Source organism: Achromobacter dolens, assembly GCF_902859745.1.
Lineage (GTDB): Bacteria > Pseudomonadota > Gammaproteobacteria > Burkholderiales > Burkholderiaceae_B > Achromobacter > Achromobacter dolens.
On the sequence record NZ_CADIJW010000019.1, the window covers coordinates 1 to 53695 of the forward strand.

At 68.7% G+C, this 53695-nt stretch carries 62 protein-coding genes (1 of these 62 cut by a window edge); 33 read left to right on the forward strand and 29 right to left on the reverse strand.

What is annotated here, in order from left to right; translation table 11 throughout:
- The 5 genes from HV783_RS15195 to HV783_RS15215 all read right to left on the reverse strand — a co-directional run.
- A partial coding sequence (locus tag HV783_RS15195; protein WP_175189420.1) for a DUF3141 domain-containing protein occupies window positions 1-2247 on the reverse strand: 2247 nt, incomplete at its 3' end.
- Between the two features lie 185 nt (window positions 2248-2432).
- Window positions 2433-2834, reverse strand: coding sequence for a VOC family protein (locus HV783_RS15200; RefSeq protein ID WP_175189421.1), 402 nt, complete (start codon window positions 2832-2834; stop codon window positions 2433-2435).
- Between the two features lie 19 nt (window positions 2835-2853).
- Window positions 2854-3489 carry a glutathione transferase gene (gene yfcF, locus HV783_RS15205; RefSeq protein ID WP_116792896.1) on the reverse strand — a complete coding sequence of 212 codons (636 nt, stop codon included), beginning with the start codon at window positions 3487-3489 and terminating at the stop codon, window positions 2854-2856.
- An 85-nt stretch (window positions 3490-3574) separates the two neighbouring features.
- The gene (locus HV783_RS15210; protein ID WP_175189422.1) at window positions 3575-3904 is read right to left on the reverse strand and encodes a DHCW motif cupin fold protein; all 330 of its coding nucleotides are present in this window, start codon (window positions 3902-3904) and stop codon (window positions 3575-3577) included.
- Window positions 3905-3957: 53 nt separating this feature from the next.
- Complete coding sequence (locus HV783_RS15215) at window positions 3958-4443, reverse strand: GNAT family N-acetyltransferase (RefSeq protein ID WP_054501236.1); 486 nt, start codon at window positions 4441-4443, stop codon at window positions 3958-3960.
- Window positions 4444-4632: 189 nt separating this feature from the next.
- Between HV783_RS15215 and HV783_RS15220 the strand changes: the two genes are divergently transcribed.
- The 3 genes from HV783_RS15220 (at window position 4633) to HV783_RS15230 (ending at window position 6652) form a co-directional block, all read left to right on the forward strand.
- Entirely contained in the window at window positions 4633-5580 is a 948-nt protein-coding gene (locus HV783_RS15220; RefSeq protein ID WP_054501014.1) for a DnaJ C-terminal domain-containing protein, read from the forward strand.
- A gap of 2 nt (window positions 5581-5582) precedes the next feature.
- The gene (locus HV783_RS15225; RefSeq protein WP_064528244.1) at window positions 5583-5900 is read left to right on the forward strand and encodes a chaperone modulator CbpM; all 318 of its coding nucleotides are present in this window, start codon (window positions 5583-5585) and stop codon (window positions 5898-5900) included.
- A 137-nt stretch (window positions 5901-6037) separates the two neighbouring features.
- A complete protein-coding gene (locus HV783_RS15230; protein WP_175189423.1) occupies window positions 6038-6652 on the forward strand; it encodes a glutathione S-transferase family protein in 615 nt (204 codons plus the stop codon).
- On the opposite strand, the gene HV783_RS15235 is transcribed toward HV783_RS15230, so the two are convergent.
- From HV783_RS15235 to HV783_RS15245, 4 genes are all read right to left on the reverse strand, one after another.
- Window positions 6653-7303, reverse strand: a complete 651-nt coding sequence (locus HV783_RS15235; protein ID WP_064528250.1) for a DsbA family protein — start codon at window positions 7301-7303, stop codon at window positions 6653-6655. It abuts the gene before it with no gap.
- A 101-nt stretch (window positions 7304-7404) separates the two neighbouring features.
- A complete protein-coding gene (locus HV783_RS15240; protein WP_054501018.1) occupies window positions 7405-8880 on the reverse strand; it encodes an inorganic phosphate transporter in 1476 nt (491 codons plus the stop codon).
- 133 nt (window positions 8881-9013) lie between these two features.
- Window positions 9014-9139 (reverse strand): hypothetical protein, encoded by a 126-nt coding sequence (locus tag HV783_RS29620; RefSeq protein ID WP_020926707.1) that lies wholly within the window; start codon window positions 9137-9139, stop codon window positions 9014-9016.
- Between the two features lie 43 nt (window positions 9140-9182).
- The gene (locus tag HV783_RS15245) at window positions 9183-10307 is read right to left on the reverse strand and encodes a D-alanyl-lipoteichoic acid biosynthesis protein DltD (RefSeq protein WP_175189424.1); all 1125 of its coding nucleotides are present in this window, start codon (window positions 10305-10307) and stop codon (window positions 9183-9185) included.
- Window positions 10308-10586: 279 nt separating this feature from the next.
- Here HV783_RS15245 and mog point away from each other — a divergent pair, with 279 nt between their 5' ends.
- From mog to HV783_RS15260, 3 genes are read left to right on the forward strand one after another with little or no spacing between them, the layout of a single operon-like run.
- Window positions 10587-11234 carry a molybdopterin adenylyltransferase gene (gene mog, locus HV783_RS15250; RefSeq protein WP_054501020.1) on the forward strand — a complete coding sequence of 216 codons (648 nt, stop codon included), beginning with the start codon at window positions 10587-10589 and terminating at the stop codon, window positions 11232-11234.
- 39 nt (window positions 11235-11273) lie between these two features.
- Window positions 11274-11621 carry a hypothetical protein gene (locus tag HV783_RS15255; protein WP_054501021.1) on the forward strand — a complete coding sequence of 116 codons (348 nt, stop codon included), beginning with the start codon at window positions 11274-11276 and terminating at the stop codon, window positions 11619-11621.
- The gene (locus HV783_RS15260) at window positions 11621-12505 is read left to right on the forward strand and encodes a peptidoglycan DD-metalloendopeptidase family protein (protein ID WP_167517635.1); all 885 of its coding nucleotides are present in this window, start codon (window positions 11621-11623) and stop codon (window positions 12503-12505) included. The genes HV783_RS15255 and HV783_RS15260 overlap by 1 nt, the downstream gene beginning before the upstream one ends.
- Window positions 12506-12593: 88 nt before the next feature.
- Here HV783_RS15260 and HV783_RS15265 read toward each other — a convergent pair whose 3' ends face one another.
- From HV783_RS15265 to HV783_RS15285, 5 genes are all read right to left on the reverse strand, one after another.
- Window positions 12594-12908: a hypothetical protein gene (locus HV783_RS15265; protein ID WP_054501023.1), complete on the reverse strand. Its 315-nt coding sequence runs from the start codon at window positions 12906-12908 to the stop codon at window positions 12594-12596.
- Between the two features lie 174 nt (window positions 12909-13082).
- Window positions 13083-13349, reverse strand: a complete 267-nt coding sequence (gene infA, locus HV783_RS15270) for a translation initiation factor IF-1 (RefSeq protein WP_054501024.1) — start codon at window positions 13347-13349, stop codon at window positions 13083-13085.
- Window positions 13350-13961: 612 nt separating this feature from the next.
- Complete coding sequence (locus HV783_RS15275; RefSeq protein WP_054501025.1) at window positions 13962-14501, reverse strand: SRPBCC family protein; 540 nt, start codon at window positions 14499-14501, stop codon at window positions 13962-13964.
- Entirely contained in the window at window positions 14494-14859 is a 366-nt protein-coding gene (locus HV783_RS15280) for an ArsR/SmtB family transcription factor (protein ID WP_064528257.1), read from the reverse strand. Before HV783_RS15280 ends, HV783_RS15275 begins: the two co-directional genes overlap by 8 nt.
- Window positions 14860-14912: 53 nt before the next feature.
- Entirely contained in the window at window positions 14913-15344 is a 432-nt protein-coding gene (locus tag HV783_RS15285) for a GFA family protein (RefSeq protein ID WP_054501027.1), read from the reverse strand.
- A gap of 200 nt (window positions 15345-15544) precedes the next feature.
- On the opposite strand from HV783_RS15285, the gene phnC reads away from it, so the two are divergent.
- The 3 genes from phnC to phnE all read left to right on the forward strand — a co-directional run bounded on the left by phnC (window position 15545) and on the right by phnE (window position 18268).
- Window positions 15545-16387, forward strand: coding sequence for a phosphonate ABC transporter ATP-binding protein (gene phnC / locus HV783_RS15290; RefSeq protein WP_144655336.1), 843 nt, complete (start codon window positions 15545-15547; stop codon window positions 16385-16387).
- A 29-nt stretch (window positions 16388-16416) separates the two neighbouring features.
- Window positions 16417-17397, forward strand: coding sequence for a phosphonate ABC transporter substrate-binding protein (gene phnD, locus HV783_RS15295; protein WP_175189425.1), 981 nt, complete (start codon window positions 16417-16419; stop codon window positions 17395-17397).
- 76 nt (window positions 17398-17473) lie between these two features.
- Window positions 17474-18268, forward strand: coding sequence for a phosphonate ABC transporter, permease protein PhnE (phnE, locus tag HV783_RS15300; protein WP_020926712.1), 795 nt, complete (start codon window positions 17474-17476; stop codon window positions 18266-18268).
- Window positions 18269-18300: 32 nt separating this feature from the next.
- On the opposite strand, the gene HV783_RS15305 is transcribed toward phnE, so the two are convergent.
- Genes HV783_RS15305 through HV783_RS15315 form a run of 3 tightly spaced genes read right to left on the reverse strand, consistent with a single transcriptional unit; the run spans window position 18301 to window position 21649 of the window.
- On the reverse strand, window positions 18301-18792 hold the full coding sequence (locus HV783_RS15305) for a GAF domain-containing protein (protein ID WP_175189426.1): 492 nt from the start codon (window positions 18790-18792) through the stop codon (window positions 18301-18303).
- Window positions 18789-19760 carry a Bug family tripartite tricarboxylate transporter substrate binding protein gene (locus tag HV783_RS15310; RefSeq protein ID WP_054417151.1) on the reverse strand — a complete coding sequence of 324 codons (972 nt, stop codon included), beginning with the start codon at window positions 19758-19760 and terminating at the stop codon, window positions 18789-18791. Before HV783_RS15310 ends, HV783_RS15305 begins: the two co-directional genes overlap by 4 nt.
- Before the next feature lie 56 nt (window positions 19761-19816).
- Window positions 19817-21649, reverse strand: coding sequence for a gamma-glutamyltransferase family protein (locus HV783_RS15315; protein ID WP_175189427.1), 1833 nt, complete (start codon window positions 21647-21649; stop codon window positions 19817-19819).
- Window positions 21650-21757: 108 nt separating this feature from the next.
- Here HV783_RS15315 and HV783_RS15320 point away from each other — a divergent pair, with 108 nt between their 5' ends.
- The gene (locus HV783_RS15320; protein ID WP_064528263.1) at window positions 21758-22717 is read left to right on the forward strand and encodes a LysR family transcriptional regulator; all 960 of its coding nucleotides are present in this window, start codon (window positions 21758-21760) and stop codon (window positions 22715-22717) included.
- Window positions 22718-22778: 61 nt separating this feature from the next.
- Here the strand turns inward: HV783_RS15320 and phnN are convergent, their stop codons facing one another.
- From phnN to phnF, 4 genes are all read right to left on the reverse strand, one after another.
- Window positions 22779-23357 (reverse strand): phosphonate metabolism protein/1,5-bisphosphokinase (PRPP-forming) PhnN, encoded by a 579-nt coding sequence (phnN, locus tag HV783_RS15325; protein ID WP_175167521.1) that lies wholly within the window; start codon window positions 23355-23357, stop codon window positions 22779-22781.
- Window positions 23354-24097, reverse strand: a complete 744-nt coding sequence (locus HV783_RS15330) for a DUF1045 domain-containing protein (RefSeq protein WP_144655332.1) — start codon at window positions 24095-24097, stop codon at window positions 23354-23356. Before HV783_RS15330 ends, phnN begins: the two co-directional genes overlap by 4 nt.
- 2 nt (window positions 24098-24099) lie before the next feature.
- The gene (locus tag HV783_RS15335; RefSeq protein ID WP_175189428.1) at window positions 24100-25296 is read right to left on the reverse strand and encodes an alpha-D-ribose 1-methylphosphonate 5-triphosphate diphosphatase; all 1197 of its coding nucleotides are present in this window, start codon (window positions 25294-25296) and stop codon (window positions 24100-24102) included.
- A gap of 98 nt (window positions 25297-25394) precedes the next feature.
- On the reverse strand, window positions 25395-26117 hold the full coding sequence (gene phnF, locus HV783_RS15340; RefSeq protein ID WP_175189429.1) for a phosphonate metabolism transcriptional regulator PhnF: 723 nt from the start codon (window positions 26115-26117) through the stop codon (window positions 25395-25397).
- Window positions 26118-26301: 184 nt separating this feature from the next.
- Here phnF and phnG point away from each other — a divergent pair, with 184 nt between their 5' ends.
- From phnG to HV783_RS15380, 8 genes are all read left to right on the forward strand, one after another.
- Window positions 26302-26772: a phosphonate C-P lyase system protein PhnG gene (phnG, locus tag HV783_RS15345; protein ID WP_144655331.1), complete on the forward strand. Its 471-nt coding sequence runs from the start codon at window positions 26302-26304 to the stop codon at window positions 26770-26772.
- A 1-nt stretch (window position 26773) separates the two neighbouring features.
- Window positions 26774-27391, forward strand: coding sequence for a phosphonate C-P lyase system protein PhnH (gene phnH / locus HV783_RS15350; protein ID WP_064528275.1), 618 nt, complete (start codon window positions 26774-26776; stop codon window positions 27389-27391).
- A 1-nt stretch (window position 27392) separates the two neighbouring features.
- Window positions 27393-28508, forward strand: coding sequence for a carbon-phosphorus lyase complex subunit (locus tag HV783_RS15355; protein ID WP_175189430.1), 1116 nt, complete (start codon window positions 27393-27395; stop codon window positions 28506-28508).
- Window positions 28505-29395, forward strand: coding sequence for an alpha-D-ribose 1-methylphosphonate 5-phosphate C-P-lyase PhnJ (locus HV783_RS15360; RefSeq protein ID WP_175167524.1), 891 nt, complete (start codon window positions 28505-28507; stop codon window positions 29393-29395). The genes HV783_RS15355 and HV783_RS15360 overlap by 4 nt, the downstream gene beginning before the upstream one ends.
- Window positions 29392-30168, forward strand: a complete 777-nt coding sequence (gene phnK / locus HV783_RS15365) for a phosphonate C-P lyase system protein PhnK (RefSeq protein ID WP_054417160.1) — start codon at window positions 29392-29394, stop codon at window positions 30166-30168. The genes HV783_RS15360 and phnK overlap by 4 nt, the downstream gene beginning before the upstream one ends.
- Before the next feature lie 2 nt (window positions 30169-30170).
- The gene (gene phnL, locus HV783_RS15370; RefSeq protein WP_064528281.1) at window positions 30171-30887 is read left to right on the forward strand and encodes a phosphonate C-P lyase system protein PhnL; all 717 of its coding nucleotides are present in this window, start codon (window positions 30171-30173) and stop codon (window positions 30885-30887) included.
- Window positions 30888-30889: 2 nt separating this feature from the next.
- A complete protein-coding gene (locus HV783_RS15375; RefSeq protein ID WP_175189431.1) occupies window positions 30890-32089 on the forward strand; it encodes an alpha-D-ribose 1-methylphosphonate 5-triphosphate diphosphatase in 1200 nt (399 codons plus the stop codon).
- Window positions 32090-32207: 118 nt separating this feature from the next.
- Window positions 32208-32642 (forward strand): hypothetical protein, encoded by a 435-nt coding sequence (locus tag HV783_RS15380; protein WP_049075499.1) that lies wholly within the window; start codon window positions 32208-32210, stop codon window positions 32640-32642.
- Window positions 32643-32753: 111 nt separating this feature from the next.
- On the opposite strand, the gene HV783_RS15385 is transcribed toward HV783_RS15380, so the two are convergent.
- Entirely contained in the window at window positions 32754-34061 is a 1308-nt protein-coding gene (locus HV783_RS15385; RefSeq protein WP_144655328.1) for a dicarboxylate/amino acid:cation symporter, read from the reverse strand.
- A 302-nt stretch (window positions 34062-34363) separates the two neighbouring features.
- Between HV783_RS15385 and HV783_RS15390 the strand changes: the two genes are divergently transcribed.
- Window positions 34364-35263, forward strand: coding sequence for an SMP-30/gluconolactonase/LRE family protein (locus tag HV783_RS15390; RefSeq protein ID WP_175189432.1), 900 nt, complete (start codon window positions 34364-34366; stop codon window positions 35261-35263).
- Between the two features lie 200 nt (window positions 35264-35463).
- On the forward strand, window positions 35464-36528 hold the full coding sequence (gene fba / locus HV783_RS15395; RefSeq protein ID WP_049075489.1) for a class II fructose-bisphosphate aldolase: 1065 nt from the start codon (window positions 35464-35466) through the stop codon (window positions 36526-36528).
- 90 nt (window positions 36529-36618) lie between these two features.
- Here fba and HV783_RS15400 read toward each other — a convergent pair whose 3' ends face one another.
- Window positions 36619-37074 (reverse strand): GFA family protein, encoded by a 456-nt coding sequence (locus tag HV783_RS15400; RefSeq protein WP_054501045.1) that lies wholly within the window; start codon window positions 37072-37074, stop codon window positions 36619-36621.
- A gap of 172 nt (window positions 37075-37246) precedes the next feature.
- Between HV783_RS15400 and HV783_RS15405 the strand changes: the two genes are divergently transcribed.
- The 6 genes from HV783_RS15405 (at window position 37247) to HV783_RS15430 (ending at window position 41960) form a co-directional block, all read left to right on the forward strand.
- The gene (locus tag HV783_RS15405) at window positions 37247-38128 is read left to right on the forward strand and encodes a phosphoribosylaminoimidazolesuccinocarboxamide synthase (RefSeq protein WP_049075485.1); all 882 of its coding nucleotides are present in this window, start codon (window positions 37247-37249) and stop codon (window positions 38126-38128) included.
- Between the two features lie 247 nt (window positions 38129-38375).
- Window positions 38376-38534 (forward strand): DUF5993 family protein, encoded by a 159-nt coding sequence (locus HV783_RS15410; protein WP_006390808.1) that lies wholly within the window; start codon window positions 38376-38378, stop codon window positions 38532-38534.
- Window positions 38535-38544: 10 nt separating this feature from the next.
- A complete protein-coding gene (locus tag HV783_RS15415; protein ID WP_054501046.1) occupies window positions 38545-39117 on the forward strand; it encodes a disulfide bond formation protein B in 573 nt (190 codons plus the stop codon).
- A 74-nt stretch (window positions 39118-39191) separates the two neighbouring features.
- Complete coding sequence (purE, locus tag HV783_RS15420) at window positions 39192-39713, forward strand: 5-(carboxyamino)imidazole ribonucleotide mutase (RefSeq protein WP_054501047.1); 522 nt, start codon at window positions 39192-39194, stop codon at window positions 39711-39713.
- A 5-nt stretch (window positions 39714-39718) separates the two neighbouring features.
- Window positions 39719-40909: a 5-(carboxyamino)imidazole ribonucleotide synthase gene (locus HV783_RS15425; protein ID WP_054501048.1), complete on the forward strand. Its 1191-nt coding sequence runs from the start codon at window positions 39719-39721 to the stop codon at window positions 40907-40909.
- 4 nt (window positions 40910-40913) lie between these two features.
- The gene (locus HV783_RS15430; protein ID WP_175167528.1) at window positions 40914-41960 is read left to right on the forward strand and encodes an L-threonylcarbamoyladenylate synthase; all 1047 of its coding nucleotides are present in this window, start codon (window positions 40914-40916) and stop codon (window positions 41958-41960) included.
- Between the two features lie 12 nt (window positions 41961-41972).
- Here HV783_RS15430 and HV783_RS15435 read toward each other — a convergent pair whose 3' ends face one another.
- The 4 genes from HV783_RS15435 to HV783_RS15450 are packed head-to-tail and all read right to left on the reverse strand — an operon-like array spanning window position 41973 to window position 45200.
- Window positions 41973-42800 (reverse strand): IclR family transcriptional regulator domain-containing protein, encoded by an 828-nt coding sequence (locus tag HV783_RS15435; protein ID WP_054501050.1) that lies wholly within the window; start codon window positions 42798-42800, stop codon window positions 41973-41975.
- Window positions 42800-43441, reverse strand: coding sequence for a 3-oxoacid CoA-transferase subunit B (locus tag HV783_RS15440; protein WP_054517278.1), 642 nt, complete (start codon window positions 43439-43441; stop codon window positions 42800-42802). The genes HV783_RS15435 and HV783_RS15440 overlap by 1 nt, the downstream gene beginning before the upstream one ends.
- A 10-nt stretch (window positions 43442-43451) precedes the next feature.
- Complete coding sequence (locus tag HV783_RS15445) at window positions 43452-44132, reverse strand: 3-oxoacid CoA-transferase subunit A (protein ID WP_064528297.1); 681 nt, start codon at window positions 44130-44132, stop codon at window positions 43452-43454.
- A 51-nt stretch (window positions 44133-44183) separates the two neighbouring features.
- Complete coding sequence (locus HV783_RS15450) at window positions 44184-45200, reverse strand: Bug family tripartite tricarboxylate transporter substrate binding protein (RefSeq protein WP_175189433.1); 1017 nt, start codon at window positions 45198-45200, stop codon at window positions 44184-44186.
- Window positions 45201-45556: 356 nt separating this feature from the next.
- Between HV783_RS15450 and HV783_RS15455 the strand changes: the two genes are divergently transcribed.
- The 7 genes from HV783_RS15455 (at window position 45557) to HV783_RS15485 (ending at window position 52939) form a co-directional block, all read left to right on the forward strand.
- A complete protein-coding gene (locus HV783_RS15455; RefSeq protein ID WP_006385546.1) occupies window positions 45557-46579 on the forward strand; it encodes an amino acid ABC transporter substrate-binding protein in 1023 nt (340 codons plus the stop codon).
- Window positions 46580-46735: 156 nt separating this feature from the next.
- Window positions 46736-47596, forward strand: coding sequence for an IclR family transcriptional regulator (locus tag HV783_RS15460; protein ID WP_049075467.1), 861 nt, complete (start codon window positions 46736-46738; stop codon window positions 47594-47596).
- Window positions 47597-47955: 359 nt separating this feature from the next.
- On the forward strand, window positions 47956-48864 hold the full coding sequence (locus HV783_RS15465) for an arginase family protein (protein ID WP_175189441.1): 909 nt from the start codon (window positions 47956-47958) through the stop codon (window positions 48862-48864).
- 41 nt (window positions 48865-48905) lie between these two features.
- Complete coding sequence (locus HV783_RS15470) at window positions 48906-49697, forward strand: ABC transporter substrate-binding protein (RefSeq protein WP_175189434.1); 792 nt, start codon at window positions 48906-48908, stop codon at window positions 49695-49697.
- Window positions 49698-49741: 44 nt separating this feature from the next.
- Complete coding sequence (locus HV783_RS15475) at window positions 49742-50434, forward strand: amino acid ABC transporter permease (protein WP_049075464.1); 693 nt, start codon at window positions 49742-49744, stop codon at window positions 50432-50434.
- Between the two features lie 4 nt (window positions 50435-50438).
- The gene (locus HV783_RS15480; protein WP_175189435.1) at window positions 50439-51191 is read left to right on the forward strand and encodes an amino acid ABC transporter ATP-binding protein; all 753 of its coding nucleotides are present in this window, start codon (window positions 50439-50441) and stop codon (window positions 51189-51191) included.
- A gap of 191 nt (window positions 51192-51382) precedes the next feature.
- Window positions 51383-52939, forward strand: coding sequence for an acetolactate synthase large subunit (locus HV783_RS15485; RefSeq protein ID WP_064528312.1), 1557 nt, complete (start codon window positions 51383-51385; stop codon window positions 52937-52939).
- Window positions 52940-52978: 39 nt separating this feature from the next.
- Here HV783_RS15485 and HV783_RS15490 read toward each other — a convergent pair whose 3' ends face one another.
- Complete coding sequence (locus HV783_RS15490; protein ID WP_026383166.1) at window positions 52979-53689, reverse strand: ABC transporter ATP-binding protein; 711 nt, start codon at window positions 53687-53689, stop codon at window positions 52979-52981.
- On the reverse strand, window positions 53677-53695 hold the 3' portion of the coding sequence (locus tag HV783_RS15495; RefSeq protein WP_175142539.1) for an ABC transporter ATP-binding protein. 755 nt of this gene lie beyond the right edge of the window; the window shows 19 of its 774 coding nt (coding positions 756-774); the start codon falls outside the window, past its right edge; it ends in the stop codon at window positions 53677-53679. Before HV783_RS15495 ends, HV783_RS15490 begins: the two co-directional genes overlap by 13 nt.

The following is a 53695-nucleotide window of genomic DNA, read 5'->3' on the forward strand; positions in this document are numbered from 1 at the left end:
CGACGGTTGCAGTTTCGCGGTGGCGGCGCGCACGGCCTTGCGCGCGCCCGGCGCCGGCTCATGCTTTTGCGCGCGGCGCGCGGCGGTTTCGAAGATATGCTCCATCTCGGCCAGGCTGGCGCGCGCGGCGGGACTCAGCGGCTCGGCCGCTTCCAGCACGTGCTTCATCGCTGCCAGCGCCTCGCGGATGGCGGCCGGCGACGAGCCTTCCAGCAGCTTCGGCATCGTCTGCAGCACGGCGGTCGAGTCCAGCCGCATCATCATGGCCTGGTCGCGGGTGATGTCCTTGAATTCCTGCAGCGTCATGGCGTTGCCCGCCTCGGCGCGCATCTTGCGGATCAGCGCGAAGCTGCGCTCGTCCAGGCCGCCCTCGGCGCCGGCCACGTACAGCAGCATGCGGATGGCGGCCACGCGCAGGCCGCCTTCCTGCAGCAGCGAGCGCAGTTCGGCGGCGCGCTCTTCCATGAAGCGGCGGTGTTCCGGCGACACGCCGGGGTGGCGGCGCGGCTGGCCATCCTTGCCGCCCAGCCCGGCCAGGTCCTGCACCAGCGGCGAGCCGTAGACGCTCATGAAGGTGCGCTCGTCGGCCGAATCGCGCAGTTCCTGGAAGATGTTCAGGCTGGTCTCGACCAGCTTCGAAAACATCTCCTGGGCCAGCAGGAACGGGTTGTCGGGCGATACGGGCTGCCGATGCTCCCGCACCTGCTCGGCCACCTGCGCGATCGGCGCGATCAGCGGATTGCGGTCGGACACCAGCTCATACGGCAGGCGCAGCGGGTGCAGGCGCTGGCTCCATTCGGCCGATTGCGGCGTCACCAGGGCGCGCACCCACGGCTGCACGAAGCTGCGGTACATGCCCAGGTTGATGTCGGAGATGCGGGCCACGGCGGCAAAGCGCAGGTCGTCGTCTTCCTTGCGCTCGACGATGGCGCGCACGTCGTCCATGCGGCGCTGCTCGAACGACAGCACGTAGTTGCCGTAGGCCAGGTCGGCGTTGGGCGTGTCCGGCGTCTTGTCGGTGATCTCGGCCTGGTAGATGCCGGGCGGCAGCACATCGATCATGTCGATGTTGGAGGTGAATTCCTGGTGTTCCTTGCGCGCCACGCTGCCGGACACGAAGATGCCCAGGTGGCCGATGCTCTCATGCACGGCATAGACGATGGTCTGGTCGTGCGCCAGCACCTCGGCGTCGTCCTGGTACAGGTCCGGGATCCAGCCCAGCGCCTGCGGCGGCGGGGTGATGTTGTCGCCCTTGGAGCAGAACACCACGATCGGCGAGCGGATGTTGCGCAGGTCGATGCGGATGCCGTCGGACGTGACCAGCCCGGCGGTCGACAGGCGGTTGCCGACGAACAGGTTGTCGACGATGTACTGGATTTCCGGCCCGTTCAGGAACACGTGGCCGCCCCACCATTTCTCGAAGCTGAGGTAACGGCCGGCCTCGGTGTCGACCTTGGAGTACAGGTTGTACTGCTTGGACCAGAGCGTGTTGGCGGGGTTGAGGTTCTCGAAGTTCTGCACCAGCCAGGCGCCGTCGAACTTGCCGTCGCCCAGGTCGCTGGTCAGGGCGGTGAGCCAACTGCCGCCGAGCAGGCCGCCGGCGTAGCGCATCGGGTTCATGCCGCGCCAGCCGGCCCAGTAGGACAGCGGCGCGCCGGCGATGATGATGGGGCCGAACAGCTCGGGACGCACGGCGGCGGTCATCATGATCTGCCAGCCGGCCTGGCAGTTGGCCACCACCACCGGCTTGCCCTCGGCGTCGGGGTGACGCGCGATGATTTCTTCCAGGAAATGGGCCTCGGCCTTCATCACGTCTTCGACGGTCTGGGTGGGCACGGGCTGCGGCAGGAAGGTGGCGAAGTAGCAGGGATGGCCGGCGCGCACCGCCACGCCGATCTCGCTCTCGGGCTTGAAGCCGCCGATGCCGGGGCCGTGGCCGGCGCGTGGGTCGACCACCAGGAAGGGGCGCTTGATCGGATCGACCGCCACGCCCTCGGGCGGCTTGATGCGCAGCAGGCCGTAGTTGACCGGGCGCGGCAGTTCGCGGCCGTCCAGCACCAGTTCGTACTCCATGCTGAGCACGTTGGGGGCCCGCTTGGCCATATGCTCGTGGTACTGGTTGCCGCGCTGGCGCATGACGTCGGCGTACAGCACGCCGCGCTGCCAGGCGTCCACGGCGTATTCATAGGCGGCCGTCCAGGGGTTGAAGGACGGGGCGGGGACGCGATCGTTGCCGGATCCGGCCATGGCGATCTCCTGTAGGTAGCACCCGGCAGCGGGTGCTACCGGACCGGTTCCTCGAGTGGAACCAGTTGACTTGACCCCCCCATTACACCCGAATGGATGTTGCATCGCAACATGGGGACGGTTGATGCAAGTCAAACGCCCGGAATTATCTGTCCCTTCTTGATTGTCCGGTCCCGTGCCACCCTTCAGGGCGCGTTGTGGCACACGGCTTCGATGCGGTTGCCCGACGGGTCGGACAGTAAGGCGGCGTAGTAATGCGGATGATAGTGCGGCCGTGTCCCCGGCGCGCCCGCGTCGCCTCCGCCATGGGCCAGGCCGGCGGCATGGAAGGCGTCCACCGCGGCGCGGCTGGAGGCCTTGAAGCACCAGTGGCGGCGCGCCGGCGGAGTCGGTGACGCCGCGGGATCGGCCTGGATGCTGACGTAAGTATGGCCGGCGTCGCCGGGGCGGCAGCGCTCGCCGTAGCCGAGGGCGTCGGCATGGTCGTAGACCTTGGCCGCGCCCAGGGCCGCCATGACGGCGTCATAGAACGGCCGGGCGCTATCGAGCCCGGCGACGCTGATGGAGACGTGATCCAGCAATTGCATGGCGGCTCCGGGGCGGGGGTCAGGCGCGCGCCGCCGCGTTGTGTTCCAGCCATTTGCGCACCGAGGGGCGCTGCCACTGGGCCTCGGCATAGTCGCGCAGCGGATCGGGCAGGCCGTCCAGCCACAGGCGGCGCAATGCCACCGCCAGGTCCAGGTCGGCCAGGCACCATTGCTCGAACAGGGTCGACTGGCCCGCGCCGATCAGTGCGCCGGCCACGTGGATCAGTTTGGCCGCGGCCGAATGGCCGGCGTCCGACAGCGGTTCGCCGGCCCGGTCGTGGAAGACCGTTTCGGTGGGGCGTTCCTGGCGCAGGGCGCCCAGGTCACTGCGCAGCCAGGCCTGCAGTTGGCGGGCGCGGGCGCGCTCGCGCGGCTGGGCGGGGTACAGCGCGGTACAGGCGGGCGCCGGATACAGGTCTTCCAGGTACTCCGCGATCGCGGTGGATTCGGTCAGGTTGAAGTCGCCGTGGGTCAGGGCCGGCACGCGCGCGGTCAGGGCGCGGCATTGGTACGGCTGCATGCGCTGTTCGCCCGCGTCGAGGTCAATCATGCGGACCTCGAACGGCAACTGTTTCTCGGTCAGCGCCACATAGGCCGACATGGCGTAGGGGCTGAGGAACTGGGAATCGACGAACAGCGTAAACGGGGCGCCCAAGTGCATCTCCGGTCAGGCGGTGGATAAAAGGGGTCTATGACGCAAAGCGTAACGCAATTGAAATTTCGCGTGTCGCGCCGATGCGTCAGTCGACGATGAAGAGCTTGGCGCCGATGGCAGTGGACGAGCGGTGCGGCTCGGCCTGGTCGGCCACCTGGTAGCTCATGCCGGGGGTCAGCACGAAGGTGCGGCCGTCTTCCAGCTCGGTGTGCAGCTCGCCCTCCAGGCAGAACAGGATGTGGCCCTTGCTGCACCAGTGGTCGGCCAGGTAGCCGGGCGTGTACTCGACCATGCGCACGCGCAGATCGCCGAACTGGCGGGTGCGCCAGTAGGCCTTGCCGGTGTCGCCCGGATGCTCGGTGGGTTCGACCTCGGACCAGTCGGTGGTGCCGAAGGGGATGTCGCTCATCTTCATGTTGGTTCTTCCCTTGGGGGGTGCGTCCGCCACGCCGCGAAAAAGCGCTGTATTCAGGCGGCCAGCTTCTTCTGCCAGAACATGGCGCGGCCGGTGTCCTCGTCCAGCGAGTAGCCTTCGTAGCCCAGCTTGCGGTACAGGCCCTGGGCCACGTCGTTGCCTTCCAGCACTTCCAGCGTGATCTTGCAGCAGCCGAGCTGGCGGGCGCGGTCTTCCAGCGCGGCCAGCAACTGCTTGCCCACGCCCTGGCCCTGGAAGCGCGGCGACACGGCCAGGTCGTGCAGGTTCACCAGCGGACGGCAGGCAAAGGTCGAGAAGCCCTCGAGGTAGATGGCCACGCCGGCGGCCGCGCCGTCGATGCGCGCCAGCAGGGCGCGCGCCGTGGGCCGCTTGGCCAGTTCCGCGATCAGGTTGCGCTGCGCGTACTCGGGCAGGGGCGTGCTGCCGCCCATGGGGCCGCTGGCGTATTCGTTGAGCATGGCCAGCACCTGGCGGCCGTGTTCCGGGTTGTTGAAGTCGACGTCGATGATTTCCAGCACGATCGGTTCCTGTTCATGGGCGGCCCCGCCTTTGGCGGCGGGTGGCGCGACCGTCAATTATGCGCGAAGCCGCGCAATGGGTCGAAGCGCATTGAAAAATCGCGCCATAGCCCCTATCTTCTTTCTGTTCAGGGCCGAATCCGGCGCGAGCCGCCGCCTTTGGCTGCAACCCTCACCATGGGCTGGAAAATGGAGTTCAAGGACTACTACAGCATTCTTGGGGTGGAGCGCGGCGCCTCCGAAGACGAGATCCGGCGCTCCTACCGCAAACTCGCCCGCAAGTATCACCCCGACGTCAGCAAGGAAAGCGACGCCGAGGCCCGCATGCGCGACGTCAACGAAGCCTACGACGTGTTGCGCGACAAGGAAAAGCGCGAGGCCTACGACAACCTCGCCGCCGGCGTCTCGCCCGGGGGCGGCTTCCAGCCGCCGCCAGGCTGGGACGAAGGGTTCGAGTTCCATCGCGGCGCCGCCTCGGGCGAGGAGGCGCAATTCAGCGAGTTCTTCTCGTCGCTGTTCGGGGGCCGCGGCCGCCGCGCGCAGGGCGCGGGGCGCGAGCAGGAATTCCGCGCCCGCGGCGACGACCACCACGCGGCCATCGAGGTCGATCTCGAGGACGCGCTGCAAGGCGCCACCCGCGACATCAGCCTGCGCTCGATGACGGTCGACGACCAGGGCCGCCCGCAGGTGCAGACGCGCACGCTGAGCGTGCGGATCCCGCCGGGCGTGCGCGAGGGCCAGTTCATCCGCCTGGCCGGGCAGGGCATGCCGGGCTATGGCGGCGGCGAGAACGGCGACCTGTACCTGGAGGTGCGCTTCAAACCCCACGCGCGCTATCGCGTCGAGGGGCGCGACCTGTATATGACGCTGCCGGTGGCGCCCTGGGAGGCGGCGTTGGGCGCCAAGGTCAATGCGCCGACCCCGGGCGGCACGGTGGAGGTCTCGATACCCGCCGGTTCGGGCAACGGCCGCAAGCTGCGGCTGCGCGGCCGCGGCATTCCGGGCGACCCGCCCGGCGACCTGTATCTGGTGCTGGAGCTGGCGCTGCCGCCGGCCGACAGCGACGCGGCCAAGGCGGCCTACCGCAAGATGCAGCAAGACCTGCCGTTCAATCCGCGGCGCCACCTGGGGGTCTGATCATGAAAAAAGTCGTCATCAGCAGCGCCACTGTGGTGGGCAAATCGCAACCGCTCAGTGCCGACGATCTGGCGCGAGCCTGCGGCGCCGGGGTCGAATGGGTCGCGCAATTGGTCGAGGTCGGCATCGTCGACGCCAGCGGGTCGCGCCCGGCCGAATGGCGCTTCTACAGCATGGACCTGCAACGCGCGTTGCACGCGCGCCGGCTGGAGCGTGATTTCGGCGCCGGCCTCGATGCCGTGGCGCTGATCCTGGACCTGAGCCAGGAGGTGCGCCGCCTGAAGGCGCAATTGCGCGCGCTGGGCGCGACCGACGCGTAGCGCGGCGGCCCGCCCCGACCGGCTCGCGGGGCGTGGGCCGCATCAGCGACCGGGGCGGTCGGGGACGGTGCTGGCTCCGGCGGGGGCGCCTGCGGCACAATGGCCGCAGGGTCCGCCCCGGATCCAGGAGACAGACCATGTTGACCCTTTATCACGCGCCGCGCTCGCGTTCGTTCCGGATTCTCTGGTTACTGGAAGAGCTGGGCGTGCCCTATGACACCGAGATGGTGTCGATCCGCCGCCGCGACGGATCCGGCCATATCGCTCCCGACTACATCGACATCCACCCGCACGGCAAGGTGCCGGCACTGGTGCACGACGGCGTGCCGGTGTTCGAGACCCCGGCCATCGCGCTGTACCTGACCGACCTCTATCCCGAGGCTGGCCTGGGGCCCGTCGTGGGCGATCAGCAGCGCGGCCCCTACCTGACCTGGCTGGCGTATTCCACCGGCGTGTTCGAGCCGGCGATGACCGAGCGCGCCTTCAAGACGCCGCACCAGAGCGGCACGATGGGCTGGGGCTCGGCCGACGAGGTCGAGCAGGTCGTGACCCGCGTGCTGCAATCGCGCCCGTATTTCCTGGGCGAGCATTTCAGCGCGGTCGACATCGTGCTGGGCGGGACATTGCAGTTCATGATGCAGGTCAAGCTGATTCCCGAGAACCCGGTGTTCTCGGGCTATGCCGAGCGGTTGGCGGCGCGTCCGGCGATGCACCGCGCGCTGCAGCGCGACGGCGACATCGGCGAGCCCTGATTACCCCAGGCGTGCGCGCAGGTCCGCTTGCCACTGTGACGGTCGGCCCAGGTAGCGGCCCGGGTCGAGCACGGTGAAGGCGCCGTCGCGCTCCAGCGCCAGCGTCGGGAAGCCCGAGCCTCGCAGGCGCTCCAGCAGCGCGCGGCTTTGCGCGATGTGGCGATCGGTGGCGTCGCCAACCGTGGCGTCATAGGCGGCCTGGAAGGCCGCGCCATCCAGGCCGATGTCCTCGGCCAGGCGGCGCAGTTCAGCCGGGTCGGCAATGCGGCGGCCTTGGATGTAGTGGGCGCGTTGCAGGCGCTGCAGCATGTCCAGGCCGCGTCGGTCCAGGGCCTGGGCGGCCAGGATGGCGGTGGTGGGCGGGGCCGAGTCGAATACCGCGCCGCTGTCGCGCAGCAGGCCGTCGATGTAGTCCGGACCGAACACCTGGCCGGTCAGGCCCGCGATGCGTTCATCGTGCGGGATGACATAGCGCCGCAGCGCGTCGGTGACCGGCTGGCGGTTGCCGCCGGTCATCATGCCGCCGCCGTGCAGTGCGATGACCAGGCCATCGATGCCGCGGGCGGCCTGCAGCAGTGGCGCGGCGCCGTAGCACCAGCCGCACAGCGGGTCGTAGATGTAATGCAGGGAGGGAAGGGAAGAGGTAGCCATGGCGCCATGGTAGAGGCGCGCGCGCGCCGGACATAGCCCGGCGCGGTAGCCACAGTGTTGCGCCGCCCGTGCAGATGATCCGCGCGGCCGGCGCGCGGGCGTCAGCCGGCGATCTGCACGCCGATCCAGAACAGGCCGGCCGCCAGCAGCATGGAGGCGGGCAGGGTCAGGATCCAGGCCAGCAGGATGTTGCGCACCGTGCCGCCCTGCAGGCCGCTTTTGTTGGCGATCATGGTGCCGGCCACGCCGGACGACAGCACGTGGGTGGTCGACACCGGCAGGCTGAAGACGTTGGCCAGGCCGATGGCGCCGACCGCCGTCAACTGCGCCGACATGCCCTGGGCGTAGGTCATGCCCTGCTTGCCGATCTTCTCGCCCACCGTCAGCACCACGCGGCGCCAGCCGACCATGGTGCCGGCGCCCAGCGCCAGCGCCACCGCCACGATCACCCAGAAGGGCGCGTATTCGGTGGTGGCGGTCAGGTCGGCGCGCAGGCGCTGCAGGTCGGTGCGCTCGCGCGCCGGCAGGCCTTCGATGCGGGCCACCTTCTTGGCGGTGTCGTCCAGGCACAGCAGGTAGCGGCGCACGTCGATGCGCTTGGCCGCCGACAGGTCGGCGTAGTTGCTGACGCCGTGCAGGTCGGCCTGCAGCGCGTCGATGGTGGGCAGGGTCAGTTCGGGATCGCAGCGGAAGGTGCGCGGCAGGTCCGAGGCCGAGCCGGCGCGCTTGAGCGCCAGGAAGTCGCCCAGCATGGCTTCGTTGCGCTGGTAGAACGCGCTCAGGTGGGTGGCCGCGTCGCGCGTGCGCTCGATCTGGTAAGTGGTGCTGTTGGTGTCCAGCACGAAGTTGGCCGGCACGATGCCGATCAGCACCAGCATGATCAGGCCGATGCCTTTCTGGCCATCGTTCGAGCCGTGCACGAAGCTCACGCCCATGGCCGACAGCACCAGCACCAGGCGGTTCCAGAACGGCGGGTGTTTCTTGTTGTCGATGGCGCGGCGCTGCTCGGGCGTCTTGTGCATCTTCGACAGCGGCAGCCAGCGCTTGAGCGCCAGCAGCAGGCCGCCCGCGACCAGGAAGCCGGCCACCGGCGACACTACCAGCGAGGCGCCGATGTCGATCGCCTTGCCCCAGTTCACGCCCTCGGCCAGCGGCAGGTCGGTGATCAGCGCGTTGGCCAGGCCCACGCCCAGGATCGAGCCGATCAGCGTGTGCGAGCTGGAGGCCGGGATGCCGAAATACCAGGTGCCCAGGTTCCAGGCGATGGCCGCGGCCAGCATGGCGAACACCATGGCCAGCCCGCGTCCGGTATCGACGTTGATCAGCAGTTCCACCGGCAGCAGGTGGACGATGGCGTAGGCCACGCCGACGCCGCCCAGCAGCACGCCGAGGAAGTTGAAGATGCCGGAGAGCACCACCGCCAGGTGCGGCGGCATGGCCTTGGTGTAGATGACCGTCGCGACGGCGTTCGCCGTGTCGTGGAAGCCGTTGATGAATTCGAAGGCCAGGACGAACGTCAGGGCCAGTGCAAGGCTGAGGCCAACCCAGAGGTCTAGGCCATGAAAGAGGGTGGGCATGGGGGCGGGCGAGGTTCCGGCGGAGGCCCAGATTATTGCAGATTTGTGACCTGTCCCTGGTTGCTTCAGGCAACTCTCGCCGTTCCCCGGGTCCGGCAAACCGCTCGCGCGCCGTCGCCGTCGGCGCGGCCCGCTAGAACTTCTGGTACTGGAACTCGATCTCCAGGGGCTTGCCCAGGTTGGCCGAGGTGTCGGCCTGGATCATCATGACCGCCAGCAGGCCCAGGTAGAGCAGGCACAGCCACAGGGTTTTTCTCATCGCGCGGTGTCCTTGACGGCGTTCGGCGGGGGGGAGGGCGATTTCATGGGCGGAAGACCTCGGCGATGCGCTGGTTGACCCGCAGCCAGCCCAGTTCGCCCAGGTGCTGCACGTCGCGCAGGGTGCCGATCTCGTAGGGCGCATCGTACATGTCCATGCAGGCCATGGCGTAGCGCGCGCACAGCGCGTCGACCTGACGTTGCACGGGCGTGAAGCGGTCCAGGTCCCTGAAGACCATCGGGTGCAGCGGCTGCATCACGAACAGGGCATTGACGCCGTGGTTGCGCAGCAGCCGCATCAGCGCTTCCAGCTCGCGCAGTTCGTCCTTGCCGGTCAGCGGCTGGGGCTGGAAGGCGGTCTTGCCGCCGGCCGCGACCGTTTGCAGGTATTTGTCGAAGAAATCGTCGCGCACGGCGTAGCGGTTGCGCGTCATCTGCGCCTGTTCGGCTTCCTGGGCCTCGCGCGCCAGGGCGTCCCAGTCCACCACCCGGGCCGCCGCCGTCGGGCCGGCGGCTTCCTGCTCGGGCGCGGGGGCGGCGTGCGCGGGCGTCCACAGTCCGATCAGCCGCTGGCGGAAGACGTAGGCCTGCTCGGCCGCCATCGACCACGCCACCCGGGCGTCGCCCTTGTCGCGCAGCCAGCGCGCCACCTGTTCGCGGCCCTCGGGCTGGCGCAGCAGGCGCGGCAGCAGGGGATTGGCATGCTCGCGGAATTCATCCGGGCCCAGCCCGCCGTCGCCGTCGAACCAACCCGGCGACACCATGATGACGACGCGCGAGGCGGACGACAGGTCGTCGGCCAGCGCCGCCAGCACCAGTTGCATGCCCAGCGACTGGAAGCCGGAATGGCCGTAGGCCATGACCGGCATGCGCAGCTCGTCGGCCAGGAAGCGGTAGGGCACGAAGCGCAGGTCGGTGCTGGTCAACTCGGACGACCCCAGCACCACCAGCCGGTCGCCGGTGCGCAGCGCCTGGCTCAGCCGCGACAGGTTGCGGGTCTGGTCTTCCAGGGTGTTGCCGAGGTTATGGATGTAGACCCCGGTCGCCGCTTCGGCGCACGGGCCGGTGCGCAGGGCCAGCCAGTGCCAGGCGCCCCAGCCCGCGGCCAGCGCCACCGACAAGGCCAGCGCCGCCGCCAGCGCATGCTGCCCGAGGGTGCGTGTGAACATGAGGAACCAGGAAGGCGCGGCGCGCGGATCGGGGTGAAAGAGAGGATTGTGAGCGGATGTTATCCAGCCCCCATGACCGAGACAAGGGCGCAAACCCGCGGGTGCCCGCGGATTCCCCTTTTTGCCACAGGGGGACCGGCGCCCCCGGCCGGCCGCCGGGCGGAGAATGCGATAGCATCCCTGTCTGGCGGGGTCCTGGATTTCCAGGATTGACCGCGCCCCGGCCCGCCGGCGGCGCCCGTGCCCCGCGCCTTCCGTCCACCCCACGCCCGATCGCCCATGACCGCCCCTACCCGTATCGCCCGCCGCCATCCCGACGAACTGATCATCGGCCTGGTGTCGATTTCCGACCGCGCGTCGGCCGGCGCCTACCAGGACGAGGGCCTGCCGTCCCTGCGCGCCTGGCTGGGCGGCGCGCTGGCCTCGCCGTGGCAGGCGGTGGACCGGCTGATCCCCGACGAGGCGGCCCGCATCTCCGAGACGCTGATCGAGCTGGTCGACACCTGCGGCTGCGATCTGGTCCTGACCACCGGCGGCACCGGTCCGGCGCGGCGCGACGTCACGCCCGAGGCCACGCTGGCGGTCGGCACCAAGGAAATGCCGGGCTTCGGCGAGCAGATGCGCCAGATCAGCCTGCGCTTTGTGCCCACCGCGATCCTGTCGCGGCAGGTCGCCGTGGTCCGTGAACGGCCGGCGCATGCCGCCCTGATCGTGAACCTGCCGGGCCAGCCCAAGGCGATCCGCGAGACGCTCGAGGGCCTGAAGGCCGACGATGGCTCGACGCTGGTGCCGGGCATCTTCGCCGCCATTCCCTATTGCATCGACCTGATCGGCGGGCCCTATGCCGAGACCCGTCCCGAGGTCATCGCCGCATTCCGCCCCAAGTCGGCGCGCCGCCCGCAGCCGTCGCCGGACGCTGCGGTATAGTTCGCCGCCTCTTTCCATTCCTTGCCAGAGAGTCCCGATATGAAGGTCCGTACCGCCTTGTCCCTCACCGCCGTCGTGCTCGCCGTGTCCGCCTGCGCCAACGTCAAAGACGTCCGCGACCGCGATCCGGTGTTCTACGGCTCGACCCCGCGCACGGCCGAGGACTACACCAACTGCGTTGCCGCGGCCTGGAAGGACCAGGGCGTGCGCTTCGAGCGCAAGGCGGTGCGCAACGGCTTCGAGCTGATCCAGTCGGACAGCCTGGGCGTCGAGGCGGTGCTGACCACCACCACCTGGAAGGGCAAGACCGAGGCGCGCCTGTCGACCCGCATCGCGCGGCGCGACCAGACCCTGATCGAACCCGCCAACCTGTGCCTGCAACAGTGATGCCGCGACGCCGAGACATGCTGCGGCTGGGCCTGGCCGCGGCCGCGGTGGGCCTGGCCCTGCCGGTGCGCGCCAAGCAAGCGCCGGCCGCGCAGCAGGGCGGTTTCATCAGCCGCAAGCTCAATGCGCCGGTGCCGGGCGGCGTCGCCGTGCTGGCGCTGGGCGACGCGGCGACGGCGCCCGAGGTCACCTACCGCGACCGCCGCGTGCTGGTGGTGCGCGAAGATGGCAAGCAGTGGATCGCCGTGGTCGGCATCCCGCTGGCGGTCAAGCCGGGCCCACAGGAAATCTCCGTGCGCGACGGCGCCGGCACGCGCCAACTGCCGTTCACCGTGCGCGCCAAGGAATACGTGGCGCAGCACATCACGCTGAAGAATCCGCGCCAGGTCAATCCCGATCCTGAAGACATGAAGCGCATCGAGCGCGAGATGACCGAGCAGAGCGCCGCCAATCGCGCCTATCGCGCCGGCGTCACGCCCAGCAACCTGCTGCTGGACCGTCCGGTCAGCGGCGGCCGCCTGTCCAGTCCGTTCGGCCTGCGCCGCTTCTTCAACGGCGAGGAACGCAATCCGCACTCCGGCCTGGATTTCGCCGTGCCGGCTGGCACGCCGATCAAGGCGCCGGCCGCCGGCGTGGTGTCGTTGGTGGGGGATTATTTCTTCAACGGCAAGACCGTCTTCCTGGACCATGGCCAGGGCTTGGTCAGCATGTTCTGCCACATGTCGGCCATTGACGTGAAGGTCGGCGATGTCGTGCCGCGCGGCGGGGTGGTCGGCAAGGTCGGCGCGACCGGCCGGGCGACGGGCCCCCACTTGCATTGGAACGTCAGCCTGAACGATGCGCGGGTCGACCCCGCGATCTTCATCGGCGCCTTCAAGCCCTGACCCGGCTCGGATCCGTCGGCGCGGCAAGGCCGCGCCGGGCGCGGGCGCCGCTTGAAACCCGGAAGGCCTGGGAAAGGGCCGGCCGCCCTCAGGCGGTGGCCGCCTGCGGCGCGGCCGCGTCCTGCGCTTGTTGCAGGGAGATGCGGTGCAGGATGTACTGATGCATGCGCTCGGCGTACATCATCTTGTCCAGCATGCCGTGCAACTGCACTTCCTGTTCATCCAGGCAGTTGTCGTATTTGGTCTTGGCCTCGGCATAGGTCAGGCCGGTGTTGCGCAGGCTGTTGATGAACGATTCCCGCGATTGATGCAGCAGGCGCAGGCCTTCTTCCCCCTTGGCGAATCGTCTTCGCGCCAGGGAGAGCTGGTCGGCCGCTTCTTTCAATTCCTGTGTCAGATCCATCTTGCTGCTTCATGCGTGTTCCGCCGGGCCTGGCGCCGGGGGAGCGCCATTCTTTCACGAACCGGGGTCTTGCGCATTACTACGGCAGGGCGTGCGCGAGTTTAAGGTCACGGGGCAACCCGCGGGGGCGCGCCCGCCGTGGCGGCAGGCCGGCGCGAACGCCGGCCCCGCGGCTCAGCGGCGGTGGTGCTGGGGGCGGCTCGCCGGGGCCGGGCCGCGCTCATCCTTGTGACGGAAGTTGATGCGGCCCTTGGTCAGATCGTACGGCGACATTTCCAGCGTGACGCGGTCGCCGGCCAGGATGCGGATGCGGTGCTTGCGGATGCGGCCGGAGGCGTAGGCGCCCACTTCGATGCCGTTGTCCAGGGTGACGCGGTAGCGGCTATCGGGCAGCACTTCGTCGACGATGCCGTCCAGTTCGATGAGTTCTTCTTTAGCCATTCTCTACTCCTTGATCAATACGCGCCGCCATGCCGTCGGCATGGCGCGCCACCCGGGGATGGCGAGCGCGTCGGACTCTGTTGGCCAGGTCCAGCGGTTGAACGTAAAACGTCCGGGCAAGCGCGGGTATGGGCCACGGCATCCCAAGCGGATGTCTGAAATGACGGATACTCGCGCCGCGAGGGCAGGGTGCGCGTGATGCGCAGCTTGGTCGCGGGTCGGCGCTTGTGGCGCGTCGCCGGAAGAAGCGGGTTGGAGTGTCTGCTGCGATGCCGGGCGACGCGGGTCGCGCCACGGGGCAAGGGCAGGTTTCACCCAAGAAAACCGGTTGCAGCGTTGCGGGAATGCCGGGCGTAAGTCCGGCCAGACCCGCCACTGCGGGTAGGTACTCAGACTGCCACCGTGGGTTGGCACTCAAAGTTGTGAACGAAGCCCGGTTTTTGCGGAAAAATCACGGACTTATGTTACTGCAAAGCGCAATGATTAGCCAGTTTTTATCCGGCCTGGCGGCGTGATAGTTGCTATTGAACGACTGCGTCGCGCCCGATCCGGGCATTGGAAAGGCGGGCGGCGCTCGCCCCGCGCCGCCGGAGGCGGGGCGGAGGGCGTCCCTCATTGCGCCGCGATGCGCGCCTGGTAGTCCGTTTCCCAGCGCTGCAGCGCCGACCAGAACGGGCCTGGCGCGCGGCCGGCCTGGCGCGCCGCCAGCACGCCCAGGTGCGCATGCCAGCCGGCGGCCACGTCGATCATGTCGGCACGCGAGGCCAGCTTGCGGTGTGTCAGCACCAGGCGGGTGCCTTCGCCTTGCGGCGACAGCTCGAACGTGACTTCAGACGGCTGGCCCTGCGAGCCGCCCCAGGTGAACGCAAGCAGCCTGGGCGGTTCGCAGCGGGTGATGATGCCGTGGGTGGTGACGCCGTTCTCATAGGGCTTGTAGGGCGCCGGCGTGGGCTCGGCCACGGATGACAGATCGGCGTGCACGAAGCGCAGCGTGACGCCGCCGCCTTCGCGCAGCTCCATGTCGCCGCTCGCCAGCCACAGCCCGCGCTTGTCGGATTCGGTCAGGAAGGCCCAGACCTGTTCCACGCTGCCGGGCAGGACGCGGGTGAAGCAAAGGGAGGTGGGGCTGGTGACGACAGCGTAATCACTCATGTTGGCTCTCCGAAGATGCGGTCGGGGGCGCATGGGCGGCCAGCGCGGCTTCGAGCGCGTCCAGCCTGCCCGACCAGAAGTGTTCATAAAAGCGCAGCCATTGCATGGCTTCGGCCATCGGGGCCGGATTCAGGCTGCATACATGGCTGCGGCCGTTGACGGTCCGCCGCAGCAGGCCGGCCCGTTCCAGCGCCTGCACGTGTTTGGAGGCGCCGGCAAAACTCATGCGCAGGGGCGCGGCCAGTTCACCGATGGTCCTGTCTCCGCCGGCCAGGCGCCGCAGCATGTCGCGGCGCGTGGGATCGGCCAGCGCGCGAAAGACGGCATCGAGGGATGGAGGAGGCAGTGGTTCAACCATGAGGTTGAATATAGCCGTGCTTCTCGTCCAAGCTCAACTGTATGGTTGAATTTTTATGTAACGGCGTGGGGCAACGCCGTTTCCGCGTCCTCGTAGGCCTCGGAATACTGCGGCAAGGTATCGGTGATGTCGAACCAGGGCGCCTTGCTGGCGACGTGGCAATGCGCGCCGGGCTTGACGCCGGGGTCGTCGTCCAGCGCGCCCAGGGGCAGGCCGTAGATGTCGGGCGTTTGGTCGAAGCGGCTGAGCAGCGGCGTGCCGCAGGCTTCGCAGAAGCCGCGGTAGTTGCCCGGCGACGAGCAGTACCAGGTGACGTGGTTTTCCCCTTTGGTCCAGGCGAAGTCCTTGGCCTGCACGGTGGCTCGGCTGCGGAAGGCGGCGCCGTGCGACTTGCGACACATGGCGCAATGGCAGTTCAGGGCGTCGGTGAGCGGCCCGGTGATCTGGTAGGTAACGCGGCCGCAGAGGCAGGAACCGTTGAGCATGATGACCGCCTGTCGGAAGGGGGGGCGAGACTTTGAATATACCCGCCGCCCGCGACCGTGGCGCGGGCCTATATGACGGATGTCTTTCAGTCGGTTGCCGTGACCCCTATTTTCAGCCAAATGATTCGATCGCCAGGTCATCGCGCTGTCATGCCGCGAAAACAGAATGCGCGAATGAACCAATCCAAGGGGATTCAACGATGACCTACGCCATCGAAGTACAGGGGCTGAGCAAGTCCTTCCATCCCGGCGCCCGTGCGCTGGACAACGTCGACCTGCGCGTGGCGGACGGCGAGATGGTGGCGCTGCTGGGCGCCTCGGGCTCGGGCAAGTCGACGCTGCTGCGCCATCTGGCAGGCTTTGTGGTCGGCGACGCGGGGCAGGGCAGCGTCACGGTCAACGGCCAACTGATCCAGCGACATGGCCGCCTGTCGCGCCAGGTGCGCGGCGCGCGCGCCAGCATCGGCTTCGTGTTCCAGCAATTCAACCTGGTGGGCCGCCTGCCGGTCATCACCAATGTGCTGACCGGCCTGTTGCCGCGGGTGCCGCTGTGGCGCAGCCTGACGCGCGTGTTCCTGCGCGACGAAGTGCGCCAGGGGCTCGACGCGCTTGCCCAGGTTGGTATAGACGACTACGCATTTCAGCGCGCTTCGACGCTGTCCGGCGGCCAGCAGCAGCGCGCCGCCATCGCCCGCACGCTGGTGCAGAACGCCCGCGTGATTCTGGCCGACGAGCCGATCGCCTCGCTCGACCCCGAATCCTCGCGCCGCGTGATGGACACGCTGGCGCACATCAACCGCAGCCGCAAGGTGGCCGTGGTGGTCTCGCTGCACCAGGTTGATGTGGCGTTGCGCTACTGCCCGCGCGTGGTGGCGCTGCGCCACGGCAAGGTGGTCTACGACGGCCCCTCGGCCGACCTGACGCCGGCCATGCTGCGCGACCTGTACGGCTCGGAACTGAGCGAGCTGCTTCCCGAATACACGCCGCAAGCCCAGCCCCTGCCGGGCCTTGCGTCGCTTTCCCGACAGGCCTGCGCGGCCTGACCCCGCCCGTTTCCTACCCGGAGCTTTCCATGCTACGCAGAACCTTTGTTGCCCTGATCGCCGCTGCCGCCTTGTCCACGCAAGTCCATGCGCAAGAGGCCAAGCCGTTGAACTTCGGCATCATTTCGACGGAGTCGTCGACCAACCTGAAGTCGGTGTGGCAGCCCGTCATCGACGACCTGAGCCGCGCCATCGGCGTGCCGGTCAAGCCGTTCTTCGCTTCCGACTACGCCGGCATCATCGAAGGCATGCGCTTCAACAAGGTGCAGATGGCCTGGTACGGCAACAAGGCGGCCATCGAGGCGGTGGACCGCGCCAACGGCGAAGTGTTCGCGTCCGTCATCGACAAGGATGGCAACCCGGGCTACTGGTCGCTGCTGATCGTCAACAAGGACAGCGACATCAAGAGCCTGGATGACCTGCTCAAGCGCCGCGGCCAGTTGACCTATGGCGCCGGCGACCCCAACTCGACCTCGGGCACCGCCGTGCCGGGCTACTACCTGTGGGCCGCCAACAAGATCGAGCCCAAGACCTTCTTCAAGGCCGTGCGCGTCAGCAACCACGAAACCAATCTGCTGTCGGTCATCAACAAGCAGGTCGACGTGGCCGTCAACAACACCGAGGCGCTGGAGCGCTACCGCCTGAGCACCGGCAAGGACGCCAACGACAGCGTGCGCATCCTGTGGAAGTCGCCGCTGATCCCGGCCGACCCGCTGGTCATGCGCACCGACCTGCCGGCCGACATAAAGGCCAGGATCCGCGATTTCTTCGTCAACTACGGCAAGGGCAAGGATGCCGCGCGCGAAATGGCCAACCTGAAGGCGCTGACCTACCAGGGCTTCCGCGCCTCGGACAACCAGCAACTGTTGCCGATCCGCCAGATCGAACTGGCACGCGAGAAGGCCAAGATCGAAGCCGACGCCACCATCGGCCAGGCCGAGAAGCAGAAGCAACTGGCCGACCTGGACGCCAAGCTGGCCAGCCTGGGCCAGCCCACCGCCAAGCAGTAACGATGCCGCGCCGCGCCGGCGCCTTTCCGTCAAGCGCCGGCGCGCGTCCATCCGATTTCCCTACTCCGGAATTCTCATGACCCTGGCCGTGCCTTCTTCCCGTTCCCCCGCCGCCCCGCGCTCGTCGTTGCCGGTCCTGCTCGTATGGGCCTTTGTGCTGGCGCTGCTGGTCATGTCTTGGCGTGGCGCCGACATGCGGCCGCTGGACCTGTTGCGGGACTCGGGCAACATGGCCCAGTTCGCGGCCGACTTCTTCCCGCCCAATTTCCGCGACTGGCGCATGTACCTGGACGAGATGATCGTGACGGTGCAGATCGCGGTGTGGGGCACGTTCCTGGCGATCGTGGTGGCCGTGCCGCTGGGGCTGCTGTGTTCGTCGAACATGGTGCCGGCCTGGGTCTACCAGCCGATGCGGCGCCTGATGGACGCCTGCCGCGCCATCAATGAAATGGTGTTCGCGATGCTGTTCATCGTGGCGGTGGGCCTGGGGCCCTTCGCCGGCGTGCTGGCGCTGTGGGTGCACACCACCGGCGTGCTGGCCAAGCTGTTCTCCGAGGCGGTCGAGGCCATCGACCCGCGTCCGGTGGAAGGCGTGCGCGCCACCGGCGCCAACGCGCTCGAAGAGATCGTCTACGGCGTGATCCCGCAGGTGCTGCCGCTGTGGATCTCGTACTCGCTGTACCGCTTCGAGTCGAACGTGCGCTCGGCCTCGGTGGTGGGCATCGTCGGCGCCGGCGGCATCGGCACCGTGCTGTGGGAAATCATCCGCAGCTTCCGCTACGCCGAGACCTGCGCGGTGATGATCATCATCGTCGGCTTCGTGGTCGTGATCGACATGGCCTCGGCCCGCATCCGCCGCGCGCTGATCTGAGCCACGGGGCGCGCCGAGGCGCGCCCCGCATTTCAACCGGCCGGCGTCAGCGCCAGGAAGGCCGGCAGGGCCAGCAGGCCCGCCAGCCGGGCGGCGGCGATGTCGGCCGGCGTCAGCGCCGCGCGCGGCATCAGGAAGTTGACGGTGCCCAGGCAGGCGCCGTCGAACACCACCGGCACGTTGATCACCGATTGCAGGCCGAGCGCCTGGATCGCGTCATGGTCGTCGAAGAATTCGCGGATCGCGTCGACGCCCTCGCCGATGAAGACCTGGCGTTCGAGCAGCACGTGGCGGCCCCAGGCCGTGCCGCGCTTGTCCTTGCTGCCGCCGGGCGGATAGGCGGCGGGGTTCGAACTGTACAGCCGCACCACCCGCATGCGTTCGGCGTCATGGCGGTTGATGGTGCACAGCGTGTGCCCCAGCGTGGCGTGGGCATGCGCGTCGAGCGCGGCGAAGGCGGCCGGGGCCGAGGCCCCGTCATAGGCCAGCGCCAGGCGTTCGAGGGTGTCGGACGTGAGGCTCATTCGGCGGTGATTCCCAGTTCCTTGATCAGCTTGCCGTACTTGTCGGCGTCGCGCGCCAGCACCTGGCCGAACTGCTCCGGCGTGGTGTCCAGCAGCAGCACGCCCATGTCGCCCATCTTCTTGACGACGTCGGGGCGCTTGAGGATCTTGTTGATCTCCTGGTTCAGGCGCGTGGTCAGTTCGGGCGGCATGCCGGCCGGGCCGAAGGCGCCGTACCAGACCGACAGTTCATAGCCAGGCAGGGTCTCGGCCACGGTCGGCACCTCGGGCAGCAGCGGCGAACGCTGTTCCTCGGTGACGGCCAGCAGCTTGAGCTTGCCGGTCTGCACGTGCGGCAGGGTCTGGGTGCCGGCGCTGAACAGCACCTGGGTGCGGCCGGCCACCGTGTCCAGCACCGCGGGCGCGCCGCCGCGGTAGGGGATGTGCATCATCTTCACGCCGGCGGCCTTCTCGAACAGCGCGGCGCTCAGGTGGTTGGTCGAGCCCTGGCCGGCCGAGGCGTAGGCCACCTTGTCGGGGTTGGCCTTGACGTAGTCGATGAACTCCTTGACGTTGCTGGCCGGCACCGAGGGATGCACCACCATCGTATTGGTGACCAGCGCCAGTTCGGCGATGGGCGTGAAGTCCTTGACGCCGTCGAACGGCATGTTGCCGTAGAGCGCCTGGTTCATGGTGTGGGTGCTCATCGAGCCGACCAGCAGCGTATAGCCGTCGGGCTTGGCGCGCGCCACGAAGGTGCTGCCGATGTTGCCCGAGGCGCCCGAGCGGTTCTCGACGATGACGGGCTGGCCCAGCGACTGCGTCAGGCCTTCGGACAGCACGCGCGCCAGGATGTCGGTGGAGCCGCCGGCGGCCCATGGCACGATCAGCGTGATCGGCTTTTCGGGCCAGGCCGCGTGCGCCAGCGCGGGCGCGGCGCAGGCCAGGGTCAGGGCGCAGGCGCGCAACAGTCGTCGGATGGTCTTCATGGTGTTTACCCCTTGTGATGTGGCCGGTCTGTGCGCCGGCTGGATGGAAAAATGGTTCATCGGCCGACCGCGTAACCCTGCATGCCGCGCGGATTGGCGGCGGCGCGCAGCAGCAGGCCGCCGCCGGCCGCCGGTTCGCGGGTGCAGGCGCTGATGCGGCCTTCGGACCAGTCGGGGCCGACGCGCAGGTCATGGCCGGCCTCGCGCAGCGCTTGTTGCGTGGCTTCGGGCAGGCGGCCCTCGACGGTCAGGCGGTTCAGCGTCAGCGAACGCGGCCAGAACGAGCCCGGGAAATGGTCGATGTGCCAGGACGGCGCGTCGATCGCCTGCTGCAGGTTCAGGCCCATGGCGTGGCGCAGGAAGAAGGACACGGTCCACTGGTCCTGCTGGTCGCCGCCGGGCGTGCCGAAGGCCATGTAGGGCAGGCCGTCGCGCAGCGCCAGGCCGGGCGACAGTGTGGTGCAGGGCCGCTTGCCAGGTTGCAACTGGCCGGGCACGCCCTCGTCCAGCCAGGTCATCTGCAATCGCGTGGTGAGCGGAAAGCCCAGCGCCGGCACCACCGGGCTGGACGACAGCCAGCCGCCGGACGGCGTGGCCGCGACCATGTTGCCGTCGCGGTCGATGACGTCGATCTGGCAGGTGTCGCCGACGAAGATCTCGCGCGCGGCCCATTCCGCCACCGGCGGCAGCGCCGCGAAGGTTGGCTCGCCCACGCCGAAGCGGGTGTCGGACGCGGCCAGGGTGCGGGCGGCGGCTTCCAGGTCGGGCAGGCGCGGCGCGCGGCCCTCGGGGGAGCCGGGCTGCAGCGTGGTGGCGGCGCGCGGGCCGATGGCGGCGGCGCGCGCGCGGGCGTAGTCGTCGCTCAACAGCGCGGCCAACGGCACGTCGACGAAATCGGGATCGCCGTACCAGGCGGCGCGGTCGGCGAAGGCCAGCTTGGCGGCCTCGGCGATGCGGTGCACGAATCGCGGCGAGGCCGGGTCCAGTCCGTCCATTTGCAGGTGGCGCAGCAGCGCGAGCTGCTGCAGGTGCACCGGGCCTTGCGACCAGACGCCGCATTTGGCAACCGTGTAGCGGCCGTATTGCAGCGTGACCGGATCGTCGTAGCGGGCGCGCCAGTCGGCCAGGTCGGTCTTGCGCAGCAGGCCGCGATTGCGCTGGCCGGTGGTGTCGCGCACGGCTTCATGGGTGTAGTAGGCGTCGATCGCGTCGGCCACGAAACCGCGGTACCAGACGGCCAGCGCGGCGTCGATGCGGCCATTGCGGTCGGTCGCCGCCGCGTGCGCCTCGTCCAGGATGCGGGTGTAGGTGGCGGCGATGGCCGGCGTGCGCAGCAGCGCGCCGGGCGCGGGCACCTTGCCGTCGGGCAGCCAGACGGCGGCCGAGCTGGTCCATTCGTCGCGGAACAGGGCCTGCACCGCCAGGATGGCTTGCGAGATGCGCGGCACCAGCGGGAAGCCGTTGCGGGCGTAGTCGATGGCCGGGCGCAGCACGTCGGCCAGTTCCCAGGTGCCGTAGTCGCGCAGCATCGTCAGCCAGGCGCCGAAGGCGCCGGGCACGGTGGCGGGCAGCAGGCCGATGCCTGGCACCAGGTCCACGCCGAGTCCGCGGAAGTAGGCCGGCGTTGCCAGCGCCGGCGCGGGCCCCTGGCCGCACAGCGCGCGCATGCGGCCTTCGCGTTCGCTCCACAGCAGGATCGGCACTTCGCCGCCGGGGCCGTTCAGGTGCGGCTCGACGATCTGCAGCGTGAAGCCGCCGGCCACCGCGGCGTCGAAGGCGTTGCCGCCGCGCTCCAGCACGCCCATGGCGACCTGCGACGCCAGCCAGTGGGTGGACGAGGCGACGCCGAAGGTGCCGCGGATTTCGGGGCGGGTGGTGAAGTCGGACATGGGCGGGGTCGGGCGAGGTGGGGATACGGCGCAGTATAGGATCGTGAAATAACTGATGTGTCCGTTGTTGGCATAATTGAATAACCAATCAGTTATGAGTAGACCGCCTTGACCTGGGACGCCGCCCGACTCGCCAACCGCCTGCGCCACCGCCACCTGGTGCTGCTGGCGAATATCGCCAAGCACGGCACGCTGACCCGCGTGGCGGCCGCCACCGGCATCAGCCAGCCCGCCGCCACCAAGGCGCTGGCCGAGCTCGAAGACATCTTCGGCGCGCCGCTGTTCCTGCGCACCGGGCACGGCATGCAGCCCACGCCGCTGGGCGAGCTGGCGCTGGTGCGGGCCCGCCGTATGCAGGGCGACCTGGACCTGTGGGCGCGCGAGGTCGAGGCGCTCCACGACGGCCGCGCGGCGCATCTGCATGTCGGCGTGGTGCCCTACGTGTCGAGCGCGCTGCTGACCGCCGCCATCGGCCGGCTGCACCAGCGCCACGGCGTGACCCTGACGCTGCACCGCGCCACCACCGACCACCTGGTGCCGATGCTGCGGCGGCACGAGCTCGATTGCATCATCAGCCGGGCGACCTCGACCCTGGCGCAGGACGACCTGACCCATCGCGTGCTGTACCGCCAGCGGCCGCGCCTGATCGCGCACAGCCGATTGGCGCAGCGCCTGGCGCGGCGCGAGGCGGACTGGGCGGCGGTGGCGCGGATGGATTGGGTGCTGCCGGCGGTCAACACGCCGACGCGCCAACTGATCGTCGAACACTTCATCCGCGCCGGCCTGCGTTCGCCGGCGCCGGTGCTGGAAGCCTATTCCACCGATGTGATCGAGGGCATGCTGAGCGCCAACCCCGCGCTGATGTCGGTGGTGCCCGAGGACATCGCGCGCGAACTGTGCCAGCGCGGCAAGCTGGGCATGGTGCCGTGGGACTTCGGCTGGGAGTTGCCGCCGATCAACCTGATCCGCCGCCGGCGCGAGCAGGCGCTGGCGGCCGAGGAGTGTTTTTCCGACATCCTGCTGGAGCTGTGCGCCGACCTGGGGCCGGACGCTCGACCGCGGGAGTGAGGCGCCCGGCCGGCGCGGCCGTGGCTCCGCGGCGGCCGTTTCGCGGTGATGCCGGCGCGGGCTACGCGATCAGCCGGCCGCGGGCGATATCCAGCAGTTCGGCGGTGGCGGCTTCCGGCGCGCCGTTGTTGCCGACGCGCAGCAGGCGGCATCCCTCGGGGACAGGGAAGTCCTGCGCGGCGCGTTGCAGGCGCAGCGCGATCTGTTCGGACGTTTCGCGGCCGCGCGCCGCCAGCCGCCGCGCCAGTTGCGCGGGGTCGACCGTGACCTCGACAGCCGTCAGCGCCGGATAGCGCCGGTGCGCCTCGGCCAGGTGCGCGCGCGAGCCGTTGATGATGACGGCCGCGCCGCCGTCCAGCCAGGCGTCGACCTCGATGCCAATGCCGTACTGCAGGCCGTGGCTGGTCCAGCGCAAGGCGAAACAGCCCAGGGCGGCGCGGCGCGCGAATTCTTCGGCGCTCAGGCACAGTGCGTCTTCGGTGGCGCCGCTATCGCGCGTGATGTAGCGGTGCGCCACCAGCACCGGTTCGTTGTCGCGCAGCCCGGCGCGCAGCAGCCGCAGCAGGGTGTCCTTGCCGCTGCCGGAGGCGCCCATCAGGTAGACCAGGCGTTCGCCGCTGGCGGGAACGGGCGGGTTCATGCCGTCGCCGATCCTTGCAGGTAGGCCGCACCCGCCGCGTCGATGTGGCCGCCATCGAAGGGGTAGTGGCGCGCGACGATGAAGTCGGCCCCCGCTTGCGGCTGGACGTAGACGCTGACGCCGGGCACCGCCATGGGCTGGCCGCGCAGCGGATCGGCGAACGCCGCGATGCCGGCCCGCGCCTGCTCCAGCGCGGCGCCGTCGAGCTTGCCGGTCAGCGTGATGTGGAAGGTGAAGGTGTCGAACACATAGGGGTAGCCCCAGCGCGCCAGCATGGCCTGCTGTTCGGGCGACAGCGCGTGCGCCTGGCGCCGGGCCAGTTCGGCGGCGGTGGCGGGCGCGCGCAGGTCGTCCAGGCCGCGCACGGCGGCGGCGGCCAGGGCGTTGATGCGGGCCTGACCGTCGGTGTCGGCGGCGGCGATGCGCCACGCCAGGAAGCCGCGCAGCGGCTCGCATTCAAGCTGGATGGCAAAGGCGCTTTCGCCGGCGGCGAGTCGGCGCGCGGCGGCGTCCACGTCCTGCGGCGCGGCGCCGGGGCGCAGCCGGAACGGCGGCTTCAGCGTGGCGTGCAGGCCGTAATGGCGTGGCGCCTCGGTCCAGTCGCGCGCGGCCTCGGGCTGGCCGGGCAGCGGCGGCAGGGCCTGGCCGGTATCGGCGCAACGGCCCAGCCAGCGGCTGCCCAGTTCGCGCCAGGGGCCGGCGGGGGCGAGATACAACGCATAGCGGTGGGCCGACGGCATGATCAGGCCGCCATGCGCTGATTGTGGTCGTCGCCGAAGGCACGGGTGGCGTAGCGCAGCTCGCCGCCGACGATGGCGGCGCAGACGCGCGGCAGGCCGGGCACGTGATCGTCGACCACGATGGCGTCGGCGATCAGTCCGGGCGCCAGCGCGCCGCGATCCTGAAGGCCCGCGGCGCGTGCCGGGTTCAGCGACACCAGGTTCCAGGCCTGCTCCAGCGGCAGCACGCCGTCGTTCACCAGGCGCAGCGCCGCCGCCAGCGGCGCGGGGTAGTAGTAGTCGGAGGTCAGGACGTCGCACAGGCCGGCGCGCACCATTTCGGTGGCGCTGGGGGCGTTGGTGTGGCTGCCGCCGCGCACGACATTGGGAGCGCCGAACACCACCGAGTTGCCCAGGTCGCGGGCCACGCTGGCCGCCTCGCGCGTCAGCGGGAATTCCGCCACGCCGCAGCCCAGTTGGTGGTAGTAGCGGCGGGTGGCGGCGTCGGGATCGTCGTGCGAGGCGACCCGCAGTCCGGCCGCCTGGGCGCTGGCGGTCAGCTCGCGCATGGCGTCGGCCACGGAGTCGGCCGCGCCCATGGCGCGGCGGATGCGTTCCTGGAAGGTGTCCAGGTCGCATTCGGCGCGGTCGGCGTACTGCAGCAGCTTGCGGTCGTCGCCCAGGCGGCGGGCCATGCTGGGCAGGTGGTCATTGAGCGCGACGAAGCGCACGCGGCCGTCGCGGATCCATTGCTGCGCGGTCTCGACCCCGCCGACGTGGTGGGTCTCGAAGCGCAGGTGCACATAGTGGCGCGCGCCCATGATGTGTCCCATGCGTTCCAGCGCGGCGAACATGCGCTCGGCGTAGGCCTCGCCGCGCAGGCCGCCTTCCCACGACAGCGTGACGCCGTGGAATTCGGTGGTGATGCCGTTGGCCAGCAGTTGGCGGTCGACGTCGAACAGGGCGCCGTCGTAGGGGAAAGTGACGCTGGGGCGCGGCATGATGGCGCGTTCGAAGGCGTCGCCATGCAGGTCGACGATGCCGGGCAGCACCAGCAGGTTGCCGGCGTCGAACCAGGCCGCGCCGTGCGCGGCCGCGTTGCTGGCGTCGTCGATCAGTCCTCCATGGAATCGCAGGCTGGCGTGCTCGATGCCGCGCGGGGTCAGGATACGTTGGCCTGTGACACCGGCCAGGGGCGAGGGGGCGTGTGCTTGGTTCATGAATGGAAAGTTAGCGGTGTAGCATTACAACCAGATGTCTAGATGAGTGAAATCTCAGGGCGGCGCAAGCGGCCGCGCGCGGCCGCCGCGCACCGGCCTCAACTGTCGTCGGCCACCATGAGCTGGACCAGGTCGCCGACGAAGCGGGTGATGCTGTATTGCAACGGCGCGCCGGCCTGGTCCACGTTCAGCGCCTCGACCTGCAGGATCGGGCGCGTCTTGGGCTGGCCGAGGATGCGCGCCACTTCCGGAGACGGCAGCGTGGCGGTGATGCGCGACCATTTGCGCGTGTAGTCGCCGATGCCGTAGTGGGCGTAGACCTTCGAGACCGAGCGCAGCGCGCTCATGCGCTCGATGAAGTCGGGGAAGCGCTTTTCGTCGAAGTAGTGTTCGGAGGTGCTGATGGGGCGGTTCTCAGCCTTGCCCACCATCTGCACCCGCAGCAGCGGGGCGTTGCGCGCCAGGCCCAGGTGCTTGGCGATGTCGGCGGCGCGCAGCGTCTGGCTGCCCAGGGCTTCGAGGTGGCCCAGCATGCCCTGGCTGCGCAGGTTCTCGGAAAAGCGCGTGCGCTTGCCGATGGCGTAGTCGATGGCGTGTTCCTGCACGAAGGTGCCGCGCCCCTGCTCGATGCGCACCAGCCCGCTCTGTTCCAGCTCGCCCATGGCGCGCCGGATGGTGTGGCGGTTGACGGAGAACTTGGCGGCCAGCTCCGGTTCGGAGGGCAGTTGCTCGCCCGCCATGTACAACTTGTTGCGGATGTCGTCCGCCAGCGACTCGCCGATCTGTCGCCACACGGCGATACCGGAACCTCTTTCGACCATAGGATGTGCTCGTGCTGTCATATCAGCTTCATCAAGAATGGCTGTGATTGTGCACCAAGCGGCGGGCGCGGGATAGGCAATGCGTCCCCGCCGCAACTGTCATCAAAAATTCACGCCGGGCTGTTGAACTTCCACTTGAACGCGATCATACTCCATCCGGTCGTCTAGATGTTTAGAGGAAATAATGGACCATCCACAAACCGCGCAGGGTGAAATCCAGGCGCAACGGGCCGCCTGGATGCGGGTGTTGGCGCTGGCCGATCCGGCCATGCTGGAAGGGGCGTTCGGCGCGCTTGGCGGCGTGCCGCCGTATCAGATGCTGCGCCCGGCGCAGACCGGCATGGCCATGGCGCGGGCCCGCAGCGGCGGCACCGGGGCGCGTTTCAACCTGGGCGAAATGACGGTGACACGTTGCGCCGTCAGCCTGGACAACGGCGTGGTCGGCATCGCCTACGTGCAGGGCCGTTCGCTGCGCCATGCCGAGCAGGCCGCGGTGGCCGACGCGCTGCTGCAACTGCCCGACTGGCACGACACGGTGCAGGCGCAGTTGATCCAGCCGCTGGCGCGCGAACGCGCCGAGCGCGTCGAGCGCCAGGCGCGCGTCGCCGCGCAGACCAAGGTCGAATTCTTCACGATGGTGCGAGGCGAGGACTGACATGCATCAAGAACTTCTTGGCGCGGCCGCCGCGAGCCGCAAGCTGCTGCCGGGCTTCGCGGACCCGGTGAACGACGCCCAGGCCACCTTCCGCACCGCGCTCGACGCCATGGCGCATCCGGGCCGCGTGTATGAAGTGGCCGCCGCCAGCGGCGTGCCGGCCGGCCTGTCGCCGGCGCTGACTGCGCTGCTGCTGACGCTGGTGGACGTGGACACGCCGCTTTGGCTGCCGCAGGGCCTGGACGCCGGCGTGCTCGATTTCCTGCGCTTCCATTGCGCCTGCCCGATGGTGCCGTCGGCCTCTCTGGCGCGCTTCGCGGCAGTGCCGGCTGGCGGCAGCGCGCCCGCGCTGGCGTCGTGCCATCCCGGCGACCCGGCCTATCCGGATCTGTCCACGACGCTGCTCATCGAGGTCGCGTCGCTGGACGCAGGCGCCGAGGTCACGCTGACCGGCCCCGGCATCCAGAGCCGCCAGGCGCTGCGCGCCGCCGGCCTGCCGGACGGTTTCTGGCGCGACTGGCGCATCAACCATCAACGTTTTCCGCTGGGCGTCGACGTGTTCCTGACGCACGGGCGGCAACTGTGCGCGCTGCCTCGCGGCACGCGCGTGGAGAGCTGACATGTATGTGGCCGTCAAAGGGGGCGAACGCGCCATCCTCAATTCCTACAGAATGCTGGACGACTATCGGCGCGGCGACCGGGTCCTGCCCGAACTGAGCCTGGACCAGATCCGCGAACAGATGCCGCTGGCGGTGTCGCGCGTGATGGCCGAAGGCTCGCTCTACGATCCGCAACTGGCGGCGCTGGCGCTCAAGCAGGCCGCCGGCGACGTGATCGAAGCGGTGTTCCTGCTGCGCGCCTACCGCACCACGCTGTCGCGCTACGGCTACACCCAGCCGATCGACACCGGCGCCATGCGCCTGCAGCGCCGCATCTCGTCGACTTTCAAGGACGTGCCCGGCGGCCAGATCCTCGGGCCGACCTACGACTACACCCAGCGCCTGCTGGACTTCTCGCTGGAAGCCGAGCGCGAGGCCGACGCCCTGCCGGCGGGCGGCGAGCCGCTGGACAGCGCCATGCCGCGCGTCACCGACCTGCTGGCGCACGACGACCTGATCGACGCCGAGGCGGTGCCCGAGGGCGATCCCGAGCCGTTCGACCTGACGCGCCAGCCGCTGGACTTTCCTGCCTCGCGCGCCGCTCGCCTGCAGAATCTGGCGCGCGCCGACGAGGGCTTCCTCTTGTCGATGGGCTATTCCACGCAGCGCGGCTACGGCAACACGCACCCGTTCGCCGCCGAGATCCGCTACGGTTTCGTGGAAGTCGAGATGCACATCGAGGAACTGGGTTTCGCCGTCACGGTGGGCGAGATCGAGATCACCGAATGCCAGATGGTGAGCCAGTTCGCCGGCAACGCCGAGGAAGGCCCCAAGTTCACCCGCGGCTATGGCCTGACCTTTGGCTACGGCGAGCGCAAGGCCATGTCGATGGCGCTGGTGGACCGCGCCCTGAAGGCGCAGGAACTCGGCGAACGCGCCGACTCGCCTGCCAATGACCACGAGTTCGTGCTGTACCACAGCGACAACGTCGAGGCCTCCGGCTTCGTGCAGCACTTGAAGCTGCCGCACTACGTGGACTTCCAGGCCAACCTGGAACTGCTGCGCCGCCTGCGCGCCGAGCGCGCCGCGCCGGCCCCCGAGAACACCCGCCAGCTCGACGAGGCCATTTCCTCATGACGACTTCCCCCACTCCCGGCGCCGCGGTCGAACGCGACGAGCACTACAACTTCGCCTACCTGGACGAGTCCACCAAGCGCATGCTGCGCCGCGCGCTGCTCAAGGCGGTGGCGATTCCCGGCTACCAGGTACCGTTCGGCAGCCGCGAGATGCCGCTGCCCTATGGCTGGGGCACGGGCGGCATCCAGGTGACCGCGTCGATCATCGGCCCGGGCGACGTGCTCAAGGTGATCGACCAGGGCTCGGACGACACCACCAACGCCATTAACATTCGCCGCTTCTTCGGCCGCGTGACCGGTGTGGCCACGACCGAATCGACCCGCGACGCCAGCATCGTGCAGACGCGCCACCGCATTCCGGAAACGCCGCTGCGGGCCGACCAGATCATGGTGTTCCAGGTGCCGATCCCCGAGCCGCTGCGCTGGCTCGAGCCGAGCGAGACCGAGACCCGCACCATGCACGCGCTGGCCGAATATGGCGGCATGCACGTCAAGCTGTACGAGGACATCGCCCAGCATGGCCACATCGCCACCACCTACGACTATCCCGTGATCGTCAATGACCGCTACATGATGCGGCCGTCGCCGATCCCGAAGTTCGACAACCCCAAGCTGGACAACAGCCCGGCGCTGATGCTGTTCGGCGCCGGCCGCGAGAAGCGGGTCTATGCGGTGCCGCCTTACACCCGGGTCAAGAGCCTGGACTTCGAGGACCATCCCTTCACCGTGGAGAAGTGGTCGGAATGCTGCGACGTGTGCGGCTCGCGCGACAGCTTCCTCGACGAGATCATCCTGGACGATGCCGGCACCCGCCGCTTCGTCTGCTCCGATACCGAATACTGCAACGACCGCCAGGCCGCGCAGGCCGCAAAGGAAGCCACCGCATGAACGCCCAACCCTTGCTTTCCGTGCGCGGCATGACGCGCACCTGGGACGGCGTGCACGGTTGCCGCAACGTCAGTTTCGACCTGTTCCCCGGCGAGGTGCTGTGCGTGGTGGGCGAGTCCGGTTCCGGCAAGAGCACACTGCTGTCGGCCGTGTCGTACCAGACCGCGCCCGACGCCGGCAGTGTCTGGTACGACACCCGCGACCAGGGTTTCACCGACCTGGCCGCGCTGTCCGGCGCGCGCCTGCGGCTGCTGGCCCGCACCGACTGGGGCTTCGTGCGCCAGAACGCCCGCGATGGCCTGCGCATGCAGGTCAGCGCCGGCGCCAACATCGCCGAACGCCTGATGGCGGTGGGCGACCGCCACTACGGCGAACTGCGCCAGGCCGCGAGCGGCTGGCTGCGGAAGATGGAGATCGACGCGGGACGCCTGGACGACGCGCCGGCTTCTTTCTCCGGCGGCATGCAGCAACGCCTGCAGATTGCCCGCAACCTGGTGACCCATCCGCGCCTGGTGTTCATGGACGAGCCGACCGCGTCGCTGGACGTGTCGGTGCAGGCCCGCCTGCTGGACCTGCTGCGCCAACTGGTGACCGACCTGGGCCTGGCCGCGATCGTGGTCACCCACGATCTGGCGGTGGCGCGCCTGCTGGCGCACCGCACCCTGGTGATGCGCGGCGGCGAGGTGGTCGAAAGCGGCCTGACCGACCAGATCCTCGACGATCCGCAGCATCCCTACACCCAGTTGCTGGTGTCTTCCATTTTGCAGAGCTGACCATGACTGTCGCGAAACCCATGATCGAGGTGCGGGGCCTCGGAAAGATGTTCACCCTGCATAACCAGGGCGGCATCCGCCTGCCGGTGCTGGAAGCGGTCGATTTCGACGCCGCCGCCGGCGACTGCCTGGTGCTGGCGGGCCCCTCGGGCACCGGCAAGAGCACCTTGCTGCGCTGCCTGTACGGCAACTACCTGGCCACCGAAGGCAGCATCCGCGTGCGCGCCGGCGATGACTGGGTGGAACTGGTCGGCGCGCCCGAGCAGCGCATCCTGGCGTTGCGGCGCGACGTCCTCGGCTACGTCAGCCAGTTCCTGCGGGTGATTCCGCGCGTGTCGGCGCTGGACGTGGTGGCCGAGCCGCTGCGCATGGCCGGCGTCGAGCCGGACGAGGCCCGCGAGCGCGCCGGCGCCATGCTGCGGCGCCTGAACGTGCCGCAGCGCCTGTGGGGACTGGCGCCCGCCACCTTCTCGGGCGGCGAGCAGCAGCGCGTCAACATCGCCCGCGGTTTCATCGCCCAGCATCCCATCCTGCTGCTGGACGAGCCGACCGCCTCGCTGGACCCGGACAACCGCGCCGTGGTGGTGGAGCTGATCCGCGAAGCACGCGCCGCCGGCCGCTGCCTGCTGGGCATCTTCCACGATGAAGAAGTGCGCGACGCGGTGGCGTCGCGCGTCCTGGCGCTACGCCCCGCGCAAGCCGCCGTCGAACTGGAGTAAGCATGACCCGTACCTACTTGACCCACGCCCGCGTCGTGCTGCCGGACCGCGTGCTGCAAGACGGCGCCGTCATGATCGAGGACGGCGTCATCGCCGCCATCGCGCCTGACGGCGCCCGTGGCGCGCACGAGATCGACCTGCGTGGCCTGACGCTGGTGCCGGGCCTGGTCGACCTGCATTGCGATGCCATCGAAAAGGAAGCCGAGCCGCGCTCGAAGGTGCTATTCCCGCTGGACTTCGCGGTGGCCCAGGTGGACCGACGCAATGCCGCGGCCGGCATCACCACGCCCTACCACGCGCTGTCGTTCGCCAACAGCGACCTGGGCGTGCGCAACAACGAGACCGCCGCCCAGGTGGTGCGCGGCGTGCGCGCCTTCCGCCAGCACAGCCTGGTCGACAACCGCGTGCACTGCCGCTACGAAATCACCGACGCGACCTCGGTGCCGGTGCTGCGGCAGTTGATGGACGAGGGCGCGGTGGACCTGCTGTCGGTGATGGACCACTCGCCCGGCCAGGGCCAGTTCAAGACGCTGGAGTCGTACCTGCAGTACATGATCGGCAACCATTCCATGAGCCGCGAGCAGGCCGAAGCGGCCGCGCACGCCAAGACCCGCGCCCAGGACGGCGCGGTGCAGCGGGTCGAGACCCTGCTGGCGCATGCGCGCGGCCTGGGCATCCCGACCGCCAGCCATGACGACGATTCGATCCATCGCATCGCCACCATGCGCAACCTGGGCGTGGCGATGAGCGAATTCCCGATCACCCTGGACACCGCCCGCGCCGCCGTCTCCTGCGGCCTGCCCACCATCCTGGGCGCGCCCAACGTGCTGCGCGGCAAGAGCCAGAGCGGGTCGATGCGCGCCATCGACGCGATCCGCGCCGGCGTGGCGAGCTGCCTGTGCTCGGACTACCAGCCCTCGACCCTGATCGCCGCGGCCTTCGCGGTCGCGGCGCAGACCGAGCTGACGCTGTCGCAGGCGATCGCGCTGGTGACGGCCAATCCGGCCGACGCCTGCGGCCTGCGCGATCGGGGCCGTATCGCGGTCGGCCAGCGCGCCGACCTGGTGGCGGTGGCGCAGGTCGGCGCGCTGCCGCTGATCAGCCATACCTGGAGCGCCGGCCGCCTGGTGTTCTCGACGCACTACGCGCCGGCTCGCGTGCCGGCGCCGGTGGCCGAGGCCAACGGCCTGGTGGCTGCCTGAGCAAACCGCCGAAGCTTGTCGATGGACAAGCGGCGGACACGCGCATCTGGTTAAATGGGTGGACGAGGACGCCGCCAACGAGCGGGCGGCCTGTCTGCCTTATTTTCCGGAGCACGCAATGGCACGATTCAACTTCACCCAGGACCCCGAAGAACCCGATCTCTGGGCCGCGGAAAACGTGCCCGTGGGCGAGGGCCGCCCGCCGATCCACGTCATGGTCCAGACCGACGGCGAAGAGCCGGATGGCGCGGCTTCCAAGGTGGTCAAGGCCATCATCGGCAATCTCGACGAGCAGATTCTGGCCGCGGCGGACTTTCTGCTGGACAACTACTCGTACGAGCACTACAAGAAGCTCGGCATCGAGGACGACCAACTGCTGCGCGAGGAAACCGCCGAGGCGATGGCCGAGAAGGCCGTGCTGCGCGCGCTGTGGCTGTTCGACGAGGACGGCGATGGTTACGAGCTGTGGTTCACGCTGCCGTGGGACCCGGTCCATACCTACGACGTCGAATTCGAGGACGGCGCGCCGGTGTCGTGCTCGGTCAACGATTGAGTTGGCGCGGCGGTCCCTGGCGGGCTGCCGGCCGATCCATGAGAAACGGGCCCCGCGGTGGATGCGCGGGGCCCGTTTTTCATGGGGCGTGAAGGTATTGGCGCGTTCCGTTCAGGCCTCGCGCGAGGCCGTCCGCACCGGCGTCGAGTCCGTGTCCGTGGCAGGGCTGGACGGGGCGCCGGCCGCCAGGTCCTCTTCCTTGCCTTCCATCTTGGCGATGACGGCGGTGGCCAGGCTGTTGCCGACCACGTTGGTGGCGGTGCGGCCCATGTCGAAGAACTGGTCGATGCCCATGATCAGCAGCAGGCCGGCCTCGGGCAGGTGGAACATCGGCAGCGTCGCCGCCACCACCACCAGCGAGGCGCGCGCCACGCCGGCCATGCCCTTGCTGGTGACCATCAGCACCAGCAGCAGCGTCAACTGCTGCGAGAAGCTCATCTCGATGTTGTAGGCCTGCGCGATGAACAGCACCGCGAACGACTGGTACATCATCGAGCCGTCCAGGTTGAACGAGTAGCCCAGCGGCAGCACGAAGCCCGAGATGCGCTTGGACACGCCGAAACGCTCCAGCGCCTCGATGGTCTTGGGGTAGGCCGATTCGCTGCTGGCGGTCGAGAAGGCCAGCAGGGTCGGTTCCTTGATCAGGCCGCCCAGGCGGAAGGTGGACTTGCCCAGGAACAGGTAGCCGACGCCGAACAGGATGGCCCACAGCAGCGCCAGGCCCAGGTAGAACTCGCCGATCAGCTTGCCGTAGCTGACCAGCACGCCCAGGCCCTCGGTGGTGATGGCGGCGGCCATGGCGGCGAACACGCCCAGCGGCGCAAAGCGCATCACGTAGTCGGTGACGCGGAACATGATCTTGGCCAGCTCGTCGATCATGGTGTAGATGGTGTTGTGGCCCTTGCCGCGGATGAACGACAGCGCCGCGCCGAAGAACAGCGAGAACACCAGGATCTGCAGGATCTCGTTGTTGGCCATGGCTTCGGCGATGCTCTTGGGGAACACGTGCGCGATGAAGGCCTTGAGGGTGAAGTCGCCGGTCTTCAGGCCCGCCGTGGCGGCCGCGTCGGGCAGCGCCAGGTTAAGGTGCGCGCCGGGCTGGAAGATGTTGACCAGCGCCAGGCCCAGCAGCAGCGAGATGGCCGAGGCCGCGATGAACCAGAACATGGCGCGCAGGCCGATGCGGCCGACGGCGCTGGCGTCGCTCATGCTGGCCAGGCCGGACACCAGGGTGGCGAATACCAGGGGCGCGATGATCATCTTGATCATGCGCAGGAAGATGTCGGTGATGAGGCTGAAGTACGAGGCGATGTCCTTGGCCTCTTGCGCGTTCTGCGCGTACTTGTTGCAGAAATAGCCCACCACGACGCCCAGCACCATGGCAATGCCGATGTAACGCGTCAGCTTCTTAGTATTCATCTTCAAAAACGGAAAACAGGGACCCGGTCGGTTGGCCGGATAGGCCTTACCCGCCGGCATGGGGCGGGGCGAAACGGTCCAATGAAGGATATGCCGGAGGGGACCCGGAGCGGCGCGGGTTAACCCTTGGGGCGCGATGTTAACGCCGCCAACCTGACAGTTAGTTGTCAGGTTGGGGACGGGTCATACCTGACTGCCAGGGCGGCCGGAGCATGACAAAATGGTCCGGCCTGGCCGCCTGTGCGCCGCCGGGCGACACAAAAAAGGGTCACACAGGCCCCCCCCTTATAGGAGACAGAGCTATGCCGAAACGCGAATTGTCCGTGCTGGTGTCGGGGTATACGTTCCTGGAGGGCCTGCGCTGGCACGACGGGCGCCTGTGGGCCTCCGATTTCTATACGGGCAAGGTGATCGCCGTCGACCTGCTGGGGCGGGCGGAGGTGATCTGCCGGGTGCTGGAGCAGCCCTCCGGCCTGGGCTGGCTGCCCGACGGGCGGCTGCTGATCTCCTCCATGAAGGACCGCAGGCTGCTGCGGCGCGAGCGGGATGGCCGACTGGTGCCGCACGCGGACCTGTCGGCATTGACCGGCGGCCCCATCAACGACCTGGTGGTCGACGCCCAGGGCCGCGCCTATGTGGGTAACTTCGGTTTCGACCTGATGGGCGGCGAGCCCTTTGCCACCACCACCCTGGTGCGGGTGGACCCGGACGGGGTGGCCCAGGTGGTGGCGGATGGGCTGTGGTTTCCCAATGGTTCGTTCATCACCCCCGACGGCAAGACCCTGATCGTCAACGAGACCTTCGGCAACCGGATCTCGGAATTCGACATCCTGCCTGACGGCGCCCTGGGGCCTCGGCGCGACTGGGCCCATTTCGGCGCGCTGCCGGATTCCGATGACCTGTCGGTGCTGATCGCGGCCTCGGCCATCGGCCCGGACGGCGGCGCGCTGGACGCCGAGGGCGCGCTGTGGGTGGCCGACGCCATCGGCAAGCGCATCGTGCGGATGGCCCGCGGCGGCCGGATCCTGGAACAGATCGATACTGGCGACCTGGGCATCTTCGCCGCGGCCCTGGGCGGGCCGGACGGCAAGACGCTGTTCATGGCGGCGGCGCCCGATTTCATCGAGGCCAACCGCCGCGCCAAACCAGAGGGGCGGATTCTGGTGGCCGAGGTGGACGTGCCGCACGCGGGACGGCCCTGAGCGGGGCTGCCCGGCCGCGTCCCGGGCCGATCCTGGCCGGACGGCGGACGCGGTTCGCGCGCGGCTCCGGCGGCCGGTTTAGTCCTGGTGGATAGGGATACCGGCCGTTTCAAGACCTTTCTTCGAATCCCCCGTAAAATCCCACCATCCCGCTCGATTTCAACCATCTTTCAATCGACAGTACCTAAGGAGGACCACACATGGCCCTAGTCTCCATGCGCCAGTTGCTCGACCACGCCGCCGAGCACGGCTACGGCATTCCGGCATTCAACGTCAATAACCTGGAACAGGTCCAGGCCATCATGGAAGCCGCGGCGGAGACCGACAGCCCGGTGATCATGCAGGCCTCGGCCGGCGCCCGCAAGTACGCCGGCGAAGGCTTCCTGAAGCACCTGATCCAGGCCGCCGTGGAGTCCTACCCGCACATCCCCGTGGTCATGCACCAGGACCACGGCCAGTCGCCGAAGGTCTGCCAGGGCGCCATCGACCTGGGCTTCTCCAGCGTCATGATGGACGGCTCGCTCAAGGAAGACGGCAAGACCATCGCCGACTACGACTACAACGTCGAAGTCACCAAGAAGGTGGTGGACGTGGCCCACAAGCTGGGCGTGACGGTCGAAGGCGAACTGGGCTGCCTGGGCTCGCTCGAAACCATGGAAGGCGACAAGGAAGACGGCCACGGCGCCGACGGCAAGCTGACCATGGACCAACTGCTGACCGATCCGGAGCAGGCCGCCGACTTCGTGCGCCGCACCCAGCTCGACGCCCTGGCCATCGCCATCGGCACCAGCCACGGCGCCTACAAGTTCACGCGCAAGCCCACCGGCGACATCCTGTCGATCGCCCGCATCAAGGAAATCCACGCCCGCCTGCCCAACACCCACCTGGTGATGCACGGCAGCTCCAGCGTGCCGCAGGAACTGCTGGCCGAGATCCGTGAATTCGGCGGCAACATGAAGGAAACCTACGGCGTGCCGGTCGAGGAAATCCAGGAAGCCATCAAGTACGGCGTGCGCAAGATCAATATCGACACCGATATCCGTCTGGCCATGACCGGCGCCATCCGCCGCTTCTTCGCCGAGAATCCCGAGAAGTTCGACCCGCGCGAATACCTGAAGCCGGCCCGCGCCGCCGCCAAGGCGATCTGTGTGGCTCGCTACACCGAGTTCGGCACCGCCGGCAACGCCAGCAAGATCAAGGCCCTGCCGCTGACCGAGATCGCCGCCCAGTACGCCTCGGGCAAGCTGGCCCAGGTGGTGCAGTAAGCCGCCGGCCGCCTTCCCTGCATGGAAGGCGGGCAGCAAAAAGGCGGGCCCGCGAGGGCCCGCCTTTTTTTCGTGCCTGTCGCGCGCGCCTCAGGCGGGCGGGGCGTTGCGGGGGAAGTTCGGCACGGTCCGGTCCACATGGTGCCAGGACGGCGCCGAATCGGTCCACATGCTGACGCGGGTGTGGAAGGCCTCGGGATCGTCCAGGGATCCGGCCCGCACCACTTCGTAGCCCATGCCTTCCGAGCCGCCGAACAGCGGCGTGCCACAGTCCGCACAGAAGCTGCGCATCACGGTATGGCCGGAATCGCCCTGGTAACGGTGTTCGCGCGCCTGGCCGCGCAGCAGGGTGACCGAGCCGGCCGGCAGGATCAGCGCGTGGGCCGGCGCGCCGCCGCTGGAATACTGGCAATCGCGGCAATGACAGGTGGCCGCCATGATGGGTTCGTCGGTTACCGCGTAGCGCACCGCCCCGCATTGGCAGCCGCCGGTCAGGTGGACCTGCGCGTCGGCGTGGGGCGGGCGTTTCTGGGTTGCATCCTGCATACGACTGTGTCTCCTCCAGGTGAAAAGGGGGCGCCGTGACGCGGTGCGCGGCCGGCGCATTTTTTGGCATCCGGCCAGACTAACCCGCGGCCCGACGCGCGGCAAGACGGGGCTATTTGCAGTAACCTATGCGCTTTGCGCGACCCCCATTTTTGCCATAGGCCATTTTTCCGTGACTTCTGCTTTGCATCAATCCAGCATCAAGTCCTTGCCGCTGCTGGGCCGCGGTAAGGTCCGCGACATGTACGCGGTGGGCGACGACAAGTTGCTGATCGTCGCATCGGACCGCATTTCGGCGTTCGACGTCATCCTCGACGATCCCATCCCCGGCAAGGGGCAGGTGCTGACTGAACTGACCGAGTTCTGGCTGCAGAAGCTGGCCCACATCCTGCCGAACCACTCCACCGGCATCAAGCCCGAAGACGTGGTGGCGCCCGATGAAGTCGACCAGGTGCGCGGCCGCGCCGTGGTGGTCAAGCGCCTCAAGCCGATCCTGGTGGAAGCGGTGGCCCGCGGCTACCTGATCGGTTCCGGCTGGAAGGACTACCAGGCCACCGGCGCCGTCTGCGGCATCAAGCTGCCCGCCGGCCTGCAGCAGGCCAGCCAACTGCCCGAGCCGATCTTCACGCCGGCCGCCAAGGCCGAGTTCGGCATGCACGACGAAAACGTCGATTTTGCCCACGTGGTCAAGGAAGTCGGCCAGGAAATGGCCGAGCGCATCCGCGACGTCACGCTCAAGCTGTATGCCGAGGCGGCCAAATTCGCCGCCACCAAGGGCATCATCATCGCCGACACCAAGTTCGAGTTCGGCCTGGACGACGACGGCACGCTGTACCTGATGGACGAAGTGCTGACGCCGGATTCCTCGCGCTTCTGGCCGGCCGACGGTTACCGCGTGGGCATCAGCCCGCCTTCCTTCGACAAGCAGTTCGTGCGCGACTGGCTCGAGACCCAGACCTGGGACAAGACCCCGCCCGCGCCGCGCCTGCCGCAGGACGTGCTGGAAAAGACCGCCGCCAAGTACCGCGAAGCGCTCGACCGCCTGGTCGCCTGACGCGCGCGCCGCGCCCCAAGAGCCGCCCGTGAACCGGGCGGTTTTTTTTGTCCGCGTCGACCGGACGGTCAGGGAAATCCCTGCTTTTCCGTAAAAATTATTGCGTATTGTTACGCTATACTCGCCGGCAACCTGCATCCGGAGGCCGGCGGCGTGCCCGCGCGGCCTCCTTTCCGCCAACTTGCCGGACGCGGCCCGCAGCCGCCGCCTGGGCGCATCGCCCACCGGACGAAGAAAGGAGCTGCGCATGATCATGATGTTGCCTTTCCTGACCGGATTGGTCGCCGTGTGGTTCGGTCTGCTGGGCAAGCGCCGTCCCTGCGTCGCCTTCTGGCTGATCACCCTGGGCGTGTTCGCCGCCTGGTGCCAGTTCCACATGACCAGCCCGCTGGCGCTGTCGCTGTAGGCCCGCCGACATGATCTTTTCCCGCAATCCCGCGCGCGGCTCGCGCGTGCTCAATGCCCTGGCCCTGCTGGGCGTGACGACGATCCTGGGACTGGCCTTCGCCTGGCAATTCGCCTACGACGAGCCGCCTTGCCCGCTCTGCCTGCTGCAACGCGTGGCCTTCATGCTGGCCGGGGTGGGGTTGCTGCTGAACCTGCGGCTGGGCCCGTCACCCATGCACTACGCCATGACGATTGCCGCCTCGCTCGGCGGCATGGTGGCGGCGGGCCGCCAGGTGCTGCTGCACATCGCGCCGGGCGACCCGGGCTATGGCACGCCGTTCCTGGGCCTGCACTTCTACACCTGGGCTTTTATCGCCTTCAGCGTCCTGATCGTGTTCTGCGTGCTGATGCTGTCGGTGGATCGCAAATGGGGCGACAACATGCTCAAGCGGCCGGTGTCGGCGCTGGGCGTAATCATCATGGCCCTGTTTTTCATCATGGTGCTCGCCAACCTGGGCAGCACCACGCTGCAATGCGGTTTCGGGCCCTGCCCGGACAATCCCACCGGCTATCTCTGGCTGGGTTCGGGCAATACGCCCTAGGGGTGGCGCCGGCGCCGGGTAAAATACCGGGTTTCGCGGCACGGCCGCGGCCTTTCAACGACTCGACACCGGTTATGACAGCCAAGACTTCCGCAGCGGCGCAGGCCACCCCCGTGGTGGGCGTGATTATGGGTTCCTCCAGCGATTGGGAGGTCATGAAGCACGCCGTCACCATGCTCGAAGACTTCGGCGTGCCGTACGAGGCGCGCGTGATTTCCGCGCACCGCATGCCGCAGGACATGGCCGAGTACGGCGCCGCCGCGTTTGATCGCGGCCTGCGCGGCATCATCGCCGGCGCCGGCGGCGCGGCCCACCTGCCGGGCATGATGGCGGCCCTGACCGAAGTGCCGGTGTTCGGCGTGCCGGTGCCGTCCAAGTACCTGCGCGGCGAGGATTCGCTGCTGTCCATCGTGCAGATGCCCAAGGGCGTGCCGGTGGCCACCTTCGCCATCGGCGAGGCCGGCGCCGCCAACGCCGCGCTGCACCTGATCGCCACGCTGGCGGGCACCGACGCCGGCCTGCACAAGAAGCTGGTGGCATTCCGCGCGCGCCAGACGCAGGCCGCGCGCGACATGAAGGTTCCGCCCGAGGCCTGATCCCCATGACGCAATCGACTGCTTTCACCATTGCCCCGGGCGGCTGGCTCGGCCTGCTGGGCGGCGGCCAACTGGGCCGCATGTTCTGCCATGCGGCGCAAAGCCTGGGCTACAAGGTCGCGGTGCTGGACCCGGCCGCCGAATGCCCGGCGGGCATGGTGGCGGACCTGCACATCCAGGCCGCCTATGACGACGAAGACGGCCTCGCGCGCCTGGCGCAGACCTGTCAGGCCGTCACCACCGAATTCGAGAACGTGCCGGCCGACAGCCTGCGCGCGCTGGCGACCCGCTGTCGCGTCAGCCCGGCCGCCGACGCGGTCGCCATCGTGCAGGACCGCATCGCCGAGAAGGCCTTCATCGCCAGCCAGGGCATCCCGGTCGCGCCGCACGCCGCCATCCGCAGCGAGGCCGACCTGCGCGCCGCGCCCGACAGCCTGTTCCCCGGCATCCTCAAGGTCGCGCGCCTGGGTTACGACGGCAAGGGCCAGGCCCGCATCGATTCGCGCGAGGCCGCGCTGGCCGCGTTTGCCGAGTTCGGCGGCGTGGCCTGCGTGCTGGAAGCGCTGATGCCGCTGGACTACGAAATCTCGGTCGTGCTCGCGCGCGGTTTCGACGGTTCCAGCGTGGTGTTCCCGGTGGCGCGCAATGTGCACCGCGACGGCATCCTGGCCGTGTCGACGGCGGCGCCGGTCAAGCTCGACGCCGCCCACGCCGAACGCCAGGCGCAGGCCACCGCGGCCGCGCAGGCCATCGCGCAGGGCCTGGGCTACCACGGCGTGCTGTGCGTGGAATTCTTCGTGCTCCGGGACGGCAGCCTGATCGTCAACGAGATCGCGCCGCGTCCGCACAACAGCGGCCACTACACCATGGACGCCTGCCTCACCAGCCAGTTCGAGCAGCAGGCGCGCGCCATGGCCGGCCTGCCTCTGGGCGGCACCGACCTGCTGGCGCCCGCCGTGATGCTGAACCTGCTGGGCGACATCTGGTATCCGTCAGCCTCCGGCGACGCGCAGCGCGAGCCCGACTGGGCCGCCGCGCTGGCGGTGCCCACGGCCAAGCTGCACCTGTACGGCAAGCGCGAGGCGCGCCGCGGGCGCAAGATGGGCCACGTCACCATCGTCGCGCCGACGCTGCAGCAGGCCCAGGCCGACGCGGCGCGTGTCGCCGCCGCGCTGGGCATGCAGGCGCCCGAGTAACGCCATGTCCGCTTCGCCCGACTCCGCCAGCGCCGCGGACATCGCCGACGCCGCCCGGCGCCTGCTGGCTGGCGAGCTGGTCGCGTTCCCGACCGAGACCGTCTACGGCCTGGGCGCGGACGCCGAGAACCCGCAGGCCGTGGGCAGGATCTACGCCGCCAAGGGCCGGCCGTCGAACCACCCGGTGATCGTGCACATCGCGCCGCAGGGCGACCTGTCGTACTGGGCGGCCGAGGTGCCGCCCGAGGCGCGTCTGCTGATCGACGCCTTCTGGCCCGGTCCGCTGACGCTGATCCTCAAGCGCGCGCCGCACATCGCCGACACCGTCAGCGGCGGCCAGGACAGCATCGGCATCCGCTGCCCCTCGCATCCGGTGGCGCAGGCGCTGCTGGCGGCGTTCGCGGCCGGCAAGCCGAACGGGCAGGGCGGCGTGGCCGCGCCGTCGGCCAACAAGTTCGGCCAGGTATCTCCCACCCGCGCCGACCACGTGCGCCACGAATTTCCCGACGAGGTCGCGGCCGGCATGCCGGTGCTGGAAGGCGGCGCCGCCGAGGTCGGCATCGAATCGACCATCCTGGACCTGTCGCGGCTGGACCGCGGCGCCGGCCCGGTGCTGCTGCGCCCCGGCCATATCAGCGCCGCGCAGATCGAGGCCGTGCTGGGTGTGCAGGTGTTCGCGCCCGACGCCGCCGCGCCGCGCGCCTCGGGCACGCTCAAGGCGCACTATGCGCCGCGCACGGCGCTGGAACTGGCGTCCGACGCGCGCCTGCAAGCCGCGCTGCAAGGCCGCGGCCTGCCGCCGGGCAAGGTCGTGGTGGTGGCGTACACGCCGCCGCCGGCGGCCGTCGATGCGCGCATCCAGTGGCAACAGGTGCCGGCCGATCCGGCGCGCTACGCCCAGGCGTTGTACGCGTTGTTGCGCGACCTGGACGGCCAGGGCTTCGCGCGCATCATCGTGCAGGCGCCGCCGGACAGCGAGGCGTGGCACGCGGTCAACGACCGCATCGGCCGTGCCGCCGCCGCGTTCACGCTCGACACCACCGACCTGTAGGGGGGCGGCCGTTCAGGCCGCCAGGAATTCCCCGATCCTGGCCACCGCCTGGCGCATCGGCGCCAGGAATTCTCCCGTCAATCGCTCCAGCGGCACCCGCGCCGCCTTGACGCTGACGTTGACGGCGCCGCAGGCCTTGCCGCTGGCCGAGCGCACCGGCACCGAGATGGCGCGCACATTCAATTCGAGTTCCTGGTCGACCACCGCGTAGTCCTGCTCGCGGATGCGCGCCAGCTCGGCCCGCAGCCGCGCTTCGGTGGTGATGGTGAACTCGGTGTAGGGTTGCAGTTCGATGGCGGCGAAGTAGCGCGCCAGCGCCGGCTCGGACAACTGCGCCAGCAGCACGCGGCCGATCGAGGTGCAATAGGCCGGCAGCCGGCTGCCCAGCCCCATCGAGGTGGCCAGCAGCCGGTTCACTTCCGAGCGCGCCAGGTAGAGCATTTCGTGCCCTTCCATGATGGCCAGCGCGCAGGTCTCGTTGACGCTGGCGCTCAGTTCTTCCAGCACCGGTTGCGCCAGCGAGACGAACGGCGTGGACGAGAAGTAGGCGTAGCCCAGCCCCAGGATGCGTGGCGTCAGGATGTACTGGCGGCCATGCTGTTCGGCGATGCCCAGCAGGATCAGCGTGTGCAGGCAGCGCTGCACCACCGCGCGCGGCAGGCCGGCGCGGCGCGCCAGTTCGGCCGCGGTCTGCGGATGGCGGCGGGTGCCGAAGGCGCGGATCACGTGCAGGCCGCGCGCCAGCGTCAGCATGTAGTCGGGATCCCCGCGCAACTGATCGGGGTGATCCTCGGGAGCGAGAGGCGCGGCGTAGCCGGGCGGGGGAAGGTTGGGCAGCATCAGCCTGCGCGCAGCGGCGCGCCGGTGCGTGCCTGTAGCGCTGTCAATGTCATGCCGTCGATCATATCCCGGACCCACAAGCCGTCGGGCGTGACGTCGATCACGGCCAGGTCGGTGTAGATGCGGTCGACCACGCCGGCGCCGGTCAGCGGATAGGCGCAGCGCTCGACGATCTTGGGCGAGCCGTCCTTGCTGTTGTGCTCCATCAGGATGTAGACGCGGCGCGCGCCCACCGCCAGGTCCATGGCGCCGCCCACGGCCGGCGCCTCGCCGGGCTTGTTGAGCGACCAGTTGGCCAGGTCGCCGTTGGCCGCGACCTGCATGCCGCCCATGACGCAGATGTCCAGGTGGCCGCCGCGCATCATGGCGAAGGAGTCGGCGTGGTGGAAATAGGCGCCGCCTTCGAGCAGCGTCACCGGCTGCTTGCCGGCGTTGATCAGGTCCAGGTCGATGTCGTCCTCGGCCGGCGGCGGGCCCATGCCGAGAATGCCGTTTTCACTGTGCAGCACGATCTCGCGGCCGGCGGGCAGGTGCGCGGCCACCAGCACCGGCATGCCGATGCCCAGGTTGACGTAGCTGCCGTCGGGAATGTCCTGGGCCAGGCGCCGCGCCATGGCTTCGCGGGTCAGGGGAGTGGGCATGGGGAATCCTTCAACTGGAGAACGCGGAGTGCGCCACCTGGGTGACGCGCTTGACGAAGATGCCTGGCGTCACCACGGCCTCGGGCGACAGCTCGCCCAACGCCACCTTGGCGCGCACCTGCACGATGGTGGTTTTCGCGGCCATGCACATGATGGGGCCGAAGTTGCGGGCGCTCTTGCGGTAGGTGAGATTGCCCCAGCGGTCGGCCAGGTCGGCCTTGACCAGCGCGAAGTCGCCGTGCAGCGGCCTCTCGAATACATGGCCGCGGCCGTCGATGATGCGGGTCTCCTTGCCGGCGGCCAGTTCGGTGCCATAGGCCGTGGGGGTGAAGAAGCCGCCCAGGCCGGCGCCGGCGGCGCGCAGCCGTTCGGCGATGGTGCCCTGCGGCACGCATTCCAGCTCGATGGCGCCGCGCCGGTACAGGTCGTCGAAGACCCACGAATGCGAGGCCTTGGGAAACGAGCAGATCACCTTGCGCACGCGGCCGGCCTTGATCAGCGCGGCCAGGCCGGTCTCGTGGTTGCCGGCGTTGTTGCTGACCACGGTGAGCTCGCGCGCGCCCTGCTCGATCAGGGCGTGCAGCAGTTCGGTGGGCATGCCGGCGCCGCCGAAGCCGCTGACCAGCACGGTGGCGCCGTCGTGGATGTCGGCCACGGCGGCGGCGGGGGTGTCGATGAACTTGTCGATCATGGTTGCCTTCGTATCAGGCGGGGCGCGGGTTGCCGGCGCGCCCCGCGGCCATCAGTCCACGGTGATGCGGGCCTGCTCGATGATCCCGGCATAGCGCGCCGAATCCTGCTTCATCAGTTCGGCGAACTGCGCCGAGGTGCCGCTGGCCGGCAGGAAGCCCGCGTCCAGAAATTTCTGGCGCACGTCCGGTTCCTGCACGATCTCGCTGATCTCGCGCGCCATGCGTTCGATGATCGGCCTGGGCGTGTTGGCTGGCGCCATCAGGCCGGCCCAGGAGCCGGTGACGAAGCCCGGCATGCCGGCCTCTTCCATGGTGGGAATCGACGGCTCTGTGGGCCAGCGCTGCTTGCCGGTGAAGCCGAGCGCCTTCAGGCGGTTCTGCTTGACGTACTGCATCGGCACCAGGATGGGATCGAACACCATCGACACCCGGCCGCCCAGCAGGTCGGTGAGGATCGGCGCGCTGCCCTTGTAGGCGACGTGCGTCATGGTGATCTTGTTGCGCAGCGCGAAATCGGCGCCGGTCAGGTGCGCGCTGGAGCCGTTGCCGCTGGAGGCATAGGTGAGCTTGTCGGGGTGCTTGCGGGCGTATTCCACCAGCTCTGCCACGCTGTTCACGGGCAGGTCCTGCGCCACGAACAGGAACAGCGGCAGGTCGGCCATCTGTGCCACGGGAACCAGGTCGTCCGGCTTGTAGCCCAGTTTGTAGAGATGGAAGTTGATGATGTAGGCCGGCAGGATCGACAGGAAGGTGTAGCCGTCCGGGTCGGCCTTGGCCGCGATCGCCGAGCCCACGCTGCTGTTGGCGCCGGGGCGGTTCTCGACAATGATGGTCTGCTTCAGGCGCGGCCCGAGCTTTTCGACCACGATGCGCGTGACGATGTCGGTGGAGCCGCCCGGCGTGTAGGGCACGATGATCTTGATGGGTTTGCTGGGCCAGTCGTCCGCGTGCGCGGGGCCGGCGACCAGCCCGCCCGCGGCGAGCGCGGCGTACAACAGGGTCTTGATGACATGGCGGCGGTGTTCCGCCGCGAAGCTGGGGGGCTGCGGTTTCCTTGCGGGTGCCATGGATTTGTCTCCTCCATGATTCGGCCGAATGCTGGCGCGCGTCCCGGGTTTTTATAGTGGCGCGGCCGGCTTTTTCTGAGGGATGGTGATCGCGTTGCCTGTCAGCCAGGACGCGAAAAAAGTATGGCACGCAGGGTCCAGCGATCCGCCCCGCGGGCCCGTCAATAAAGTTCGATCACCGGACTTGGAGGGCATTTCGCCAACGACTTGCTACTCGGGTTTCCACTAGGCCTCCGCGCGTTGTTCACGCCGTGGACATCGCGTAATCTGGCGGCCGGCCCGCAAAGCATGGGCTTGGTTTCAGCCGCGACGGGCCTACAGGACGGCGCGGGGCATCTAATTCAGGAGAAGCAATAATGAAGCGGTTGATTTCGTTTGCTGCCGGCGCGCTTGCCCTGGCGTGCGCATCCCAGGCGGCGGTGGCCGGCCCCACGCTGGATGCGGTCAAGAAGAAGGGGTACGTGCAGTGCGGCCTGACCGACGGCGTCTCGGGCTTCTCGGCCACCAACAGCAAGGGCGAATGGGAAGGCATGGACGTGGACATCTGCCGCGCCGTCGCCGCCGCCGTGTTCGGCGACCCGACCAAATTCAAGGGCACCGCGCTGTCGACCCAGCAACGCTTTACCGCGCTGCAATCGGGCGAAGTCGACGTGCTGCTGCGCACCGTCACGCTGACGCAGACCCGCGACACCTCGCTGGGCCTGTCGGCCGTGGCCGCCAGCTTCTATGACGGCCAGGGCATCCTGGTGAACAAGAAGCTGGGCGTGAAAAGCGCCAAGGAACTGAACGGCGCCACCGTCTGCGTGCAGCCGGGCACCACCACCGAACTGAACCTGGCCGACTGGTTCCGCGCCAACAACATCGAATTCAAGCCGGTCGTGATCGACAAGGTCACCGAAGTCGTGCGCGCCTTCGAGTCGGGCCGTTGCGATGCCTTCACCGACGATGCCTCGCAGTTGGCCGCCGTGCGCGCCACGCAGGTCGCCAAGCCGGACGACTACGAGATCCTGCCGGAACGCTTCTCCAAGGAGCCGCTCGGCCCCATGGTGCGCCAGGGCGACGAGAACTGGCTGGGCATTGTCCGGTGGACGCTGTTCGCGCTGCTGGAAGCCGAGGAATACGGCATCACGCAGAAGAACGTGGACGAGATGCTTAAGAGCAACAACCCCAACATCTCGCGCATCCTGGGCGTGACGCCGGGCGCCGGCAAGAACATGGGCCTGGATGAAAAGTGGGCCTACAACGCCATCAAGGCCGTGGGCAACTACAGCGAAGTGTTCGAGCGCAACGTCGGCAAGGACAGCAAGCTGGGCCTGCAACGCGGCACCAACGCGCTGTGGAGCAAGGGCGGCGCGATGTACCCGTGGCCGATCCGCTGATTGCGGTGACCTGAGCACGAACGGCCCGCCTTGCGCGGGCCGTTTTGTTTCCGGCATGCCGCATGCCCCGCGGCGCTGGGCATCGGATCGTTGAGCGATATGGGCGAACCGTTATGCGGTACGCTATGCGCTTTTCCACCGGACGCATCCCGCGCCATGACGCAGACCCGACCCGAGGATTCCCCCTTGTTCATCGCCGCGCTGGCGCGTGGCGTTTCCGTGCTGCGGGCCTTCAGCGAAGGCCGGCCGGCGATGACGCTGCCGGAGCTGGCCGAGGCCACCGGCCTGAGCAAGAGCTCGGTGCAGCGGTTCACCCATACGCTGTGGACGTTGGGCTACCTTCGCAAGGATCCGGCCAGCAAGAAGTTCTCGCTGGGGCCGTGGTCGCTCGAACTGGGCATGAAGTACGTGCAGACCAGCCCGCTGGTGCTGGGCGGCAACCCGTTCCTGCACACGCTCAATCGCAACTGCCAGGAAACGTGCAGCTTGGCCGAGCCCGATGGGTTGGACATGGTCTACGTGGCGCGCTTTGCGACCCATAAGGAAATGTTCGTCAACATGCCGGTGGGCATGCGCCTGCCGCTGTATTGCACGGCTGCCGGCCGCGCGGTGCTGGCGCGGCTGGATCCGGCGGTGGCGCGCGGCCTGCTGGAACGCTGCGACCGCAAGGCGTACACCGCGGCCACCCTCACCGAGCTGGATGCGCTGCTGGCCGAACTGGAGTTCGCGCGCCGCCATGGCTACGCGCGTTCCAACGGTGAGTTCTATCCAGGCGACATCACCGTCAGCGCGGCGGTGCTGGATGCCGGCGGCACGCCGCTGGGCGCGGTCAATGTCTCGGTGCCGTCGAGCCGCTGGTCGTTCGAGCAGGCGCAGGCCGTGTTCGGGCCGCAGGTGGTGGAGACGGCGCACGCCATCAGCGCCTCGCGCACCTTGGGGCGCTCGCATCCGTTTTATGAGCTCGAACCGCCGGGCGGCGCGTTGCGGGGCGCGCCCTTGGGCGACGACGAGGCCTGATCGGGGCCAGGCCCCACCGCGAACGCGGATGTTCGGGGCGATGAAGACGCGGCGACATGAGAGGCCGGTTCGGAGTGCTGGCGCGACGCGTCAAATTGAAGCATCGGTGACGCACCGCCGCAGGGCGTCGTCACGTCAATTCCGTACTATTTCAATCGGATATTAATTCACCAATCAAGGGAAACTCCCTAATTGGCGGGGTGATGGCACGCGCGTTAATCTATTTATGACACGATCGTATCGTATAGCGATTTGATCGAATCTAAATATTCACTCTGCCACAAGCTTGCCGCCTGTCGCCAAGGAGCCGCGCCGTGCCGTCGTCCGCCGAAGTCCGCTTTCATCCCGTGTCGGGATTCATGGGCCTGCCGCCGGCCCGCGCCGCCGGGAGCGGCGCCGCGCGCGCCTGTGTCGTGGGCATCCCGTTCGACTGCGGCACGCATCCGTTCCGGGTCGGTTCGCGGCAGGGGCCGGACGCGATCCGCGAACAGTCGCGCCTGCTGCGGCCGGTGGACATCTTCCGCCGCCACGGCATCGACAATCCGCCCGAGTTCCTGCGCGCCATCGACGTCGGCAACGTGGCCTGCCATCCCGGCGATCCCGACGCCTCGTATCCGCTGATCGAGGCGGGCATCGGCGCCATCCTCGATGCGGGCGCCATCCCGATCTCGATGGGAGGCGACGGCGCCGTGACGCTGCCGCAGTTGCGCGCCGTGGCCCAACGTCATCCTGACTTCGTGGTGCTGCATTTCGATTCGCACACCGACACCTACCCGATCCCCGGCTACAACACGGCCACCACCTTCACCCGCGCCGCCGAGGAAGGCCTGCTGGACGTGCGCCGCAGCTTCCACGTGGGCACGCGCGGCAGTTCGTTCATGCCGGGCGTCATCGAGTTCGGCCGCGAGGTCGGCTACACCATCGTGCCCTTCGACGAGTTCGACCAGGACCAGAAGGGCGCGCTCGACGCCATCAAGCGGCAGATCGGCGAGCGGCCGGTGTACCTGTGCTTCGACATGGACATCTTCGACCCGTCCTGCGCGCCCGGCGTCTGCACGCCGGAGTGGGGCGGCCTGTCGCCCAAGGAAGGGCTGGGCCTGTTGCGCCAACTGGCGGGCCTGAATTTCGTGGCGTTCGACGTGAACACCGTTTCGCCGCCGCAGGACGTGCAGGGCGCCACGGCGTTCCTGGCCGCCACCGTCATGCAGGAGTTCTGCGCGCTGGCGGCGGTGGCGGTACGGCAGTACCCGCAAGGACGCCCGGACTGAACCGGCGCATTGCGGCATCCATTTCATACAAGGGGAATTGCATGAAACTCAAATCCATCCTGCTCGGCCTGGCTTCGGCCGCGCTGCTGGCCCAGGCCGGCGCCAGCGTGGCGCGCACGCTCGACGAGGTGCGCGCCGACAAGACCTTGAACGTGGTCACCACCGCGTCCGCGCCGCCGCACGGTTTCAAGAACCCGAAGTCGAACCGGCTCGAAGGCATCATGGTGGACGTGGCCGCCGCGGTCGGCAAGCATCTGGGCGTGGCCGACAAGCTCACCGACGTGCCGTTCTCGGGCCTGATCCCGACGCTGACCTCGGGGCGCGCCGATCTGATGTCGGCGCCGTTGTTCATCACCGAGGAGCGGGCCCGCGCCATCGACTTCTCGGCGCCCGTGTACGAATGGGGCGAGGGCATCGTGGTCAGCGACAAGGCCACCCGCCGCTACGCCAGATTCGAGGACATGCAGGGCCAGAAGGTCGGCGTGCTGGTGGACTCGGTGCAGTTCAACATGATCAAGGACATGCCGGGCACCAAGGTATCGACCTACCAGGACTATTCCACGCTGCTGGCCGATGTGCGCGCCGGCCGCGTCGATCTGGGCATCGTCGATCCGCCCAGCATCATCTACCAGATCAAGACCAAGAACATCCCCGGCGTGAAGCTGGACACGGGCTACCAGCCGCAGCGCAAGTGGCAGGTGGGCATGGCGGTGCAGAAGGGCAATACGGCGCTGCTGGAGGCCGTCAACGCCGCGCTGGCCGAGATGAAGCGCAACGGCGAACTGGCCGCGATCGGGCAGAAGTGGGGCGTATCCGACCTGCTCAGCAAGTAATGCCGCCGCCGCGCGGATAAGCAGCACGAGTTAAGGAGCAAGCATTGGATCTCGCCACGTTGCGCATGTACCTGAGTCCCCTGGCCGAGGGCACGCTCTGGACCCTGGCGCTGTTTTTCTGTTCGGCTTTCCTGGCGGTGGCGCTGGGCCTGGTGGTGTGCCTGTGCCGCCTGTCGCGGCGGCCGCTGGTCAGCCGCGCGGCCCGCGTCTACATCGACATCATCCGCGGCACGCCGCTGCTGCTGCAACTGTTCTACATCTACTACGGCCTGCCGGAGCTGGGCGTGGTGATCAACGGCTTCGTGGCCGGCGTGCTGGGGCTGACGCTGAACTTCGGCGCCTACCTGGCCGAGCTGTTCCGCAGCGGCATCCAGTCGGTGGACGCGGGCCAGTACGAAGCGGCGCGGGCGCTGGGGTTGCGGCGCACGCAGCGGCTGCAGCGCATCGTGCTGCCGCAGGCGCTGCGCACCATATTCCCCGCGCTGGGCAACTACGCGCTGGTGCTGGTCAAGGAGACCTCGCTGGTGGCGGTGATCAGCGTGTATGAGTTGATGCGCGCCGGCGAGATGCTGGCGGGCGCCACCTTCCAGGCGCTGACGGTCTACACCATGGTGGGCGTCATTTATTTCGCCCTGTGCAGCGTGCTGGCCTACCTGTTCCGCCGCTCGGAAAAGCGCCTGACCGTGCCGGGCTACTGGAGCGGCGCCGGCGACAACCACGACATTTCCAAGGCCTGACGCGATGGATGGATTGAACGACTTGGCGCCGATCATCACGATGCGGGGCGTCTCCAAATGGTATGGCGACTTCAAGGTGCTGGACGGGCTGGACCTGGAGGTGCGGCCCGGTGAAAAGCTGATCCTGTGCGGCCCGTCCGGCTCAGGCAAGTCCACCACCATCCGGTTGCTGAACCGGCTGGAGGAACACCAGCAGGGCACGATCGTAGTCGACGGCATCGAGCTGAACGACGACGTCGGCAACATCGAACGCATCCGCGCCGAGGTGGGCATGGTGTTCCAGCACTTCAACCTGTTCCCGCACCTGACGGTGCTGGAAAACTGCACGCTGGCGCCGATGCTGGTCAAGGGCGTGGCGCCGGCGGAGGCGGAAAGCCGCGCCATGCAGTATCTGGAGCGCGTCAGGATCCCGCAGCACGCCGCCAAGTATCCGGGCCAACTGTCCGGCGGCCAGAAGCAGCGCGTGGCGATTGCCCGCGCGCTGTGCATGCAACCCAAGATCATGCTGTTCGACGAGCCGACCTCGGCGCTCGATCCGGAGATGGTCAAGGAAGTGCTGGACACCATGGTGGCGCTGGCGCGCGACGGCATGACGATGGTCTGTGTGACCCACGAGATGGGCTTTGCGCGCGAGGTGGGCGACCGGGTGGTGTTCATGGACCAGGGCGCGATCGTCGAGACCGACACGCCGGACAACTTTTTCCGGGCGCCGCGTTCGGAGCGGGCGCAGGCTTTTCTGGGACAGATCCTGGCGTAGGCGCGGCCTTCTCCTGGCGGGACAGCGTTGGGGGCGGCGGCCTGAATTCCGGTTGCCGGAACCTGGGGAATGGTTCCATGCCGAGCCGCGCAAATGGCTCTACCCGGTTTGCGCTACGCTACCTATCATGCCAAATCGGGCCGGCGCGCCGCCGCCGGCCCAAGCCTACGTAAAACAACCAGGGAAACACGATGAACGGCGCTGATAGTCTTTGCGATACCCTTCTGGCCAATGATGTGGACGTCTGCTTTGCCAACCCGGGCACGTCCGAGATGCACTTCGTCGCGGCGCTGGATCGCAAACCGAAGATGCGCTGCGTGCTGGGCCTGTTCGAAGGCGTGGTGACGGGCGCGGCCGATGGCTACGCGCGCATGGCCGACAAGCCGGCCGCCACGCTGCTGCACCTGGGGCCGGGCCTGGGCAACGGCCTGGCCAACCTGCACAACGCCAAGCGCGCGCGCACGCCGATGGTCAACATCGTCGGCGACCATGCCACCTATCATGTGCAATACGACGCGCCGCTGACCAGCGACGTCGAAGGCGTGGCGCGTCCCATGTCGCACTGGGTCAAGCGCGGCATGTCGGCCGAATCGATGTCGGCCGACGCCGCCGAGGCCATTGCCGTGGCGCGCCGCCATCCGGGCAACATCGCCACCCTGATCCTGCCGGCCAACTCCGCCTGGACCGAGCTGCCGGCCGACACCGCCGTGGCCAAGGTGGTCGACGAGGCCGTGCCGCACACCACCATCGAGGCGGTGCGCGCCGCCGCCAAGGCGATCCGCTCCGGCGAAACCACCACGCTGCTGCTGGGCAGCACCGCGCTGCGCGAACGCGCGCTCAAGGCCGCCGGCCGCATCGCCCGCGCCACCGGCGTGCGGCTGATGTCCGAAACCTCCAACCGCCGCGTCGAGCGCGGCGGCGACCGCACGCCGGTCGACCGCCTGCCGTACCCGATCGACCTGGCGGTGGCCAAGCTCAAGGACGTGCGTCACCTGGTGCTGGTCGGCGCCAAGGCCCCGGTGGGCTTTTTCGCCTATCCCGGCAAGCCCAGCCTGCTGGCGCCCGAGGATTGCGAGAAGATCGTGCTGGCCACTGTCGAGCAGGACCTGGCGCACGCGCTGGAATGGCTGGCCGACGAACTCGGCATCGCCGCTGACGCGCCGCGCCTGGCGGCGCCCGCGCCGGCCTACGAGGTGCCGGCCAGCGGCAAGCTGACCGGCGCCGCCGTCAACATCCTGGTGGCGCACCACCTGCCCGACAACGCCATCGTCTGCGACGAGTCCATCACCCAGGGCCGCGAATTCCCGATCTACAGCGCCAGCAGCGCGCCGCATGACTGGCTGATGCTGACAGGCGGCGCCATCGGCATCGGCCTGCCGCTGGCGGCCGGCGCGGCGGTGGCCTGCCCGGACCGCAAGGTCATCACCCTGCAGGCGGACGGCAGCGGCATGTACACCTTGCAGGCGCTGTGGACGCAGGCGCGCGAGAACCTGGACTGCCTGACGGTGATCCTGGCCAACCGTTCCTACGCCACGCTGCATGGGGAGATGAAGAACGTGGGCGTGCAGGAGCCGGGCCGCAACGCGCGCCGCATGCTCGACCTGGAAGAGCCCTATCTGGACTGGACCCACCTGGCGCGCGGCATGGGCGTGGAGGCGGTCAGCGTCGATACCGTGGAAGGCTTCGCCCGCGCCTTGCAGGACGGCCTGAAGCGCCGCGGCCCGTTCCTGATCGAAGCGTTGATCTGACGCTTTTGCCCCGCGCGGCAAGGAGCAGGCGCGGGGCGGTCAGACGCCCAGGTAGCGCGTCAATTGTTCCGGCGCGGCGGCCAGCGCCGCGCTGTCGCCGTCCTGCACGATCAAGCCCTTTTCCATCACCAGGCAGCGGTCGGTGTGCGCCAGCACCGCGCGGTAGTTGCGGTCGACGATCAGCGTCGACATGCCGGTGGCGCGAATCTGCCGGATGATCTTCCAGATCTCGGCCACGATCAGCGGCGCCAGGCCTTCGGTGGCCTCGTCCAGGATCAGCAGGTCGGGGTTGGTCATCAACGCCCGGCCGATCGCCAGCATCTGCTGTTCGCCGCCCGATAACTGCTGGCCGCCATGGCCCAGCCGTTCCGTCAGGCGCGGAAAGGTCTCCAGCACCCGCGCATAGGTCCAGTCGCGCCGCCCCTGTTCGCCGGCGCGCGCCGCCACCAGCAGGTTCTCGCGCACGCTCAGGTTGGGGAAGATGCCGCGGCCTTCGGGTACGTAGGCCACGCCCAGTTGCGCGATGGCGTGCGGCCGGGCGCGGGTGCAGTCGGCGCCGCGCACCGCCACGCGGCCCTGGGCGCTGCGCACCTGGCCCACCAGGCTGCGGATCAGCGTGGTCTTGCCCATGCCGTTGCGGCCCACCAGTCCCACGGACTCGCCCGCCCCGATGCGCAGGCCGACGCCGCGCAGCACGTGGCTGGCGCCGTAGTACACATGCAGGCCGTCGGCTTCGATCAGTGCGCGCATGTGAAG

Bases quoted from the DNA above. Each gene is read 5' to 3' on its own strand.
- HV783_RS15330 (WP_144655332.1), bottom strand. From the start codon at position 24,097: ATGCCGTCGGCCCACCGCTATGCGTTGTATCTCGCCCCCGCCGGCCCC.
- HV783_RS15310 (WP_054417151.1), bottom strand. From the start codon at position 19,760: ATGAAGACCATCCGACGACTGTTGCGCGCCTGCGCCCTGACCCTGGCC.
- HV783_RS15285 (WP_054501027.1), bottom strand. From the start codon at position 15,344: ATGCTCAACGGTTCCTGCCTCTGCGGCCGCGTTACCTACCAGATCACC.
- HV783_RS15240 (WP_054501018.1), bottom strand. From the start codon at position 8,880: ATGCCCACCCTCTTTCATGGCCTAGACCTCTGGGTTGGCCTCAGCCTT.
- phnL (WP_064528281.1), top strand. From the start codon at position 30,171: ATGACTGTCGCGAAACCCATGATCGAGGTGCGGGGCCTCGGAAAGATG.
- HV783_RS15480 (WP_175189435.1), top strand. From the start codon at position 50,439: ATGGATGGATTGAACGACTTGGCGCCGATCATCACGATGCGGGGCGTC.
- HV783_RS15470 (WP_175189434.1), top strand. From the start codon at position 48,906: ATGAAACTCAAATCCATCCTGCTCGGCCTGGCTTCGGCCGCGCTGCTG.
- phnN (WP_175167521.1), bottom strand. From the start codon at position 23,357: ATGAACCCGCCCGTTCCCGCCAGCGGCGAACGCCTGGTCTACCTGATG.
- HV783_RS15225 (WP_064528244.1), top strand. From the start codon at position 5,583: ATGAAAAAAGTCGTCATCAGCAGCGCCACTGTGGTGGGCAAATCGCAA.
- HV783_RS15385 (WP_144655328.1), bottom strand. From the start codon at position 34,061: ATGAATACTAAGAAGCTGACGCGTTACATCGGCATTGCCATGGTGCTG.
- HV783_RS15335 (WP_175189428.1), bottom strand. From the start codon at position 25,296: ATGAACCAAGCACACGCCCCCTCGCCCCTGGCCGGTGTCACAGGCCAA.
- HV783_RS29620 (WP_020926707.1), bottom strand. From the start codon at position 9,139: ATGAGAAAAACCCTGTGGCTGTGCCTGCTCTACCTGGGCCTGCTGGCG.
- phnG (WP_144655331.1), top strand. From the start codon at position 26,302: ATGGACCATCCACAAACCGCGCAGGGTGAAATCCAGGCGCAACGGGCC.
- HV783_RS15200 (WP_175189421.1), bottom strand. From the start codon at position 2,834: ATGCAATTGCTGGATCACGTCTCCATCAGCGTCGCCGGGCTCGATAGC.
- HV783_RS15485 (WP_064528312.1), top strand. From the start codon at position 51,383: ATGAACGGCGCTGATAGTCTTTGCGATACCCTTCTGGCCAATGATGTG.
- phnD (WP_175189425.1), top strand. From the start codon at position 16,417: ATGCTACGCAGAACCTTTGTTGCCCTGATCGCCGCTGCCGCCTTGTCC.
- HV783_RS15355 (WP_175189430.1), top strand. From the start codon at position 27,393: ATGTATGTGGCCGTCAAAGGGGGCGAACGCGCCATCCTCAATTCCTAC.
- infA (WP_054501024.1), bottom strand. From the start codon at position 13,349: ATGGCTAAAGAAGAACTCATCGAACTGGACGGCATCGTCGACGAAGTG.
- HV783_RS15230 (WP_175189423.1), top strand. From the start codon at position 6,038: ATGTTGACCCTTTATCACGCGCCGCGCTCGCGTTCGTTCCGGATTCTC.
- HV783_RS15445 (WP_064528297.1), bottom strand. From the start codon at position 44,132: ATGATCGACAAGTTCATCGACACCCCCGCCGCCGCCGTGGCCGACATC.
- HV783_RS15280 (WP_064528257.1), bottom strand. From the start codon at position 14,859: ATGGTTGAACCACTGCCTCCTCCATCCCTCGATGCCGTCTTTCGCGCG.
- HV783_RS15460 (WP_049075467.1), top strand. From the start codon at position 46,736: ATGACGCAGACCCGACCCGAGGATTCCCCCTTGTTCATCGCCGCGCTG.
- phnK (WP_054417160.1), top strand. From the start codon at position 29,392: ATGAACGCCCAACCCTTGCTTTCCGTGCGCGGCATGACGCGCACCTGG.
- HV783_RS15410 (WP_006390808.1), top strand. From the start codon at position 38,376: ATGATCATGATGTTGCCTTTCCTGACCGGATTGGTCGCCGTGTGGTTC.
- phnE (WP_020926712.1), top strand. From the start codon at position 17,474: ATGACCCTGGCCGTGCCTTCTTCCCGTTCCCCCGCCGCCCCGCGCTCG.
- HV783_RS15400 (WP_054501045.1), bottom strand. From the start codon at position 37,074: ATGCAGGATGCAACCCAGAAACGCCCGCCCCACGCCGACGCGCAGGTC.
- HV783_RS15275 (WP_054501025.1), bottom strand. From the start codon at position 14,501: ATGAGTGATTACGCTGTCGTCACCAGCCCCACCTCCCTTTGCTTCACC.
- HV783_RS15455 (WP_006385546.1), top strand. From the start codon at position 45,557: ATGAAGCGGTTGATTTCGTTTGCTGCCGGCGCGCTTGCCCTGGCGTGC.
- fba (WP_049075489.1), top strand. From the start codon at position 35,464: ATGGCCCTAGTCTCCATGCGCCAGTTGCTCGACCACGCCGCCGAGCAC.
- phnF (WP_175189429.1), bottom strand. From the start codon at position 26,117: ATGGTCGAAAGAGGTTCCGGTATCGCCGTGTGGCGACAGATCGGCGAG.
- HV783_RS15375 (WP_175189431.1), top strand. From the start codon at position 30,890: ATGACCCGTACCTACTTGACCCACGCCCGCGTCGTGCTGCCGGACCGC.
- HV783_RS15265 (WP_054501023.1), bottom strand. From the start codon at position 12,908: ATGGATCTGACACAGGAATTGAAAGAAGCGGCCGACCAGCTCTCCCTG.
- HV783_RS15440 (WP_054517278.1), bottom strand. From the start codon at position 43,441: ATGCCCACTCCCCTGACCCGCGAAGCCATGGCGCGGCGCCTGGCCCAG.
- HV783_RS15255 (WP_054501021.1), top strand. From the start codon at position 11,274: ATGAAGGTCCGTACCGCCTTGTCCCTCACCGCCGTCGTGCTCGCCGTG.
- phnH (WP_064528275.1), top strand. From the start codon at position 26,774: ATGCATCAAGAACTTCTTGGCGCGGCCGCCGCGAGCCGCAAGCTGCTG.
- HV783_RS15245 (WP_175189424.1), bottom strand. From the start codon at position 10,307: ATGTTCACACGCACCCTCGGGCAGCATGCGCTGGCGGCGGCGCTGGCC.
- HV783_RS15210 (WP_175189422.1), bottom strand. From the start codon at position 3,904: ATGAAGATGAGCGACATCCCCTTCGGCACCACCGACTGGTCCGAGGTC.
- HV783_RS15430 (WP_175167528.1), top strand. From the start codon at position 40,914: ATGTCCGCTTCGCCCGACTCCGCCAGCGCCGCGGACATCGCCGACGCC.
- HV783_RS15465 (WP_175189441.1), top strand. From the start codon at position 47,956: ATGGGCCTGCCGCCGGCCCGCGCCGCCGGGAGCGGCGCCGCGCGCGCC.
- purE (WP_054501047.1), top strand. From the start codon at position 39,192: ATGACAGCCAAGACTTCCGCAGCGGCGCAGGCCACCCCCGTGGTGGGC.
- HV783_RS15390 (WP_175189432.1), top strand. From the start codon at position 34,364: ATGCCGAAACGCGAATTGTCCGTGCTGGTGTCGGGGTATACGTTCCTG.
- HV783_RS15490 (WP_026383166.1), bottom strand. From the start codon at position 53,689: ATGCGCGCACTGATCGAAGCCGACGGCCTGCATGTGTACTACGGCGCC.
- HV783_RS15415 (WP_054501046.1), top strand. From the start codon at position 38,545: ATGATCTTTTCCCGCAATCCCGCGCGCGGCTCGCGCGTGCTCAATGCC.
- HV783_RS15450 (WP_175189433.1), bottom strand. From the start codon at position 45,200: ATGGCACCCGCAAGGAAACCGCAGCCCCCCAGCTTCGCGGCGGAACAC.
- HV783_RS15360 (WP_175167524.1), top strand. From the start codon at position 28,505: ATGACGACTTCCCCCACTCCCGGCGCCGCGGTCGAACGCGACGAGCAC.
- HV783_RS15260 (WP_167517635.1), top strand. From the start codon at position 11,621: ATGCCGCGACGCCGAGACATGCTGCGGCTGGGCCTGGCCGCGGCCGCG.
- phnC (WP_144655336.1), top strand. From the start codon at position 15,545: ATGACCTACGCCATCGAAGTACAGGGGCTGAGCAAGTCCTTCCATCCC.
- mog (WP_054501020.1), top strand. From the start codon at position 10,587: ATGACCGCCCCTACCCGTATCGCCCGCCGCCATCCCGACGAACTGATC.
- HV783_RS15315 (WP_175189427.1), bottom strand. From the start codon at position 21,649: ATGTCCGACTTCACCACCCGCCCCGAAATCCGCGGCACCTTCGGCGTC.
- HV783_RS15425 (WP_054501048.1), top strand. From the start codon at position 39,719: ATGACGCAATCGACTGCTTTCACCATTGCCCCGGGCGGCTGGCTCGGC.
- HV783_RS15435 (WP_054501050.1), bottom strand. From the start codon at position 42,800: ATGCTGCCCAACCTTCCCCCGCCCGGCTACGCCGCGCCTCTCGCTCCC.
- HV783_RS15380 (WP_049075499.1), top strand. From the start codon at position 32,208: ATGGCACGATTCAACTTCACCCAGGACCCCGAAGAACCCGATCTCTGG.
- HV783_RS15235 (WP_064528250.1), bottom strand. From the start codon at position 7,303: ATGGCTACCTCTTCCCTTCCCTCCCTGCATTACATCTACGACCCGCTG.
- HV783_RS15305 (WP_175189426.1), bottom strand. From the start codon at position 18,792: ATGAGCCTCACGTCCGACACCCTCGAACGCCTGGCGCTGGCCTATGAC.
- HV783_RS15220 (WP_054501014.1), top strand. From the start codon at position 4,633: ATGGAGTTCAAGGACTACTACAGCATTCTTGGGGTGGAGCGCGGCGCC.